A 57,671-nucleotide genomic window follows, 5' to 3' on the forward strand; every position below is an offset into this window, starting at 1 on the left:
TTAGCATGAGTAGTTTTACAGGCAAAGCCGAAACGGATGATAACCACCTACTGAAGTAGGTGGTTTAGGGCTGAAAATAAAAAGGGGAGCAAATGCTCCCCAAAAATAATAAAACGAATTCACAACAAGGATTAAATAGGCAATAGAGTTATAAATGCTAGCGAATAAATTAATTAACGATTACCAGGTTCACGCATGCGGTACTCGTATTGAACATTGAGAATAGGCTGGTAAACAACTTGCCCGTCACTTTGCAAGAACTCATTTACCATGACTTTTGAGTCAGTGATAGAAAACGATTGGCGATCAACATACGTTGTAAGGCTCGTAAACTCATCACGGAGTTGTCCAGATGATTTATTTTGGTAGCTTTGGATCATATCTCGGCCCATTTCATAAGCCGCTTGTTTGCTATCCATTACGTCGCCATGGATAGTTTCGGTATCGTTTGTCCACTGATAACCACCAGCAAGAGCCATAGAAGGTGCAGCAATCAGAGCAATCGTACTTGCTAAAGTTGTTAAGCGTTTCATAAACCTCTCCTTACTTACCTTTACATCGGGCCAAAATTGGCTCGATACTTATAAGGTACGTATAAAGACCTAAAACACGTCAAAACAATTTCAAATAATGTTCAATTTTCGTTCAACTTATTTCACATTAACTTAGCAACTCAACGTCATATTCAGCCGACATTCGCATTTTCTTTCTTTTGAACAATGGGTTTCAACCTGACACTTCCTTACCAAACCATACAATACCTAAGGTCAATTTTCTCTTAGAATTCCAGCAAAAGAACAGTGTTCAAAACCTTACACAAACGTCGGACACAGCAAAAACCACCTCTTTTCAGTCGTGCTTTGCATTCCTCCTTTTCGGGTTCTTCGCTGCTCGTCCGTCGGTTCTTAATTGTCGCTATTGAGCACAAGTTAATCTGGAGTGAAAATGACCGCGAACAAATCCATTTTTTACCATAGCAAATCGATTTACTCAGATGATTATGCTGATGTCTACAAGCCAATTTGGACCTACAGAGCTAAGTTCATCTTACGTGCGCTTTATTACAAACGTGCATTTAAGCACCTTTCAGACAATATTGAATCGTCATTGTTAGAGTTGCTTTGTACACGTACGCATCGGTTTTTAGAGAAACCGTTTCGTCCGTATATCATCAAAAACAACTCAGCGTTCGATCGTTCTAACTTGGTGGTTGATCACTATAAAACGATTTCAGAACTGTTTTCTAAACAAACAATCGAAGAAATCTACACAGACTCGAAAGGCCTAACATTAGCCTCTTTTGAAATTGACGAAATACTGTACTCGGTGAGATTAGTATACGAAGCACGTTATCAAAAAGAAGGCGACATGAGCCTAGTGCTGCACAGCGCTGAAGATGGCAACTTCTACACGCTCTCTTTTACGCTCGGTCACATCGAATCTGGACGCAGCATTATGATTGGCGGCTTACAAGGACCGCGAAGCAGTGAAGAAAACAACGCGAAAATTAAAAAGCTAACTCGTAAGCTTTACGGACAGAGACCAAAAAGCTTGATGGTGAGCTTGCTCACTTTGCTCGCACAAATTTGGGAAGTGAACACGATTCTAGCAGTGAAAACGCAGTCCCATACTTACGCAGCTAAGCGCTACAGCAAAGGGCGAATCAAAACGGATTACGATGCACTCTGGCAAGAATTGGGCGGCACCGAATACAATCGTCATTTTTACTCAATTGATGTAAATGCACCCCGTCGAGATATCGAAGGCATGTCGCGCTCTAAGCGTTCGATGTATCGTCGCCGTTATGAATGGCTAGACAACACCAAGATCACTTTCGAACAAATATTAAAAGGCGAGCAAGCTAAAAGCTAAGGAGAAGCGTTCATGCGTTATTCATTCATTACTGCTTTAGTGTTGTCGGCTTTTTCTTTGTCAGCCAATGCAGAAACCAGTGAGCACATCATAGGTACAAACATTGGCTATGGCGATGTGAACTACGATGCTCCGACAAGCAAAGAATCAGGCGACATGTTCTTAGGTGAAATATATTACCGCTACATGCCAACACATAACTTTGGTATTGAAGCAGGTTATAAAGGCGCGTTTGACGGTATCGGCTCGATACTCGTGAGTCCGATTTCAGAAGTCACCGATACGAGCTTCTCCGGACCTCGCTTGAGTGGCTATGCTAGCTATCCTCTGGGTTCAGGTTTCGAACTGTACGGCAAGGCAGGTGTCACTCTCTACACTCTCGAATACACTTATAAAGTGAACGGTCAGAGCAAGAACATCGAACACTCAAGTGTCGGAGGTGAAGCGGCTGGCGGTATCGGCTGGAGCTATAAACACTTTGGTTTGAATGCAGAATATGTGTACTCAAAAAACAGCGATTTTGACTCTAGCGGCGTGATGTTTGGTGCGCAACTGCGTTTTTAAACAAGGCTTACAAGTTAATACAAAAGGCAGCGAGAGGCTCATTCGCTGCCTTTTTTCGTGAATATAGGTCAATACGCAAGCGCGAGAATGATCCCCGCCACGATAGAAGTAACGCCAAGCCCTCGGGTGAGATACCATTTCTCAGACAGAAACCAAATCCCCATAAACAATCCAAACACAATGCTGATTTGCCTTAGTGCTACGACCAAACTCACGTTGTCGGTCATGGTCATCGCAAACAGCACCAAGCCGTAGGTGGATGCCATCATTACCCCTGCCATGCTGGCTGTTTTGCGGATCTGCCACGCTGTCTTAATCTCATCTGGCTTGTCCGTAACCAAGCACCACACAAGGGCAGGAATACCAATTGCCCAAAACTGCACGCCCAAGTAGAAGATTGCACTGTACTGATCATTCAAGATCTCTGATGCTTGTCCTGTGAGTAAACTCAGCGCTTCTTTATCGACTACCGAGTAACCCGTTGTGCCTATTGCGGCAATCAATGCCCAGAACACACCAACGTTCAAATAAGAGCCCAATGTCATCTGACGAAAATTCGTCAGTGGTACCAGCATACAACCAAGAGTAATTAGTAAGAATCCAAGCCACTGCTGACTAGATAATTCATGTCCCAATGCAACACTGATTGCGCCGACCATCATCACAGGCAGTGCCCGAGCAATCGGATAAACCACCCCCACATCAGCGTGCTTATAAGCGACAATCAAACCAACCAGATAAACCATTTGTGAAATGCCGCTAATGAACAGCAACCCCCAAAACTCACTCGGTAATGATGTCCAGCCAATGGTTGCCAAATACCAAATCAAATAAGGGGTAAGAATGAAACATGCAGAGAAGCTGGCCGCCATAGTAAACGCGAGCCCTGACCCAGAGTTGCTTTTGCCAAGGATATTCCAGCCCGCATGAAGAACAGCAGAGAAAACGACGAGACCAATCGCCAACAAATCCATTTCAATGTTCCTGTCTGAATAAAATAAAGGCCCCGAGATGGAGCCTTAGATAATGAGAAAATCCACTTAACGATTGAGTTCCGCCAGAGATTCAATGCTGATGGCATCGTGTCGCCAATACTCGATATCGCAATCAATCAACTCACCGTGCTGGTTGTAGTTGATGCGCTCCACTACCATCGCGGGCGTACCGGCTGTCGCACGCAGTGCCTGAGCCATTTCACCCAATAAAGTGCTGGTTGAAATGCGGTAGCGAATCTTTTGATACGTCACGCCATAATGATCGCGGTAAATGTCCGTCAGTGAATTTGATAAATCGTAATCCAACAGGTTCGGAAACAGCTCTGGGCGAATGTAGTTTGTTACGAATACCACAGGTCTGTCTTCAAGGTATCGCACACGGTCGACTCGATACACGTCCGAGAAAGGTTGCAAGTCCAGTAAGCGCGCGGCTTGTTTGTTTGCCAACGTCCCTTTTGCTGCAACCAACTCCGTTTTTGGCACACGATTTTGCGCTTTCGCCATGTTCGGGAAGTTTAGCGTTTGGGTGGGGTCGTAACGCAATGGCTCAGGTGAGATAAACCAACCTCGGCGATCTTCGCGATAGATTCGACCTTCCGCTTCTAGCAGTGATAAAGCTTCACGCAGAGTGACGCGTGTAGTATCGAACGACTCCGCCAACTTACGCTCTGCTGGCAGTTTTTGACGCGGCGATAGCATGCCCGCTTCAATCTGTTCAACAATCGAATCTTTAATTTTTACGTATTGCACGAAGTGTCCTTATCTTTTGCGCCAAGCTTGTGTGCGATTCTCTAACAATTTACCCAAAGTCATCTGAACAATCTTCGCAATTGCGGCAGCCATCATGATCATCACCGCCATCGCTGCTGCAGCGCCAGTTTGACCTGCATCGTCCATATTCAGAATCGAGACCGAAGCCGGAATCGTATCGGTTGAGTAAAGGAATACTACCGCAGAAGTGGTGGTCAATGCATTAACAAACAAGTAAGTCGCAATGTCCAAAATCGCAGGTAAACACACAGGTAATGTCACTTTAAAGAACAACTTGTATTGAGGAAGCTTCACCGATGCTGCCGTGGCTTCAATCTCCGATGGCAACTGCTTTAGCGCTGTCAGGGCTGTCATGTGACCCACCGTGTAGTAATGCACTACCGTATTAATCACCAAGAATGCCATGGTGCCATAAAGCACGTTCAAAGGATTGTTCGCATCATTGAAGTAAAAGATGTAACCCAAGCCAAGCACCATACCCGGAACCGCCATTGGCACCACGCTGAGCATTTGCATCACTTGACGAATTGGACCGAACGCACGCCCTTTCTCAATGCAGTAAGCACCGACAAAGATGATGGCTGTACCAATAACCGCTGTCCAACCTGCCAGCGTTAGCGAGTTGAAGAATGGGCTCCAACCGTAAGTGCTCATTTCAGCAAAGTTGTAGTTGTTTAGCGTCAACGCTTTGTTCCAAGGCCAGAACGTCACTAACGAGCCATACACCGCCATACCCAAAACCGCCAACACTGCGATAGAAATGATGCTGCAGTAAACCAAACAAATGCTGTCGCGCGCTTTGTTGGGTTCTGGCTGATATGGCACCGAGCGAGTGTCGAATAAGCTCTTTTGTTTTTTCTGTACCCAGCGGTCTGCGCCAAACGCCATTACCGCAGGGAATAACAACATAATGCTAGTCACCGCACCCATGGCAAAGTTTTGCTGTCCCACGACTTGCTTGAAGATGTCAGTCGCCAGAACGTTGTAGCTGCCACCAATCACTTTCGGCACACCAAAGTCCGTGATAACCAGTGTAAAGACGACGATAAGCGTACTGATCAAACCGTATTTCGCCGCAGGTAACGTCACCATAAAGAAGGTTTTGATGGGTGAAGTTTTAAGTGCGCGGGCTGCTTCATACAAGCGAGCATCTGAAGTGCGCAGCGAAGTAGTTAAAATCATCAATGCATGAGGGAAGGTCCAGAAAATCAAACCCATCGAGATACCAATCACGCCGTAAATCGAGTTTCCTAACAGCATCTCTTTGGCAATGCCTTGATTACCGAAAAGGAAAATCAAACTGATCGCTGGCAGTAACGAAGGCGCAAGAATTGGCGCAGTACCTAGGATTTGGAACAAACCTTTAAACGGCATGCATGAACGAGTCAGCGCGTAGGCATAACCGAACGCAAGCACACCCACTACCGAGGTCACAATCACGCCCAAAGTGAAGGTGTTGCCCACCGACACCCACAAGCTTGAAGAAGAAAAGTACGTCGCAAAGTTTGCCAAACCAACGAATTCGCCATTGGCATTTTGCACACTCTTGGTCAACATTGCCCAAAGCGGCATTAAGATGAACAGCACCATCATGGTCGACAAACTAGCGAGCAGACCGAACAACACAAGGTTGTCGCGGCTAACACGTCCGAGTAAGGATTTTGCTTTGTCTTGTGTGGTCAGGCTATTCATCGTCATTGTCTTCGCATCCATGTTTACACCTACGCTGCTAGCGCTTTATCAACCGAGGGCACGGCGTAACCATGCAGCCCTTCTTCAGCAAACTGGATGTAACGTACATCGCCCGCCTTGATATTGAGTTTTTGAACCGTTTCCACAGGCACATCCACTACGATGGTTTTCGTTGAGCTGTCGTTTTGCAATACGCAATCAATGCGGAAAAACGCCCCTAGAAACTCGGTTGCGGTAACTCGCACAGGTAAAGAGTTGGTGTAGTTTTCAACGAACTTGATGCTTTCAGGACGCACCGCAAGGTCAAAGCGGTCACCGCGTTGGATCTTACGATTAGTCAAGCTGGGCGCTGGCATTAGGGTTTCTGCAATGCGTACTTGGGAGTCCGTTGCTACTGAGGTTTCAATAAAGTTCATGCTACCGACAAACTCAGCGACAAAGCGCGTGGCTGGTTGTTGGTAGATCTCTTGAGGTGTGCCGACTTGCTCTATCACACCATGGTTCATTACCACGATACGATCCGCCATCGACAACGCTTCATCCTGATCGTGCGTAACCATGATAGTGGTAATGCCAAGCTTACGTTGCAGCTTACAAATCTCGTCACGTAAGTGAACACGTACTTTTGCATCTAGCGCTGACAGCGGCTCATCAAGTAGCAGTAGACCCGGAGATAGCGCCAGTGCACGAGCCAAAGCAACACGTTGCTGTTGACCACCAGAAAGTTGGTTAGGGAATTTCTCGCCAGAGGTTGGAAGACCAATGGTTTCTAGCCAGTAATCCACCTTCTCTAACGCTTCTTTGGTCGACATGCCTTGGTTCTTCAAACCCACCGCAATGTTCTCTTGCACGGTAAGGTTCGGAAACAGCGCGTAAGATTGGAATACAATGCCGAAATCGCGCTTCTCTGGTGGTAGGAATGTGGTCTCTTGACCGTTTTGAAAAATCGCACCAGACGTTGGCAAGTCTAAACCTGCAATGGCACGTAATAGAGTGGTTTTACCGCAGCCAGAAGGGCCAAGAAAACAAACGAACTCGCCCTTTTCAATCGCTAGCGAGATTTTCTTTAATGCAGTGAACTGTCCGAATTGCTTCACTACATTTTCAATATTTAGGTAATGTTGGTTAGTTGACATAGCACACGCTCCAAATGGTATATACCAACTTTAATTTTGGAGTGTTACGTTCCAATGACAAATTTATAGCCAGAAGATGACAAATAGATGAAGGGAGATAAGGTTTGTTTAAGTGGTAATTAGAGATTCCCGACTTTCTTAAGTTCGTCATTCCAGCGAACCTAGGTGAGACTAGGAATCTACTTTCAGCAAACTTTGAAATAACAGAGAAAACAAAAAATCCACCTCAACCGAGGTGGATTTCAGTATTCAACTCAAAGCAAATTCAATTAAGACTTTGGCTCTGATTTCGCGTCAAACTTTTCAGACCAAGCCGCTAGAATCTCTGCACGCTTGCTACCCATTTGCGCGAAGTCCATCTTCGCCATGTTCTCTTGAACGTTCGGGAAGTTAGATACGGTCGCTTTCACGTCTTTATGTGCAACCACTGGATACATTTCTACGTAAAGCTCGTTTGCCGTTTTAGAGATTGACCAGTCGACAACACGTTTCGCTGCATCCGATTCTTTTACTAGACCAACGGCTTCTGATTCCCAGCCGATACCTTTTGGTGTGATAACCGCTAGTGGTGCACCTTGTGTTTTCAGCTTCGCGCCGCGGCTCGCCATCGAAATACCGATAGCCACTTCACCCATACCCGCTTGAACACATGGCTTAGAACCAGAGTGCGTGTAGTGTGCAATGTTCTTGTCTAAGTCACGCATGTAGTTCCATGCCTGATCTTCACCCATGTTTTGTAGCCAAGCAGAAACTTGCATATAGCCAGTGCCTGAAGACGCTGGGTTCGGCATTGCAATGTGACCTTTGTAAACCGGCTTCGTTAAGTCTTCCCAAGACGTTGGTTTAGGCAGGTTAAGTTGTTTCGCTACCGCTTCGTTGAAACAAACTGCGTTAAAGAACGCATCGTTACCAAACCAAGCTTGATTTGATTGAGGGTCGTTTAGGTTCGCATGCAGCTCTTCCAAACCTTTTGGTGTGTAAGGCTTAAGAAGACCTTCATCTTTAAGCAGTGCCATTGACGAGCCAGCCAGACCCCAAACCACTTCCGCTTGAGGGTTGTTCTTTTCTGCCAGCAATTTCGCCGTCATGATACCGGTTGAATCGCGAACCCACTTAATCTTGATATCTGGGTTATCTTTCTCAAACGCAGACTTGTATTTCGCAAGAATGTCAGTTTCGAAAGCGGTGTAAACCGTGACTTCCTGTGCTGCCATTGCATTCGTAGCTAGCAGAGAGACAAGTGCAGCCAGCGATCCTTTCATCAAACGGTTTTTCATCATTTTCTCCAGTTAATTTGGCTAAGTTTTAATTTGGTCTGTACCAGTTGACGATAACCACCCTACTGAGCCTTTGTGACGAAATCATGACCATTAAATGGCAGTTTTACGAAAATTTGCGCTGAATAATTGTTCAATTGATCCGCCATTTTCTGGATATTAAAGTTTTATGAAATTGGATATTCGCCTATTTACTGCCCTTTTCTTCCTCGCTAGAGTGAGTTTGAAATTTGGTGTAGACCAATTAGACTATTCTGATGGAAATCGAGATGAAAAACGAATACCTACTACTGACTCCAGGTCCTCTATCTACTTCTGAAACAGTACGTGAAGCCATGCTAAAAGACTGGTGTACTTGGGATGATGAATACAACAAAGACATTGTAGAAGTGATCCGCACTAAGCTTGTAAAACTAGCGACGGAGCAAGACGGCTACACCAGCGTACTAATGCAAGGTAGCGGCACCGCATCAGTAGAAGCAACGATTGGCAGCGCCATTGGCAAAGATGGGAAGTTGTTGGTTGTCGACAACGGCGCTTACGGTGCGCGTATCGCTCAGATCGCTGATTACCTAAATATTCCATGCCATGTAGTTTCCCCAGGCGAAACATCACAGCCACACTTGAACGAGGTGGAAACTGCATTGGCATCGGATCCTGCTATCACACACGTGGCAATTGTTCATTGCGAGACAACCACTGGCATGCTGAACCCAATTGAGACATTTGCTTCTGCAGCAAAAGCACACGGTAAAGTGGTGATTCTCGATGCCATGTCGAGCTTTGGTGGCATTCCTATCGATATCGCTGAGCTAGGCATCGATTTTATGATCAGCTCTGCAAACAAATGTATTCAAGGCGTACCGGGTTTTGGCTTTGTGATTGCAAAACAAACAGAGCTCGAAAAGTGCCAAGGTCAGGCACGTTCTTTAAGCCTTGATCTTTACGACCAGTGGAAGTGCATGGAAGTGAACCACGGCAAATGGCGTTTTACGTCTCCAACGCACACGGTTCGCGCTTTCTATCAAGCATTGTTAGAGCTGGAACAAGAAGGCGGCATTGAGGCTCGTCATAACCGCTACCAAACTAACCAGAAAACACTGGTTGCAGGTATGCGTTCTTTGGGTTTCGAACCACTACTGAGTGATGACCTACACTCACCAATCATCACTTCTTTCTACTCTCCAACGCACAGTGATTACCAGTTCAAAGTGTTCTACACACGTTTGAAAGAGCAAGGTTTTGTGATTTATCCGGGTAAGGTATCGAACGCAGATTGCTTCCGTATCGGCAACATTGGCGAAGTTTACCCAGCAGATATCGAGCGCTTAATCGGTGCGATTGAAAAAGCAATGTACTGGCAAGTTGCGTAAAGCAGCCTTCTGATTGAGAGAGCGTTATGACTCAGAATATCAAACCGACCCATTTCCGCAGCGAAGGCGATGTCAACACAACACCAGCGCGCCAAGCTTGGAATGCATCGATGGATGACGAACGCACACAAACATTATTGAAGCGTGACTCGGAAGTCTTTCTTCATCAAGCCATGTCGACGCCTTGCTTAGATACCTTGGAAGCAGCAGAAGGCATCTACATCCAAGATGCCACCGGCAAAAAGTACATGGACTTCCATGGCAATAACGTCCACCAGTTGGGCTACGGTCACCCGCATGTGATGAAACGCGTGCAAGAGCAAATTGCCAAACTGCCGTTTTCACCACGTCGTTTTACCAACGAGACCGCGATTGAATGTGCCGAAAAGCTCACCCAAATCTGTGGCGGTGAATTGAACCGTGTGCTGTTTGCTCCGGGTGGCACATCTGCGGTTGGTATGGCTCTTAAATTAGCACGCCACATCACGGGCAACTACAAGGTGGTGTCTCTGTGGGATTCCTTCCACGGCGCATCATTGGATGCCATCTCAGTAGGTGGCGAAGCGTGTTTCCGACAAGGCATGGGGCCATTAATGGCAGGTGTTGAGCGCATTCCACCAGCCGTATCTTACCGTGGTGCTTTCCCAGTCGCGGACGGCAGCGACGTGCATTACGCCGACTACCTTGAATACGTCATTGAGAAAGAAGGTGGCGTGGGCGCGTTTATCGCAGAAGCGGTTCGTAATACCGACGTACAAGTGCCGAGTAAAGCCTATTGGAAACGCATCCGCGAAATCTGTGACAAACACAATGTCATGCTGATCATCGACGACATCCCTAACGGCATGGGTCGCAGCGGTGAATGGTTTACCTACCAAGCCTATGACATCGAGCCAGATATGCTCTGCATCGGTAAAGGTTTGGGCGGAGGGTTAGTGCCTATCGCTGCCATGGTAACCAAAGACAAATACAACACTGCTGAGCAAATCTCAATGGGTCATTACACTCATGAGAAAAGCCCTATCGGTTGTGCTGCAGCACTGGCAACTATGGAAGCCATTGAACAAGACTGCTTGCTAGATAAAGTCAAAGCCGACAGCCAGTTCATGCGTGAAAAGCTGCTAGAGATGAAAGCCAAATACCCAGTGATTGGTGATGTGCGTGGCATTGGCATGTTGTGGGGTATTGAGTTGGTCACTGACCACGAAAGCAAATCGCGCGCGTATGACGAAGCGGAAGCTGTGCTGTACCAATGCCTCAACAACGGAGTGAGTTTCAAGGTATCGCAAGGTAACGTGATTCAACTCAGCCCACCGCTGATCATCACTCGTGAACAACTAACAGAAGCGTTGGCGATCTTCGAAGAAGCCATCGCCAAAGTGTGTAAAGACTTTAACTACTTCTAACCTCAAAACCAATTTATTCAGAGCGCGGTTCCAATGTGTAGGCAGCGCTCTGGCAAGCAAGAAAAAGGATTGAACATGAGCAACTCACCAATTCAAGCAGTGATCTTTGACTGGGCTGGCACTATCGTCGATTTCGGCTCTTTTGCACCGACCAGTATCTTTGTGGAAGCGTTCAAACAAGGCTTTGATTTCGATATCGATCTTGAGGAAGCGCGCGAACCAATGGGGCTTGGTAAGTGGGATCACATCCAAGCAGTGGGTCGTATTCCTGCAGTTGATAAGCGCTGGAATGAGAAGTTTGGTCGCTCAATGACCAGTGAAGACATCGACGATATCTACGCAGCATTCATGCCTCTGCAAAAAGCAAAAGTGGCTGACCACGCAGACCCAATCCTTAATGCGATTGAAGTTGTGAATGGCCTGAAAGACAAAGGCATCAAGATCGGCTCTTGTTCTGGTTACCCTCGCGAAGTGATGGACGTATTGATTCCAGTGGCTGCGGATTACGGCTACAAACCGGATTACGTAGTAGCAACGGATGACCTGCCGCAAGGTGGTCGCCCAGCACCATTTATGGCACTGAAAAACGTGATTGAGCTGAATGTTACCGACGTTAATGCGTGTATCAAAGTGGATGACGCCGCACCGGGCATCGATGAAGGTCACAACGCAGGTATGTGGACCGTTGGTTTGCTGCTTTCTGGTAACGAAGCAGGTCTAACGTTTGAAGAATACCAAGCCGCGGACGAAGCAAAGCTTGATGCCGCTCGTGAAAAAGCGCGTGCAAAACTGCTCAAGAGCTCGCCGCATTACCTCATCGACACCATTGCTGACTTCCCAGAAGTGGTTGCAGATATCGAACGTCGCCTAGCAGCAGGTGAGCGTCCTTAGTCTTCATCTTCCACAAATAAATGAAACAAACGCCCCTCACGTGAGGGGCGTTTTTCTTTTTGGCACTATCTTAGAAAGTTTGGCTTATTGAAGCGTAGTTCCGTTAGATAGCAGCTTTCTTGTCGGCTCTTGCTCGGTGTATTCGACCGCATCGTGATCCGCGAGCTTATCGACTTCCGCCTGCTCACCCACCACAATCAACACGTGTTGTTTCACCAGAGCGTCGACCACTTCAATGTTGTGCTGACGAAGAAGCGCTCTCACTTCGCTCTCTTTTCCTTCATGATACTTAACAAAGTAACGCGCAGGTTGCTGCTCGGCTTGATCTTGGCGTTCATCCACGAGAGGAAATCCTTGATTGTTTGCCAAGCTGCTTGAGCTCAGTCCGATTGCCAATAGTGCGGTAGCGCCTACCACAGACAAAGAAAGTAAGGTCAACTTCTTCATAGTCACTCCTTATTGAAAGGTCAGAGTCCAACTGTTGATGGTGCCTGTGTCTCTTCTGGCACTGTCTACCGCTTTTAGTTCCCATGTACCTTGCGATTCAAAACCAGAAAAATCCGCTTGGAACGTGTTTTTTATATCGTTAGCGCTGCCGCCGGTATTATTGTGAAGTACAACTTCTCCACCAGTCGGTGACGTTAAAGTCACTCGTAGATCACCGATGTAAGTGTGGCTAATATCAACGTCAATACTTACTGTGCCTGAATCACCAGAGCGATCGACTTCTACTGCACTGATTGCGCCAGAAGATTTATTATCTGGAATCGCAACAGGGCTGGTATTTGAGAAGCTAGAGTCCGAAGAGCTACCACCATCAGGTCCATTACAGCCAGCGTCCAAGAACAGCTTCGCCGCTTCAGCATTAACTAGGCCGTGGCCAGTACGGTTGTCTCGACCAGCAACATCAATATCTGTTGCAGTTTTCACTAGGGCATTACGCACTTGCGCTGCTGTACAGGTTGGGTGGTAACTCCACACCAAGCCAGCTACGCCCGTTACGTGCGGTGTCGCCATTGATGTACCATTGTAGTATTCGTAATCTTCACCAGAGGTTGTTGCAACAGTAATTTCCTGACCAACATACCCCAACAGCTCTTGACCAAATGCACGATCAACCGTTACCGAAACCATACGATAAGCGTTGTTTGTGTCTACCAAGAATGGGTTTTGTAAACCAGGTAGTTCAGAGTTGCTGTATACGATTGCAGCTCGCGCACCCGCATTGTAACAAGCCTGAACCGCATCTACTTCAGGGTAGTTTCCTGAAGACTGGTTGCCGATACGCTCAGTCAAACAAATTTTGCCCGACATATCACCACAGTTAACGTTACCGCCAGATACATCACAGCTATCTAGCGTTGCCGTTACTGAACCCGCGATTGGATCCGGAACATACGAAGAACCGTTATTGATCAAACGATTGTGAGGAACAATCCCACGATCAAACTGGCTTACACCATTCAAGGTAATATCAGAAAGTTTACCTTCACCTACCGTAACCGTTGATAAGATCGCCACACCCGGGCCTGAGATCTCAACTTGATTAGTAGATTGTGAGAACGCCGCATGATCATTTTGATTATCAACAGCCGCAACAGACATCACTGAGTCATAAGAAGCTGGATAGCTGTGCGCTGTATTGCCATCATTACCCGCAGCGGCGATCAATAGAACGCCTTGATCGTAAATATTTTGCAGTGCATTTTGCTCAGTTCGGCTTGATTGACTACCACCAAGGCTCATGTTCACAACGTTAGCACCATTATCGGCACAGGTCTGGATTGCTTTAACAAGCCCAGATGAGTAACCCCAACCCGATTCATTAAATACTTTCACGATGTGCAAATTAACATTCTGGTTTGGCATCACACCCTTTACACCTTCGGTGTTGGCAATCGCAGCAATCGTACCCGCGACGTGAGTACCGTGGGCATTGTTGTTACCCGGATCACTCCATGATCCCGTACCACTATCGTTAGTACCAGCAACGCGGTTACCGCTTAGGTCGTTGTGCGAAATGTCGTACCCTGAATCGATAATACATACAGTGCGATTACCCGCATTGAAGTCAGCTAGCAGTTGAGCATTAACCGCTTCATATCCCCATGGGGTCGTTTCGCTGAGCAAATAGCGAGGTGGATCGACTTCCACGTATTCCACATCACTACGGTTACGAAGCGGCTCTAAGTCATCGCCATCCAATTCAACGCTGTAAATGGCGCGATTGCCCAGTTTTTCCACCTTACGTGCCTTCACCTGTTCTAGAACAGACTCCTGCGCGATTCGTGGCCCCCAGAATGAGTTACCACCCATTGAAGAACGGCTGACTGCATCTTCTTTGAATTTGACGATGTACTTCGTCGGTAACTTAGATTCATCAAATCCCATTGGTGGAGCCGCAAACGCTGACATCGAAGTGGTCAGTGCTATTGCTACGGCAGACAACGAAAATAAGCCTTGTTTTTTACTTGTTGTGTAGTGCATTTGCCCTATTCCTTATTTGAGCTAATTTTTATTCACTATATTCTCATGAAAAGTCATCATCATGATGTTTGCATGAGAGCTTCAGCTATAGTTTACAGAGCAAAAATGCCAAACAATTTGTTTCATGAATATACAAATTTGTACAAAAGATCATTCAATAAACACTTTAAGTTAACATTAAAAATCATCAACAAAACCTTATAAAGCAATTACTTAATTAACAAAAAGTGAATGTTAAATTAATGTTAGTGAGTAATTATTCTAAATATAACCCATTTAATCGATTGCTATGCTGAATGGATTTTTTGACCGTGGTGCCAAAACTGAAATATTGAATATTTAGTTGTTGACTGTCTTGAGCATTTACTCAGAATTAGAAGGTTTAGTGAGAAAAATTCTCATCTAAATACTGTTATAGCCGAGCGTATTCACGCATTCGGAACAATAACCATTACAAGAAGAGTGAATGATGAAAAAAACAATCACACTATTAACTGCATTACTTCCGCTTGCCTCCGCCATTGCAGAGGAGCCAACTTTATCACCAGCAATGGTTTCTGCGGCTGAAGTGGTTAGCGCGCAAGAAAATCAAACTTATACGTACGTTCGATGCTGGTATCGTACGAGCCACTCTAAGGACGATGCGGCTACCGATTGGAAATGGGCAAAAAACCAAGATGGTAGTGACTTCACTATCGATGGTTATTGGTGGAGCTCTGTTTCATTTAAAAACATGTTCTACACCAATACCTCACAAAACGTAATTCGCCAGCGTTGTGAGGAAACACTAGATCTAGCGAACGAGAACGCAGACATTACATTTTTTGCTGCCGACAATCGTTATTCTTATAACCACACGATCTGGAGCAATGATGCTGCAATGCAACCAGATCAAATCAACAAGGTAGTGGCTTTGGGCGATAGCTTGTCTGATACAGGCAACATCTTTAACGCGTCCCAATGGCGCTTCCCTAACCCTAATAGCTGGTTCTTGGGTCACTTCTCAAACGGTTTTGTTTGGACGGAATACGTTGCTAAAGCCAAAAACTTACCGCTATACAACTGGGCAGTTGGTGGCGCAGCAGGTGAAAACCAATACATCGCGCTAACTGGTGTCGGCGAACAAGTTTCTTCTTACTTAACCTACACAAAGCTGGCGAAGAACTACAACCCTGCTAACACATTGTTTACGTTAGAGTTTGGTTTAAATGATTTCATGAACTACAACCGTAGCGTGCCGGAAGTAAAAGCGGATTACGCTGAAGCTCTGATTCGTTTAACAGACGCTGGCGCGAAGAACTTCATGTTGATGACACTGCCAGATGCAACCAAAGCACCACAGTTCAAATACTCAACACAGGAAGAAATTGAAACGATTCGTGCGAAAGTATTGAAGATGAACGAGTTCATCAAAGCACAAGCGATGTACTACAAAGCCCAAGGCTACAACATCGCATTGTTTGATACACACGCACTGTTTGAGAAGTTAACCTCGGCACCAGAAGAACACGGTTTCGTAAATGCAAGCGACCCTTGCTTAGGCATCAACCGTTCATCCTCTGTTGACTACATGTACACTCACTCATTACGTTCTGAATGTGCAGCATCTGGCGCAGATAAGTTCGTGTTCTGGGATGTGACTCACCCAACCACAGCAACGCATCGTTATGTGGCTGAAAAAATGTTAGAAAGCAGCAATAACTTAGAAGAGTTTCGCTTTTAATAAGCCGTTGTTGTTCATTGCAAGTTAATCTGCATAAAAATGACCACGATGCTTCGTGGTCATTTTTTATCGATATCGACCCCCGATAACGGGTTTATTTGAGCTCGCTTACTTCAAGCCGTTGATTTAGAGACGTTGACTTTGAGCAGTCTCATTCAGCGTTCTGTTTTGGTACGTTACCGCGGAAGCTGTTCACCATAATAGAGATCAACGTCTTTAAGGTTTCATCATCACTGCGGTATGAGTAGGCTCGTATACCCGTAAACTGAACCTGGAACAACTGAGCAAGAAGCAATGTATCCTGAGCTTCAATTTCGCCATTCTCGATTGCTCGCTCAAACAGCTTTGCAAGAAAAGATTCAAATTGGTTTGCTAAGCTGTTTGTTTGATTGCGCAGCGCATTAAAATCCTCAGCAAATTCACTTGCTGATTTGACTAACATGCACACTTCACTGGGATTGGAGTCTCGCTGATTGATAACCACATCAATCGCGAAAGCTTCTATTGCATCTAGAACCGTTGTGTTCTGAGCTAAATGCAACTCAAACAGGGCTTGTAAGTTCGCAACGTACATTTTTAGCGCTTCACAATATAGCCCCTCTTTTGACCCAAACGTCGCATAAATACTTCCAGGACGCAGATTAACGCTATCTTGTAAATCACGTGTAGATGTTGCATGAAAACCTTTCTTCCAGAATAGATCCGAGGCGACTTTCACCACTTCATCACGTTGGAATTTCTTTGTATTCGCCATGAGCAATTATCAATTTTGAACATATGCTCAATTTTATATTGAGCGACCGCTCAAAATCAACTATCCTGTTCTTGCCTAATTCGCTCATATCCAACTACAGGAGATTTAAACATGGCAGAATTTAAACTGTATACCGCAGAAAACGCACCCGAAGGATCAAAGCATTTGATTGAAAATTCAGTCAAAGCGTTTGGCATGCTACCAAATCTTCATGCTGTTATGGCTGAAGCGCCAACCTTGCTTGAGGGTTATCAAGTTGTGCATGAGCTCTTTCAACAAACATCATTTAACGCAGAAGAATTGACCGTCGTATGGCAAACCATCAACGTTGAACATGGTTGTCACTACTGCGTTCCTGCTCATAGTGCGATCGCGGCGTCAATGAAAGTGGATCAGGAGATTGTCGATGCTCTCGTCAACCAAACACCATTGGCAGACGAAAAACTTGAAACACTACGAGAAACAACGCTTCAAATGGTGCGTCAACGTGGTGTAGTGGAAGAGTCTCAGATAGAGAAATTCTTTGCGGCAGGTTACGGACAGCAGCAACTGCTTGAAATTGTTCTTGGTCTAGCGCAAAAAGTGATGAGTAACTACACCAATCACCTAGCTGACACCCCGGTTGATGCACCTTTCAAGAAGTTCGCCAAGTAACTTAAGCTTTTATTACTGGTCCCATTCATGGGACCAGTAATACCTTCAAAAAGGCTTTGTTGCATGGCGCTTCGCTAGTGTGTGCTGACCCCTAATTACAACGGCGCAACGTCGGCTCCTCCTAAAGACTGGTAAAGCGTAACCTGAGTGAGAAACTGGTTGTAGCGGTTCTCCAACAAAGAAGCTTGTGCGTTTCTGGTGTCTTCTTGGGCATTCAAATAGTCCATGATCGATGTCGAGCCATACTGATACCGCGCGGCATATATGGACTCAGCGGCACTTGCGGCATCATATTGTTCTTGTAAACGCGCCGCTTGATACTTCAATTTTTCTCGTGCCGACAAGGCATTTTCGACATCTTGGAATGCGGCGTACAACACTTGGCGATAACTCACAATGGCCGATTGATAGTCCAAATCGGCAATGGCTTGGCTGTTTTTCATCTCATTCCACTGCAAAAACGGTAGCGTCATATCCGCACCTAAACTGCCGATCGGGTTGGAAAGCAGGTCTTTGAGCGCTTGTGACGATCCCCCCAAAGCCCCAGTGAGCGTCAGCTTAGGCAAGTAGTCCAAATCTGCTGCGTCTTTATTAGCTAGCGCGGCTTTGACGTCATAAATCGCTGCTTTAATGTCGGGTCTGCGGATCAATAAATCAGACGGAGCACCAACACTCAACGATGGCATATCGCCTTCAGGCAGCATTTGGATGTTTGCACTGATGCTCTTCGGCGGTTGATTGAACAAAATCGCAAAGGCGTTGTTTGCCTCAAGTAAACTCTGTTCAAACTCACTTTGCTGCGCTTGTAAGCTTGCCAACGTACGTTTGGCTTCAAGCACATCTAACTGATCCACAGCGCCAAGTTGGTACTGTTTTTCAATCAATTGTAGCGTTTGAGCTGCGTCTTCCACATTACGCTGACTGAGGTTTAAGCGCTGTTTCAGATAGCCGATTTGCCAATATAACGATGCCGTCGTTGCCACCAAACTTTGTGCGGTCGCCTCGCGATCTTGTTGACTTGCCATCGCCGTCCACTTGGCTTGGTCAACGTCCGCCGAGATTTTTCCCCACAAATCCAACTCGTAATTGACGGACAAGTTAGTGCTGTAGCTATCTGCCGATTCCCCGCCATCAAGAGATTTTTGAACTTGTCCTGATGTGGAAGAACTCAACGTAGGGAAAAGGTCATCTTGCGCTAAACCCAGCTGTAAACGCGCTTTCTTTAGCGTTAGCGTTGCCAGCGTCAAATCGTTGTTTTGAGCCAACACCTGAGTAATGTATTGATTAAGCGTTGGGTCGTTAAACGCCAACCACCAAGGATCCATACTGACATCACCCGCAACATGCATCTGTTGCCAATTTGCAGGCACTTGCACCTCAGGAGCTTGATAGTCGCTACGCATAAGCGAACCACAACCTGACAACCACACTGCGCTTAAGGCAGCCGCGACCAATCGAGTTTTGAATTTCATTGTGTTACTCATTTTTAGTCTCTCGCTAGCGCTTCTATCGGATCGAGTTTGGCGGCATTGCGAGCGGGTAAAAAGCCGAAAGCGATGCCAATCAACGTTGAGCAAATAAACGCCCAGATGATCGAGTTCATTGAGTAAATCATTTGGAAGCTGCTGCCAGATGTACTGAATGCAAAACCAATCAAAAACGCCAAGCCAATACCAGCAATGCCACCACACAAACACACCAGTACCGCTTCAATCAAAAACTGACGCAAAATATCCGCTTGCCGCGCACCCACAGCCATTCGCACACCGATCTCTTTCGTGCGCTCTGTCACCGACACCAACATAATGTTCATTACGCCAATTCCGCCGACAATTAGGGAGATCACCGCAATCGCTGAGATCAGTAACGTCATGGTTGCGGTGGTTTTCTCGATGCTCTGACGAATGGTGTCAGTGTTAATCGTGAAGAAATCTTCTGTACCGTGGCGCATTTTTAACAAGTTGATGATGCTCTGCTCTACCGCCGCACTTGGGGCGTTCTCATCAATCCGTACAGTAATGCCGTTGAGGTAGCGTTGTCCCATCATGCGTCCCGACATAGTGGTGTATGGCACCCAAATTTTCAGCGCGTCGCTGTTACCAAACGCGTCTTCTTTTTTCTGCGTGACACCCACAATACGCACTGGCAATGAACCAAGAAAAATCACTTCACCAATCGGATTTCTATCCGCAAACATTTCCTTTCTGGTGTTGTCATCAATCACTGCTTCTTGGGCGAGTGAGTTCACGCTCTCTTCATCCCAAAACTGACCTTTGGCAATCTCATAACCGCGCACACGGAAATAATCTTCCCCAACCCCTTCCACAGACGCGGTTGCATCCTGATTGGCGTAACGCACGGTTAAGCTGTTGGATAAAGACGGCGTGACACTGTCGACAAAAGGTAGACTCTCCAACGATTTAGCATCGTCGGCGGTTAGCGTTTTCACTCGTCCGGAGCGGCGGTCACCAAACCCTTTGCCCGGCCTGACATCAATGGTGTTTGTTCCCATGGATGAAATATTCGACAAAATTTGCTGTTGTGAACCATTACCTAGTGCCACCACGGAAACCACCGAGGCTATACCAATAATGATGCCGAGCATGGTCAAAAACGTACGCATTCTGTGGCTAGACATCGCCAGCAGCGCCATTTTGAGCGCGTCAATAAAACTGTCCCACTTCCACCACTTACTGGCGGCTTGCGCTGGGCGATGAAAAGACGCGTTCGGTCTCTTTGCTGCTTGCTCATTGATTACAACTTGTGCATTTGGCGTATCTGCAATGATTTCACCATCTTTGATTTCAATGATGCGATCCGCAAAGTTCGCCACGTTCATATCATGAGTCACTAAGATGATAGTATGCCCAAGTTGATGCAACTCTTTAAGCAGTGCCATCATCTCTTGCCCACTGTGACTGTCTAATGCGCCAGTGGGCTCATCAGCGAGAATCACCTCACCACCGTTCATCAGTGCACGAGCAACACTCACGCGCTGTTGCTGGCCACCACTCAGTTGGCTGGGCTTGTGAGTGAAACGATCTTCCAGCCCTAAGCGAGCCAATAACGACTGCGCTCGTTCCGTTCTTTGACGATGAGGAACTCCCGCGTAAACCGCAGGTACTTCCACGTTTGCCACCGCGGTTAAATCCCCCAGCAGATGGTAACGCTGGAATATAAAGCCAAAATACTCGCGGCGCAGTTCCGCCAGTTGGTCGGATTCCAACGTCGATACATCTTGCCCATTAATGAAGTATCGACCGCTGGACGGTTTATCCAAACAGCCGAGCACATTCATCAGCGTCGATTTACCTGAGCCTGATGCACCCACGATCGCGACCATTTCACCGCGTTTTATCTCTAAATTAATGTGGTTCAACACGGTAAGCGACTCGTCGCCAGAGACAAATCGTCGAGTTAAATCCTCAACTTTTAAAAGCACGTCACTCATCTTAGAACCTCATTGGAGGTCGACGACGATCACCTCGGCTTGATGATTCTCCATCCATAGCATTGCCAAGAACAACTTGGTCGCCCTCCTTCAAACCTGAGAGAATTTCTGCGTTCACTTTGTTGTTGATACCCACTGTCACGGGCTTTTGCACCACTTGGCCCTGTTCAAGCACTGGCACGGTATAGTTGCCTTTGCCGCCAGATTTTTGCAGCACTTGTGAAGGGACAATCAAGGTATTTTCCGATTGCTCAAGGACAATCGAAACTTGCGCAGTCATGCCGATGCGCAAAATACCTTGCGGGTTCTTCACATCAAATACAGCGTTGTAGTAAATGGCGTCGCTATCTGAAATGCTCAAATCGCTGTCATCGCCATCCATGATTGTTGGCCCCGGCTCAATGGCGCGCAATGTGCCTTTAAACTGCTGATTCGGTTTGCCTAAAATGGTGAACAGCGCCGTTTGGCCGGGGTGAACAAAAATCACATCGGCTTCCGAAATTTCGGCTTTCACTGTCATCGTATCTAACTTAGCTAACTCGATAATAGTTGGCGTGGTTTGATTGGCGTTTACGGTTTGTCCTTCTTCCACCGCGGTGTAGACCACCGTGCCATCCATCGGTGCGTTGATGGTGGTGTAACCGAGATCTAACTGCGCATTGTCGACGTTGATTTTGGCTTTCTCGATTTCGGCATCCAGTTGCGCTAACTCGGCTTTGTAGATGGCGAGCGTCGCTTCGGCATTCTCGTAATCAGCTCGTGAGCTCGCTTTCGCCGCCAACATGCCTTTTTGGCGCACGAATTCATAGCTTGCTTGTTTAATCTGCGCTTGCTTAGCTTGATACTGAGCATTGAGACTATTAAGAGACGCTTGGGCTTCTTTGAGGCTATTTTGCTGAGTCAGGCTGTCAATCTGTGCAATCAAATCTCCCTGTTTGATCTCATCCCCTAAGTTCACAGCGAGGCGTTGAATTTGCCCAGATACTTGCGCACCGACATTCACCAATTTGGACGCTTGCAACATGCCGTTGGCTAATACCGCCTTTTCGATATTGCCTTTACGAACGACTTCTGTCGCGTAAGGAGAAATGGGTTCTGGACGTTGCAGATAATGATAACCACCAGCACCAATAGCAAGTAGGCCACACAAAACGATCCATTTTTTATTGAGTTTCATAGCAGGAGTGAAGTAAATAATCGTTTTGATTTTATACTGCTATTTTTCTTAGCCGTACAGGGTACGAGACGTAAAGATAGGTAAATTAACGTCAAGATACTGAAGGAATAACATCATTAATGTGAAAAATCCGAGATATTATAGTCACTTCAAAACTATATTATTCAATACGTATAGCAAAGACCATTTTTAATATAGAAATTCAAGTTATAAGTATTATAAACAAAATTTTTAAATACCAACAAACCAGTAAAGTCCAAAATTATTCAATATGCCATCAATTTAAATTTCATTATGGCCATTTTTAATTATTGAATTTCAAGAGGAGTTAAGTGACAAGTTAAATAAAAAATACCCACATAACACAGGTAAGACCGAGAGGAGTGTGTCATGTGGGTTTAAAACGATAGTTCTCTTGCTGATTCGAACTACCAACGTTGGGATGCAATGGAAATACAAATGACTCAGAGTTTCCATCACGGACACTTTATCGCTGGATTTGCCTCTGTTTGTTAGGGAACAGTCAGCACAATAAAAATAGAGAAGTAATACCGCAAAAATAAAAATAGAGGCTCTGAGTTTAATTTACACGTAAAATAATCACCACATTCACGACATGAACCATTAATAAATTCATCAATAAATATTTATTAAGTTAAATTTATTTATTGTCAACATACTGTTAGTTTTACTCCTAAATATACTGGTCAGATTTGTTTATTTTACTGCTTTTCGTTGCAATACAATCTCTAATTAATTCATGAGAAAAAACATGCAGCGACAATTCACTCTTTCACCGATTTATTTATTAATCGGTTTAGCCTCATCGACGGCGTATGCCGGTGGTTTTCAAATTAACGAACATTCGGCGACGGGTCTTGGTCGTGCTTTTGCTGGTGATGCCGTCATTGGTGATAATGCGTCTGTAGTCAGCCGCAACGCCGCAGCGATGACGCTGTTTAAACAAAATGCCTTATCGTTCGGTGTCACTTACGTCAAACCTGGCGTTACCGTTAAAAATACGCAATATCATCGAGCTAACATTAATGCGGATGTCAATGTTGGTATGGGTGGTTTTCCTCCGCCCCCTCAAGTTGACATTACCCCGTCCTTCTCTCAAACCGTGACCGACATTGATGACGTCGATGGCGTTGGTCAACCAGCCGTTGTACCCAATTTTTACTTTATTCACCCTATCAACGACGACTGGTATCTAGGCTTATCGGCATATTCCAACTTCGGAACCGACATGGAGTTTAAACCAAACTATGGCGCACCTGTTTTTGGCGGTGTCACCAGCGTAGCGAGTGTCAACCTTGGCGCAAGCTTGGCATACAAGGTGAACGATCGTTTTAGTATCGGTGGTGGTATTGATGTGATTTACGGCTCTGGTGAGCTGTACCGCGATATGGACGTGGGTTTTTGCGTTGGTGGGAACATACTTGGAAACGAACTAGAACAACGCTGTGGATCCGTAAAAGGCAACGCACTTGATGTGGAAGCAGGCGGCATTGGGCTTGGTGCGAATATTGGCATGATGTACGAGTTTAACGAACGTCATCGCTTAGGTTTAAGCTACAAGCACAGCCCTAACATAGATGCCAAGGGCGACATCCACTTTGCGGGCGAATCGTACGACTCGCTTGCTATGCCGCTACCGGATATTGCGGAGTTTTCCGGTTATCACCGCGTCTTACCTAAATTTGCCCTGCACTATTCTGTGCAGTGGATTGGTTGGTCAGCATTTGACAGCTTGAAAGCTGATGATCAGTTGCTAAAAGATTTTCAGTGGCAAGACTCCGCGCACTACTCCATCGGTGCGACTTGGTACGCCAATGAACGTTGGACACTTCGCACGGGTTACATGTTCGACAAAACACCTGTCGATGAGCTGACCTCGCTTTCTATTCCAGATTCGAACCGTCACTGGTTATCTGCGGGGGCCTCTTACCAATGGTCATCAGATACCACGGTTGACATCGGCATGACGTACTTGATTGGTGAAGATGTCAACGTAGAAGAGTACGCGTATGAAGGTGTTCCTGCACCGATGGTAACGGGCGTGACCCATTCAAATGCGTTCCTAATTGGTGCCCAGCTCAGCCACCGTTTCTAATTTGTCAGGCAGTGATCAAACCTCTAGGTCATTGCCTTGTAACAACGCTTATCGAAGCGACCGAACAGAGACATTATTATGAACAAAACACTACTTGCTTTTTCACTCTCACTTCTCACTCTAAGCGCAGCTCAGGCTTCGGAATGGGGCTATGGCAATGACAAACACGGGCCAGAGCACTGGGGAAAAATCGCCAAAGACTGCGCAACCACGAAAAACCAAAGCCCAATCAACATCGACAACCCAGCCGATGCAAAACTGGAAGCACTGAACCTTTCGTACACTGGTCAGGTCATTGGTTTAACCAACAATGGTCATACGCTGCAAGCGCAAGTGAACGGACGTAATAGCTTCACCATTGATGGCGAGACGTTCGAGCTGCAACAGTTCCATTTCCACACACCTTCAGAAAACCAAATCAAAGGCCGCCAGTATCCACTTGAAGCGCACTTTGTACACGCCAACGCAGACGGCGAGTTGGCGGTAATTTCGGTGATCTTTGATGCTGGCGATCAAAACGCAGCGCTGTCTAAACTGATCAACGCAATCCCACAAGAGAATCAAACCACCTTCTTTAAAGATACGTTTGAGATTAACGACTTACTGCCAAAAACTGCAAACTACTATCGGTTTAACGGCTCTTTAACCACACCACCATGTTCAGAAGGTGTGCGCTGGTTTGTGCTTAAAGACACTCAAACCTTATCCAAAGATCAAGCCGCGAAACTGATGGAAGTCATGGGACAAAACAATCGTCCGCTGCAACCGCTAAATGCGCGCGTTGTACTTTCTAACTAAACGCCACATCCGATAAGGGGCATCGTATTTGCCCCTTATTTTGATTCGCTCTAACCTCACTTCGTTACAGGAACCCCCAATGAAAACTCCATCTGTTCTGTCACTCTTACTCGCACTCGCCCCGACATTCGCCTTCTCTCATAACCTTTCTGTCGGTCAAACCACCCCTTCCGTCAGCATTGATACCTATGGCGAAATGACGCTGCAAGGAGACGATGTGGCTTATCAACCTTGGGCAACTCAGCAGATGTTAGGCAAAGTCCGTGTGATACAAGCCATTGCAGGTCGTAGTAAAGCTAAAGAGATGAACGCGCCGCTGATGTCAGCAATCACTGCCGCTCACTTTCCTGAAGAACAGTATCAGACCACAACCGTGATCAACCAAGAAGACGCCATATGGGGAACCGGTACATTTGTTAAATCGTCGGCAGAGGACAGCAAAAAGACATTCTCTTGGTCTTCCATGGTGTTAGACAAAAATGGCGTATTAGCAACAACTTGGGATCTACAGCAAGAAAGTTCTGCGATTATCGTACAAAATAAACAAGGCGAAATTTTATTCGTGAAAGAAGGGGCTTTAACTCAAGACGAAGTCACACACGTCATCGAACTGATTAAACAGAATATCTAAACCTAAGGTAAGGAAAAGCTATGAAACTGTTCAACACCATCGCACTCTGTCTTTTAGCGGCTGTAGCCTCTTTCCAATCGGTTGCAGGAGACAACGATTGGGACAAGATTGCAGATAAAACCGTCAGTTTTAAATCAGAAACCGACACAGTCAATCCACTGTCACCATTTGCTAACGCTCGTTTCAGCCACATCAAAATCAAATGTACGCAAGGTACGGTCGATCTGAAAAGCGTTAAAGTGATCATGAAAGATGGTCAGGAAAAGACGTTCGACAGTTTAGGTGTTCTGACTAAAGGCATGTCATCAAGAAGCTTAAGCCTACCAACAAAAGATAACGCGAAGTTAGACAAAATCGAGTTGAACTATGAATCGGTTGGCAGCACTGCGCTGCAAGTCGTGGGGGTGACTAAAAAAGCGCAAGTGGAAATCTTAGGTAAGAAAATCGACGAGTAAGCGATGGCTCAACGAGCTCACCCAAACTAAAAAACAGCGGCACTAGGCCGCTGTTTTCATTAAAAAATCGTCATGAATAACTAAATGAATTTCTTCAGCTTCGCCAAACCATAAGCAGCGATGGTGACACAATCTTTGATCGTACCGTCGATCATCATCTGTTCGAACTCCTCAACAGAAAAAGCGCGAGTGATCAAATCCTCTTCTTCACTGTCGAGTTGATTGCCCACGTCCGTTAAATCACTGGCGAAGTAGACGTGACATGTCTGATTCAAAAAGCCGTATGCGATAAACTGCGCGCCGACATACGCCATGGCGCTCGCCTGCATGCCCGTTTCTTCACGCAGCTCGCCTTTGGCAAGCTCAAGATGATCCGCATCTGGGTTTGATTCCCACGCCCCTTGTGGGATCTCCCAACAACGTTGACCTACGGTGTAACGGTACTGCTGAACCAAGTGAATCATCCCGTTATCGATAGCCAGAATCGCAGCACAATCAGGTTTGTCGACCACACCATAGATGCCCTCTGCGCCGCTCGGACGTAAAATTTTGTCCTCACGCACCGTCATCCACTTATTCTGGTAAACGACTTTGCTGTCTAGCTGTTTGATGTCTGACATGGTTATTCCTTGATTTTTCCGAGGGTTACTGCGGAATAATACCCGATTCGGTTACGCCACCAAAATGTTCTTTAGTTCACTCAAAGACTCAACGGTGTAATTTGGTGCGATACGCTCATCAACGCTTGCGCCTGTGGTATTTAACCAGCAAGTTTCAATACCAAAATTATTACCACCCAGAATATCGGAATGCAGGTTGTCACCCACCATCAGTACGCGCGTTTTGCATGGGTTGCCCATTTGCTGCATCGCGTATTCAAAAATACCTAAGTCCGGTTTTGCTACGCCCACTTGTTCAGAGATCACCACTTTATCGAAGTACTCAGTCATCCCTGTGCGCTCAAGGCGAATTGCTTGCAACTCTGTAAAACCGTTGGTGATGATGCCCATTTTAGCTTTGCCTTGCAGCGCTTCCATCAGCTCTTTTGCACCTGGCAACAAGCTGCAAATATCGGCCATCGCTTCTAAAAATGCGCTGTTGAGATCTGCTGTTGTAGTATTCAACTTCTCAGCCCACTCGGTAAAACGCTTATGTTTTAGCTCATCTGCCGTTACTTTGCCGTCTTGGTAATCCACCCAAAGCGGTTTGTTTACGGTTTGGTAATGAGTAAAGTCTTGTTCAGTAAAATCTACGCCTTTGCGAGAAAACATAAGCTGCAAACCTTTGAAAGCATCAAAGTGGAATAAGGTTTCGTCAGCGTCAAACAGGATCCAATCGTACTTCATTTTCTTCTTCCCAAAATCAAGGTCGTAATACTGGTGCATAGTCTAGATTGTTTTCTTCTTGAAGATAATCTCTATAATTGGAAATTAATTGTATCCTTGTGCTCAACAATAAATGCTTCACGATAATAGGAGATTGATGTGAACGCGATTGCCTCCCTGCCCGTTTTTGTTGCTGTTGTCGAATGCGGCAGCTTTTCCCTTGCGGCCAAACAGCTGAATCTGACGAAATCGGCGATCAGCAAACGCATCAACCAACTAGAAGACGATTTGGGCATTCGTCTCCTTAATCGAACTACGCGTAAGCTGAGCCTGACCGAAGCAGGAGAACGCTATTTTGAGTACGCCTCTCAAGCGCTCAACCTAGCCCAGCAAGGCGTGGACGCGGTATCGGAACTGCAAGGCTCTCCACAAGGTCGGCTCAAAATTACCGTGCCGATGTCTTTCGGTGTACTGCATATCGCGCCTTTGATCCGTGAGTTTCTCGCTCGTTACCCGAAAATTGAAGTGGATTTAAACCTCGAAGACAAAATGGTCGATTTGGTTAAAGACGGTTTTGATTTGGGGATCCGTATTGGTGAACTCACCTCTTCCAATCTCATCGCAAAACGTCTCGCCCCTTGTAAAAGTGTGCTTTGTGCCTCGCCAGATTACTTAGCGGAGTTTGGAACACCACAAAAACCAAGTGATTTAGTCAGTCACAACTGCCTGCGCTACTCCTATTTCCGTGGCGGCGTCGAATGGATGTTCATCAACAACGGCAGCGAATACAAGGTACTTCCAAAAGGAAACTTTATCGTCAATAACAGCGAAGCCATTCGCCAGTTGCTGTTAAGAGGCTCGGGCATTGCTCAACTGCCGACGTTTATTGCAGGAAGAGACTTTGCTGCAGGAAATCTAAAACCGGTGATGGAAGAGTATTCTCTACCAGAACACGCCATTTATGCGGTTTTTCCTGAACGCAAGCACATGCCGTTGAAAGTAAGAGCCTTTATCGATTTTATCAGCGAAAAACTCGGCACAGATTTACCTTACTGGGATCGTTACAACAGCCCAGAAAAATAACCATATTGATGATAAGTGAGTGAGATTTCACTACTGACATGTTCTGACATTCCATCCGCGTAACCTTATTTGGAACTCAACAGGCAATCCGCCAAAACCAATAAGGAATCACAATATGGAAACCGTTATCGAAACTGTGCAATTTCGTCTAACCGCAGGCACAACAGAGCAAGACGTGATCGCTGCTGTCAAACAGTCACAAACGTTTGTGAAGAATCTGCCGGGCTTTTTGTATCGCTCACTCAGTCACGAAGCGACGGACGATGTGTGGACAGACATCATTTACTGGCGTTCAATGGACGATGCAAAACAGGCGGGAAAACAGATTAAGCAAGCTGTTGAATTTCAGCCTCTGTTATCAATGATTGACTGCGAAAGCTTCGAGCTTAAACATCACAACTTAAAAATGTGCAGTGAGCTAGAGAAGTAATCAGCCACACTACCACTAACAACCAGTAGGTCTAGATAAGGAACATCATGAGCAAATCAGAACGACTGTTTGAGCTACTGACGCTTCTGCGCGCAAAGCGTTACGCCGTGACAGCGAAAGAGCTCGCAGAAAGAATGGAAGTCAGCGAACGTACGATTTATCGCGATATTCAGTCGTTGCTCAGTTCTGGTGTTCCTATTCAGGGTGAAGCAGGTGTTGGCTACCTATTGCAAGCTGGCTCTCATCTGCCGCCTTTGATGTTCTCAGAAAAAGAGATGATGGCGCTTGAACTGGGTATGCGGATGGTTCGAGCCTGGTCGGATGCCGAACTCGCCGAAGCGTCTCACTCTGCGTCCACCAAAATACTTTCGGTATTGCCCGATAAGCTCAAACAACAAGTGGAAGATTGTCCGCTGATTGTGCCCGATTATCACACCCAATCCGAGACTGCCAAACGAGGGCAGCTTCTGCGCCACGCGATTGATCATCAGTTTAAGGTCAGTTTGGATTACCAAGATGAAAGCGGACAAGTGACCGAAAGAAAAATCCAACCGTTAGGCCAGTTCTTTTGGGGCAAAGTCTGGACGCTGGTCGCCTGGTGCGAATTGCGCGATGACTACCGCCAGTTCCGCCTCGACCGTATCCAAGCACTGCGTATGCACGATGAAGAGTTTCAGAGTGCGGAAACCAAATCTCTCAAACATTATATTGCGCAGTATGAATCGAAAGATTGAGTGTTTTTCATCCCTCCATCACAAGGATTCTAAATTGCTCTGCTCAATGCGCGATATTTGGAAAGGCACATTTGGTTAAACTAATGTTTCATTTTTAACAGATGCGCAACCAACTTAAGATCGTTAACTTAAGTAGCACGTCAACCACACCGGAGCGTGAAGCTATGAAAGTACTGATTCAATACACCCAAGCAGGGAAATATCGAGATCAAGCGTGGGAGTCTTTAACTCTTCGATCTAAAGGTGATATGCAGGCAGTTACCCCTTCTTATGCTGCCCAACTTATCGAACAAAGCAAAGCGACACTTGTGATGACAGAGGAGCAACAAATCGTTATTCATCCATAACCGACTATTAGCCTTGTTTAACCAACCTTTGTTGGTTAAACAAGGCTTACATCTCGCCATTACACGTTATCCATTTTATACACGACCAACTATATTTGGAGGTTGGCGTTAAGCATTTTTCCGAACATTGATGTTTGTTCATTTAATCGTTCAACCTAGCTCAGGTGAAAAGCGAAAGTTACCTGATGTATCCCAAGAGGGGCCTAGGTGGTACCGCCTATTATCCTTCATAATAATATGGGCAATTATCATAAACTCTACAATGTTAGCACTTGTATTTTTTATCGCAGGTTTTTTATCACTAGCAAATCATGTATGACCTTCACTTATCCAACCAAGTTTAATATCACACTTTAAATGTAAAAAATCACATTAACAATTTCATACAAATAATAAATACATCAGCTAATTTGTAACTTTTTAAAATGAAAGTCTAGAATGCAAAAAATAAACCTTTTTAAATATAGTTTTTTGTTAGTATCTGCACAAACAAATTATTAGCTAGAGGTGCTCTGTGTCGGGATTATTTGAGTATAAAATAAAAACTCATGATAACTTATCATCAATTATATTAAACATGTATGGTGCTCCATATGAAAGGCTAAATTTATCACTTAATAATAAAAAGCTTACGAGTCTATTCGCATAGCTCGAAGTGGAGGGTTACCTGCGAATGCTCATATAGTTAAACAAGCCGAAAAACTGAATAAAATAGCTCAAGCATCTAAAGTTGGCGGACATGTTTTAGTATGTGTTGGTCTAACGGCTTCCTGCATTCAGATTGCCAATACACAAGACCAACATGAGAAGAATGAAGTTTTTGTTGAGTCAATAACTAGCACAGCTGTAGGAATGGGTACCAGCGCGTTAGTCGGTCTATTTTTAGTATCAAACCCTATTGGCTGGGGGACTGCCATTGTACTCGCTGCCGGTTCAACGGCTGTAGGTTATGCATCCGGTAAAGTGGCAAAAAGCTTTTATAATTCAATTGAAAGCAAGCCAAACTTAGTCGCTAGTACTGGAATAGAGTCTATATGCAGCAAGTAATCACATTCCTTTTTTACACTTTAATGATGGGTGTATTTGTCATTTTCTTACAAACCATTTTTATCGGTGTCATGCACTTTCTGATGCCGAAGGAGATTGTTGGGAACTATTTTAAAAAACCATATTTTAATGAATTTGAGCTTTCTTTATTCACAGGTTGGCCTTACGCATTTTTCCGAACATTGATGTTTGTTCGTTTAATCGTTCAACCTAGCTCAGGTGAAAAGCGAAAATTACCTAATATTTCTAGAGAAGTACCAGAATGGTATCGTTATTTGTCGATTCTATTACTGGGTATTATTATTGTGAACTCTGTTGTCGTTGCCCTGACTTTATCAATTGGGGCCGTTCTTTTAGCAATTGAATGAGAAATTAACATTAAAATATAACGATGTACTCGACGAAGAGAGCTCAGTCAGAACTCTCTAATCGCCAGTGTTATTGCATACTGATCTCTACTCTTCTTCGTTGAGACGACGAATCAACTTAGCTGGCGTGCCTCCGTATAGACAATCTGGCGGCACATCATGGTTAACGACCGAGTTCGCCGCAATCACCGAGCGAGCGCCAACTGTTACACCTTGGTTAATAACGGAATTTCCGCCAATCCACACATCATCTTCAATCGTGATAGGTTTACAAAACGTTTCCCAACGTCGACGACTTCGGTAATCAACAGAATGAGAAGCGGTATAGAATTGCACGCTCGGTCCAATGAGCACGTGGTTCCCGATGGTAATTTTGGCACCATCGAGCATGACCACGTTCATGTTGATAAAGGTTTCTTCACCTATTTCGATGGTCTTACCAAATTCACAATGAAAAGGGGACTGGACAATACAACGGCCTACCTTGCCAAATAGCTGCTTTTGCAATTCGTCGCGCTGACTTTCGTCGGTGTTATTATTAAGTGCTCTAAGTGCTTGAAGAGCATGGCTTCTAATGGCGTCAATTTCTTTGTCCATGCCATCAAAGACCTGGCCAGACATCATTTTTTCTAGTTCTGTCACTGGAAGACTCCTACAACCTGCAATTACTGCTTTCAGATTCTTCACAAGGTACGTGAACTGCGAAATAAAAAAAGAGAAAAGCCCGGACTTTTCTCTTTCCTGTTTTTATATTTTGTGGAGTCTGTCAACTTACACAATTTCCCAACTGTGGGTCATCTCAACACCTTCGCCTAGCATTAAGCAAACCGAGCAGTATTTTTCTAGCGAGTCAGCCGCCACTTTTGCTACGACTTCTGGGTCAAGCTCGTCACCTGACACTTCAAAGTGGATATTCACTTGCGTAAAGATACGCGGTGCGGTTTCACGACGCTCTGTGGTTAGCTTGGCATTAACTGACGAAACCTTTTGGCCTGCTGTTTTCAAACCATCAACAACATCGACAGAGCTACAGCCACCAGCAGCCATTAGTACCATTTCCATTGGGCTTGGTGCGGTTGCACCGCCATTGCCATCCATCACTACGGAGTGGCCCGACTGAGATTGCCCAAGAAATTTAAAATCTTCTATCCATTTAACTTCAGCTTGCATGATTTACCTCATTTAGCATCGCTCATTCAAGGCATCGTTGCCCTTACTAGCGGTATGTTTCTTGTCGATACTTTAGCTCTATCGCATAAAAGGGCAACGGAATTTTCAACATTACTGTAATTTTTTCGCTCGGTTACCTTTCTCTATACGTAACACTTTTTATTCAAGTAACACTTTCTACAAAAATAACGATGAGGTAGCTATGAAGAATATGTCTAAGTTATTGGCCGGTTTCTCCTTCGCACTTCCAGTCTTGTTTCTACTATTGAGTAAAACAGGTACCGCCGATACGATGGATAAGCTGAAGGCTTCAGAGAATACAAGAATCGCAACGCTAGCTGGCGGTTGTTTCTGGTGTACAGAATCGGATTTAGAGCAACTGCCCGGCGTAATCGATGTTGTATCAGGTTATTCAGGTGGTCATATTGAAAACCCGACTTACCGCCAAGTCTCTTCTGGTAAATCTGGTCATATTGAAGTGATTGAGGTGAAGTACGATCCTGCTGTTGTGAACTACGAACAAGTGCTGGATTACTTCTTCCGTCATATCGACCCTACCGACGATAAAGGTTCATTTGTTGACCGTGGTCCTCAATACCGTCCGGCGATCTTCTATCATAATGCGGAGCAAAAGCAGATTGCTAAGCAGTTTATGATGGAAATCGACAAGGCGATGATCTATCCAAAACCGTTGAAAACAGAGCTGATCGAGTTTGAAAAGTTTTACCCTGCGGAGTCGTATCATCAGGATTACTACAAGAAGAGTAGCCTGAAGTACAAATACTACCGCTACGCATCAGGTCGCGATAAATATCTCGACGAAGTATTTGGTGAAGATCGAAAAGAAAGCCCTAAAACACTTCGACAGTTGATTGAAGAAAAAAAGCTGCTTTCGAAAGTGAAAGCGTACAGTAAGCCTGCTCAGTCTGAAATCAAATCAAACTTAACAGAGCTACAGTATTACGTGACGCAAGAAGAAGGCACGGAGCGTCCGTTTGATAATGAATACTGGGACAACAAAGAAGCGGGAATTTATGTGGATATTGTGACCGGTGAACCGCTATTTTCTTCTACTGATAAATACAAATCTGGCACAGGTTGGCCAAGCTTTACTCGACCAATTAACCCGGGTTACATCGTGGAGAAAACCGATTATAAACTGCTCTACCCTAGAACGGAGATCCGCAGTAAGTTTGGTGATTCACACCTAGGTCATGTGTTTAAAGATGGTCCGAAGCCGACGGGATTACGCTATTGTATGAACTCTGCTGCGATGAAATTTGTACCTGTGAACAAGATGGCGAGTTTAGGCTACGGCGATTACCTGTACCTATTTGATAAGTAGTTTTAACCAAATTAGGAGTGAACATTCAGCGCGATGAAAGGTTTTAAATCCAACCTTCCCATGAAAGTCTGTCCGGTCTGTCAGCGCCCATTTTCTTGGAGAAAGAAGTGGGCGCGAAATTGGGAGGAAATCGTTTATTGTTCTGAGCGTTGCCGAAGAAATAAATCAACGAAAACGTAGGTCACTCCGACCCTCTCTGGAGTATGTTATTTCATTTGTATTAACGTTTGTACGCGTTCTCTTACCAAGGTAATAACGTCCCATCATAAGCCCAAAACGCCCCGCTATCTTGCGGGGTTGCTTTTTCTATCAAGCCTAATAAATCCTTAGCAACTCGCTCTGGCGTGAACAACTTTCCCTCTGGGACATTGGTTTGAAAAGGTGCCGACAAAGCGGTATCTGTGGTGCCAGGGTGAAGTGAAAGCACCGTGCCATGTTTGACCACTCTTTGCCATTCGATCGACATGGTTTTAAGAAACATGTTTAATGCGGCTTTCGATGCGCGATAGCTGTACCAACCGCCTAACTGATTATCGCTAATGCTGCCAACTTTGGCCGAAATGGTCGCAAACTTAGGTGCAGTACTGCGTTTTAGCTTGGGCGTGAAGTATTTCGCCAACAGTAAACTTGGCAAAGTATTAACCATGATGGTTTGCTGAAAAAAGTCAGCGTCGAGCGAATTAAGATTCTTCTCAGGGCCTTTCTCTTGGGTGTGCAACATACCAACACAGTTCACTAACCAATCGACATGTTCAATCTGCTCACTGAACGCTTTTACCTGCTCGTCTTGCGATACATCCACTTGATGCCAAACGACATTTGGATGTTGCCAATCTGGTTGCTGCTTACGATAAGTGGCATGCAAGTGCGCTTGAGGGAACCGAGCTGCGGCTTCTTGAACCATCGCCAAACCAATTCCACCATTGCCACCGACGATGAGTATTTCCATCACAAGTTCTCCACGTTTTCTATGTAATGCTCTGCGGTATCGAGTATCGCTTGGCGTTGCTGTTCTTCCATGTTGTCCCAAGAGCGGAAAATCATCCCGATTCGTGGATTGGTTGCGAGACGTTTGTCGTGCTTGTTCATAAAGCGCCAATAAAGACTGTTAAACGGACACGATCCTTCCCCGCTCCTCGCCTTATTGTCGTAATGGCAGCCCTTACAGTAGTCGCTCATCTTGTTGATGTAAGAGCCACTCGCCGCGTAAGGCTTGGTACCAACAATACCGCCATCCGCAAACAATGCCATGCCACGAGTGTTTGGCATTTCTACCCACTCAATTGCATCCACATAGATACCGAGATACCACTCATCCACTTGATCTGGATCTATTTCGGTTAGCAAACAAAAATTACCAGTCACCATTAAACGTTGAATGTGGTGTGCATAGGCATAATCGAGAGACTGCTCAATCGCATTGCGCATACAGGCCATTTTGGTTTCGCCATTCCAAAAGAAGTCTGGCAGCTTTCTTTCTGCGCCCAACTCGTTCTTGTTCGGGTAATTAGGCATATTCGCCCAGTAGACGCCTCGGATGTATTCTCGCCATCCCAAGATTTGGCGAATAAACCCTTCGACTTGAGAAATGTCGATGCCTGCGTTGGAATGAAATGCCTTGAGTGATGCATCAATGACTTCTCTCGGGTGCAGCAATTTGCTGTTGAGCGAGAAGGAAATTCGGCTGTGATACAAGCTCCACTTAGCATCGTGCTGGCCTGTCATGGCGTCTTGAAAACGGCCGAACAACGGCAGACAGACTTGGCAGAAATGCGCGAGTAAAGACAAGCTCTGCGCGCGATTGATCGGCCACAACAAATCTCCTTCAAGATTTCCGATGGTTTCGATGTCATGTTTTGCCAACCGCTCAGTAATATCGCGCACGTCGGTACTGAACATCAACGGTTGTGGCAGTTGTTCAATGTCTTTGTCTTTGGCTTTGAGCTTGTTACGGTTGTTGGCATCGTAATTCCATTTTCCGCCGACGGGTTTTCCGTCTTGCATCAAGATGTCGAAGCGCTTTCGCATCCGGCGGTAGAAGTGCTCCATCATGATGTGTTTGCCTTGAGGAAACTGCGATTCTATTTCCTCAAACGGCAACAAAAAGTGTTCCGAATCGACACAACGTGTCACGACCCCATCAAGCTTTAGTTTGGCTAACTGTTCTAGTAAACGGTATTCATCGGGGCGTTGATATTCAAACTTGCTTGCACCACCTTCGCTCACATAATGTTGCAAAACTTGCTCAAGATCGTCGAAGGATTGTGTGTCATCCAACGTGAGGTGCAGAACTTGGTGACCTTCACTCTGACGCTCTTTCGCAAACTGTTCCATTGCAGAAAAGAACGCACACACTTTCTGAATATGGTGCGTGACGTATGTATTCTCTTGCTTGAGCTCCGCAATCAGGTAAAGCACTTGCTCATCCGGTTGCTGAAACCAAGAGTGCTCACTGTTAAGTTGATCGCCCAAGATCAATCGTACGGTTTCAAATTGCATTACGGTTTCTCCGATGACGAAGCTTTGTCACTGCTGCCCATCACAATCGGCCAATCGACCATGTCTACACTATCCAAATGCGCGCCAGGACAACGACCTTGCCACCTATCGATGAACTCCATGTGCGGATCGTACATTTCGGTTTGCTTTTCGAGGTTGAATTGTCGTGAACCACGCGGATCAGCACCAACGCCCGCTAGGTATTGCCAATTTCCCCAGTTTGATGCCACATCGTAATCAACCAGTTGTGACTCAAAGTACGCCGCGCCATAACGCCAATCGAGGCCAAGTTCATGCACCAAACAACTGGCGACTAACTGTCTGCCACGATTCGACATATAACCGGTTTCATTAAGTTGGTGCATACACGCATTGACGATAGGAAATGGCGTTTCACCTTTCTTCCATTGTTGAAAACGGTGCGCGTAAAAGCTGGTGAGTGGTGCTTGATTTTGGATGCCACCGAATCGGAAGAGCTGTCGCTTGTGTCGACGGGCATACCAATAAAAGTATTCACGCCAAAGCAGCTCGAAGTAAATCCAGTAGGTTGAATCATTTGCACCATTCTCCGCTTCATAACGTTTCAACATGGCATAAATAGTTTTCGGAGAAACGCACCCATGAGCTAGCCAAGGAGAGAACTTGGTGGAGTAATCCATGCCATCTAAACCATTGCGTGTTTGTTTGTATTCACTGGCTAGTGTGGAAGCAAAATACTGGCGACAATGTTCAAGCCCGCGGCTTTCTCCACCATGAAACGCAGCTTTTGCGTCAAAGTAATATGCAGTAACGGAAGGAAGATTCACACCTAAAGGAATTGGAGGTAACGAACGGATACTCTCGTGGGGCCGAGAGATGTCTAAACCTTCAACTTGCTTTCTAAACTGCGTGAAAGTGGTAGGCAGATTGCTCAAGTCAAATGGCAGTTGTTCTTCCCTTAACAGGGTCCGGATTGCTTGCTGTTTTATTTTTACATGAGACGCGCCTTCAACTGCGCGATCTAACGCTTGTTGCTCATCCGAACCGGGAAAGGCGTCAGCATATATATGTGTGACGCCGAAGCGATTAACAGCATACTTGATTGCTTGATCGGGCGTTAGTTCAACCGCCCATAATCGCTGACCAAGGTGATTCAAAGATTGATTGAGTTCACTAAGCGATGAGTCGAGAAACTGCAATTTCGCGCGCCCGAAAGAGGCTTCCTGCGCAAAGTGATGCAAGTAAGGCGTCATTGAAGGGTAGCAATACAAGCAAATTAACTCGTCCATTTCTACACTGGCGCTTTTCAACAGTGGGTTGTCGTGCAATCGCAAGTCGTTCGTGAACCAATAAAGTCCTATTTTCTTTTTCAATTCGCACCCTCAGATGTTAATTCTTCGTCTACGAGTTCTTTTCACGGAGACCCTGACGTTAAGCCTTTTGATTTACTTGCTTTTATACGAAAACGAGAGTTTGACGATCATTAGGTTACTAACGTTTACACAGAATCCATTTGCTGGATATCTCAAAACACGCAATACCACCAAATGCCTGTACATGTTTCATACTGATATTTTATAAAATTCGAATCCAACGGTATTGATCACGATCTTAATCACTCATTTTCTATATAAACCATGCAAAAGTGATAAAAATTAAAGCGACATTAGTTAATATCCGTTAATCTAAGCCCAATCCCATTTTGCTAGTACCATCGCAGAAATGACCGACGAGTTTAAGAAATCAACCGCTAATTTAAAAAAAGCGGTCCCACTGATGATCAAAAACCATGTTGCTGCCACGCCAGCCAACTACGCGCTTTGGTATACCTACGTTGACAAGACCATTCCAGAACTCAACTTTGAGTTAGACATGGTGTTAGAAAACTACGGTATTTGCCCGCCAGCAACCAATAAACAGCTTTACAACAACTATGTGGCCAGCAAAGCAGAAACCAGCCTTGAAGATCTTAGAACCAATGTAGAAGTTCTGCTACACGAAGTATCCAGTTCAATGAGCGATACGATTTCAGATACTTCCTCCTTTTCTGAGATGGTAGACAAAAGCTTTAATAAACTGGAAAAAGTTGAGGACAATAGCCTAAGCATTGAAGAAGTGATGGTAGTGATTCGTCAACTTGTCGCAGAGTCACACGAAATTCGTCACTCAACAAAGTTTTTGAATAGCCAATTGACTAACGCGAGTGAAGAAATTTCTCGCCTCAAAAACCAACTGGCTGAAGTACAGCAAGATGCGTTGTTCGATGGTTTGTCAAACCTATACAACCGCCGAGCATTTGACAAAGATCTCTCTTCACTTATTGCATCAAATCAGGCAATGACCTTGATCATGCTTGATATCGATCATTTCAAATCATTTAACGACAATTACGGGCACCTTTTTGGCGATACAGTATTAAAAGCCATTGCCCGCCGACTACAACAAAGCTGCCGAGATGGGATATGTGCGTACCGTTTTGGTGGTGAAGAATTCGCGTTAATTGTACCTAACAAATCTCTGCGAATTGCTCGCCAATATGCAGACACACTACGCCGGATGATAGAAAAACTGCGTATCAGAGATAAGCGCTCAGGCACACAAGTTCACAGCATTACCGCTTCTTTTGGGGTAGCAGAATTTGAGCCGGGTGATACGCCTGAAGCCTTAATCAATAAAGCTGATAAACAGCTTTATGAAGCAAAACAACTCGGTCGTAACCGCGTGATGCCAATTTAAATAAACTGACTAAGCGAAAACGACTTTTACGATGAAAAAGAAAACCCCGCGACGTAAAGTGCGGGGTTTTTATATCCAATCATGAGTATCTTAATCGACGCTGTAGCAGTAACTTAGAATGTAGTCGTCACCATTTTTTGCGGTATATTCTTTATCTTCACTGCATGCCATCGGCTTACCTTTTTTGTCGCCTTTGATTAGACTTATCCAATGGCGCATCGCGGTTGGTGCATTGCCAGTTAGTTCAGGATGAAACGTCGTGCGAGTTTCCAATTGAATATCGTCAATGTCCACTAATTCCACGCAACCAGTGCCTTTGTGACAGCCAAACAGCACTTCTACATGATTACCCGAATCATCTTTAAACAAAATCGATTTTGGATCTTCCTTTTCACCAGTGTACGCCACGAAGTGTTTTGGGCTTTTCAGGCCGCTGTGTGTACCGTCTTTGAAATAAGCCAAAACATGGCGGTAATCAATCACGTAACTTGATACATCTTGGTGCGACCCGTTCTCCAATGGGAACATGCGGTCAAGCAGTTGCTTCGCTTTTACTTGTTTCTCACTCTGCTGCTCAGCACTTACCGCTTCGACGGCAAATACGGCTTCAGCGATAAATGGGCGTTGTTGTTGTTGCATCTCTTTTTTATCGAAGTTCAGCATATTCATCGTCATATCCTCGCACTTAAAAACTCGTCCTAGAGTAAAAACTTAAATCCTTTATTTAAGTTTCAGGCAATTCTGTGAAGTGGATGGTTAATTTCCTTGCCTGCTCATTATGTAGACTAGCGAAATATTGACTACAATTTCACAACAAAAATTTTACAATGTGAATTTTACAAAATGTCTGTGTCAAAAAGCCTTATTCGTCAGTCTCATTTTCTTGGTACGAAAATTCGTAACCTAAGAAAAAACAACCATTTAACGATGGAAGATTTGTCTGCCCGTTGTGTAAGAATTAATCCAGAGTACGCTCCTTCGGTTTCTTACCTTTCGATGATTGAGCGCGGAAAACGCGTACCGAGTATCGATATGCTCGAAGTGATCGCGGAAGTTTTTCAAAAAGATCCGGCGTGGTTTTTAGATGATGAACCCGAATTAGAAGCCATCACACCCAACAAAGGAAATCGTGGCGGGATTAGTGGCATGGCGTTGGAGCCGAGCTTCCTGTTTTCCAATGATATTCTTCAAATCGCGATACCAGAAATGCTCTCCCAAACAGGTATCACGGGGCGTCAATTCGCCCACTTACTGATCCGCGCACACCAAGAAAACCATCAAAACCATTTTCCTGATTTAGAGCGCGCCGCCGAAGAGGTCGGCTTGAAGCGGCTGAATCTATCTGTAGAAGATCTCGTAGACATTGCAAAGAGTATGGGATTGGATATCCGCTGGGTAGATCGAGCGCCACAAGATGTGATTGATGAACTGGGCGTCAGCGCCAAACAGTTGATTACGTCTTTCATGGAGCCACCTGGGACTATTTATCTCAATAAACGAATGCGTGACTATCCAACCCGATTGAAGTATGACTTGGCGGTATATATCGGCCATCGAGTGCTCCATAGCAGCGATGCAATGAATAACGTTTTATCTATCGGGCATCAAAACAATTGGGAGCAAATGGACAGCCCTGTGTCGAACTCTGAACTCAATTCGCAAGATATCCTGCAAGCTTGGCGTGATTTTGAGTCCAGCTTTTTTGCTGGTGCCTTGCTTTGCCCCAAAGTACCATTTCGTCAGTTGCTTGACCGCTCCGGTTACGAAATTGATGTTCACAAAAAGGCCGGCGTTTCTCCTTCCGTTGCAATGCGTCGCATGACGGTGGTCTCGCCTTACCCTCATTGGCACTATTTTGATGCCTATGGCCCCGGCAAGTTAAAAGCCGTGTATCGAGGAAATGGTATTCCATTGCCTTGGGGCAACATGCGCAAAGTAAACGACCCTTGCCAGCACTGGGCGGTATTCCGACGCCTTTCCCAGCCTTTGGATACCAGTTCAGCGCAAATTTCGATTTTAAATGTTGGCGACGAGCCACGTATCTACTGCTGCGAATCGGTCAACGTATTTGACCCTGCGGGAAATAATCGCGTGCTATGTGCCGGTATTGATCTTAACCCTGCTATTTCTGCACAAGGTGGCGATGCCGTTTCCATAGCGGAAGAACTTAAGTCCCTTTGTGTCGCTTCCGGCGGAAGTAGTGTTATTCCTCCCCACATCAAAAAAGACTTAACGACTATCGCTAAGATATTAAACATCAACTGGATAGAGCGCGGGATTCAAACCCAAGCAAGGTTGATCTGCTCCAGAGGGGCGGTTTGTCCAAGACAACCTAGTTGTTACAGCAAGTGCGGAGAAGCTGATGAGACGGGCAGCGACGTGAATATCATCGGGCTTTAGAAAGAAAAAACGCCAATCACAATAAACGTGATTGGCGGTATATACTTGTGAACAATTTGTATTCACTAACAACGTCAGTTGGCTAGGTGACCCTCGGCTTAATAAGGGTCACTCTAAGTAAAGCACGATGCGTGCCAACTTTAAAAAAGCCGCTTTTTAGTAGATCCAGATGCATATCGTTGCTTTATTAACCATTAATTTCGCAAACTGCATTTGCAAAATGCAACATCATGCAAATATGCCACTGAATGCACTGCTAATAACGACTCTCTCAGCAAAGTGTCTGTGAACATATGAAGTCACATATTCTTGCACCTCAATGATGATGAGATTTCGGGCTCCCAACTTTACCATTCCTCTAACCCCTTATTGAAACTGGGTTCAGGCTCATCCGCCATGCTTTTGTTGATACATTCTCTCATCGGCTATTTTCATCATTTGCTCAGGAGATGACATTTGCGGGTCAAATATCGCGTACCCAATACTGGCTTTCAAATAGATAAGCGTTTCATCGTAAATGACGGGCGTAGAGCATAGCGCTAATCGAAGTTTTTGTAGAAGAGACTGAACATTTTCTTCCGTTCCTGGGTGATGAACTACAACTAAGAACTCATCACCGCCCATTCTGGCCACGATGTCTGATTTACGCAGAGAGCTTTTTACCCTTTCAGCCGTAGCGATTAAAACTTTGTCACCTGCGTCGTGACCATAGGTGTCGTTAATGTGTTTAAACCTATCTAGGTCAATATTAATTAAGGCGAAGCTATAACGCTTTTTATAACGTTTCGCTATTTCAAACTGCTGCTTGTAAAACTTCATAAAATAGCGACGGTTTGGTAAACGCGTGAGTTCATCGTGTAAAGCTCTGTCATCTGCAATGGTATACAGTCGATAAATGGCGAACAGCGCGAGGCTAAGTGCGAATATAATGGGATAGCCGATTACTCTAGCTAAATGCAACTGATGCCAAGAGATTTGGCGATCAGCTTTGCCTCCAGAGAAAACCACCATACTCCACCCACCATAAGGAAAATGAACCATCTCTTTTGCATATGCCATGCTATTTACACTTTGCGCGCCAAAGAAAGCATCACCAAATGAGCCACCGCTATCGTAACCACGGATCATTAAAGGGTAACGATACGAGAAATCAATTACGCCGGTTTCTCTCATCAGAGCATCGAAATCAATCACCGCACTGATCACTCCCCAGTAGTCCTGATTCATTGGAGGATCAAGAAAAACAGGCACACGCACGATCAAACCTCGGCCACCTTGAATCAAAGTCACTGGCCCTGCGATGAAAATTTCTTGTACATCCTTGGCTTTTTGCACCTGTACCCACTGCTGTGGCACTGCGCGGTAATCAAGGCCGATTAGGCGCTCATTACCTTGGCGTGGAAATACATGACTAATTACATCATTTTTCGCGATACCGATGATTGTAATATGTTTACTTTTATTTAGGATTCGGTGAGCGGCGATACTCAATTCTTCTTCTTGATTTTTAGGAAGTAAAGTAATGAGTGTCGCTAAAGTACTGGCTTTGTAGATATCCGCCATAAGTACCGCTTCCAAATTGGAACGGAGAATGGAAAGTTGTTCTTTGGCCTCAACTTGAACTCGCTCTTTGTGAAGTTCTTGCTGGTTTCGATTTAACAGCTCAATAACCCCAATACACAAAGCGAAAAAGGTGAGGAAGAACAATGCAAAATAGCATCGCTTTCTGGGTAAATAACGCATTTTCTCCCCACAACTCGTATACAACTACGAGATTTTTTATTTATTGTTAAAATTCTTATTATCACAAGAATAACCAATCATAATCAGAAAGGTAACAGTGATTGACAACTTTTATGTTTTAGGTGTGAGATGATGCATCAACAAGGCGATTTATTTGGCGGCGATCTATGGCAAGAAGTAGAAAGAGGAAAACTTTATTATGATCCTCATTTTCTTAGCCATCTTGAGGCGGATAATTACTTTGACCAACTTCGAAAAACACTGCCATGGCACCAAGAACACATTACTATGTTCGGCAAGTCAGTACTTCAACCTCGCTTACAAGCGTGGCACGGTGATGCAGCATATACTTACTCAGGCTTAACCATGCAACCTCACCCTTGGACTCCTGAGTTAACTCAGTTGAAAGAGCGTTGTGAATCAGTTGCTGATGTCACTTTTAATTCTGTTCTCGCTAACTTATATCGACACGGCCAAGACTCAATGGGCTGGCACCAAGATAATGAACCAGAGTTAGGTAGAAACCCTGTTATCGCATCTTTGAACTTAGGTGAAACACGTCGATTTTTGCTTAGAAATTTACATTGTAAAACTGAGATTGAATACGAGCTTTCTCACGGCTCCTTACTGATTATGGCTGGCGAGCTCCAGCATCACTGGAAGCACTGCGTACCAAAAACCGCGAAAACCAAAGATGAACGTATCAACCTGACTTTTAGGCAAATTTTTAACTATTGACTCAGCTTTTACATTCTCAATTAATATTGATGGTAGGTTTAGGTTCAGGACTTCATAGGGAATGGATTTATGCGTATTAAACCTCTTAGCTTAGCGGTCTTACTCTCTTGCTCACTTACCTTTGCTGCTCAGGCATCACAGGAAGACGTACCGCTTCTCGATAATACTCAATCAGCGCAGTTGATTCGTAGTACCTACGAACAAGAACTGTTCACTTTCCCGGCGTTTAAAGAGGGCCATTTTGGCTTACGCATGTACCGCCAAACATTAGATGAGAAATATCACGCTGCCATTTGGACCGACATGGCACAAGTAGCCAGCCGGTTAAACCAATTTGCTAATGAAGTTGTTGAACCAGAAGACATCATTCTCTATTCATCTCAAAGGCTGACCACGTATCAAGAGAAAGAAACCGAACGAGGGCAGCGACGCTATACCGTGACTAAACACCATCCTGAGTACCTTTATCTTGGTGTGGATTTGCTTGGCGCAATGGCAAGAGCAAACGAATACGGCCTAAAGCATAAACAAGACAAAACGCTGAGAAAAATTATTAGGCGCTACGATTTCTCGCGTTACGTTACGGACAAAGAGATGATAGAAGCATGGGCAGCTCAGCTTGCAAACCAAGTCTACTGGCTTCGTCAGCTAGGAGAGCAAGATGTGGTCGAGGAATTCACTCAAACCTTCCGTGACACCTACCCCGACGATAAAGATAAGATGCTTTCAGCTCAGCAGTATTGGAACAAGCTCTATGGTATGACGCACATCATCTTTGCCGATTCACAGTATTATCAGGAGCGAGTAAGCGAGAAGAAACACCAATGGATTTATGATTACTTTCGCAACAACATCGACACTATCCTACTACGCGCCAAAGAAGACGTGATTGCGGAAGTCGGCATTTCGTTTTTGTTAGCAGGCTTGGACCATGATCCGGTCGTAAAGAAAACCCGCCAAGCCATTCGTCACGCAATCAACGCAGAAAAAGGGATGATTCCGTCGGTCGACGGTAACTTTGATCTCAAGTACGGCGAACACCGTAACGTGCTAGCCATCATGCTGCTCGATTGGAAAGGGGTACATAAAGCACCAACTTATCAAGAGCACCCAGAGGCTTTTAAATCGATACCTTACGGCTTAATGCCCAAGCCTTAGAAATAACAAAACCCGCCATTTAGGCGGGTTTTTAGTGTGTATCTTCAATCTAAATTAGAGAGAGATAAAAATGCCCGCTAAGCACGCACTCATCAGGTTAGCGAGTGTACCAGCAGCAACCGCTTTTAGGCCTAGACTTGCAACATCTTTGCGGCGCTCAGGTGCCATCACGCCGATAGAACCCAACTGAATCGCAATTGAGCCAATGTTCGCAAAACCACACAACGCAAAAGTGATAATAATTTGAGTATGCTCAGACAGTGTCGCTTTGTGCTGCACAAAATCGATAAACGCAACAAACTCATTCATCACCACTTTCTGACCAATGTATGAACCCGCAGCTAGAATTTCGTGGCTTGGCACACCAATCAACCACGCTAGAGGTGCAAACAAATAACCAAAAATCGCTTGTAGCGTTACGCCAGAGAAACCAAGTATCTCGCCCAAGTTTTCTAGCCCCGTGTTCACCATCGCGATAACACTCACGAAAGCGATAAGCATGGTACCAACAGCAACGGCAACTTTCATACCGCCCATGGCACCGCTTGCTAGCGCATCAATAACGTTACTTTCTTCTGATTTATCTAGCTCAATATTGTTGTAATCGCTTGGCGTTTGACGCTCAGGAACGATGATTTTTGCCATCATCAAACTACCTGGTGCTGCCATAAAGCTTGCCGCGATCAAGTATTTGAGGTCGACACCCAAACCAGCATAACCACCAAGCACACTGCCCGCCACTGAAGCCATACCACCAGCCATCACGGCAAACAGTTCAGAGCGAGTCATGTTAGAAAGAAATGGACGAATAAGAAGTGGTGACTCGCCTTGAGATAAGAAAATGTTCCCTGTTGCAACCAAAGACTCTGCTTTACTCGTACCCAAGAACTTCTGGATAGCGCCGCCAATAAATTGAATCACTTTTTGCATAATGCCCAAATAGTAAAGGGCGGAGATAAGAGCACTGAAGAAGATGATGATAGGAAGGACACGGATAGCGAAGATAAAGCCAGAAGAAGCGAGGTCACCAAAGAGGAATTTAATCCCTTCATCAGCAAAGCTGAGTAGCCCCGCGACACCATTACTTAAACTCGCCAGCGCCGCTTGACCCAACGGGAAATAGAGCACCAAAGCAGCAAACCCCATTTGTAGCATCAAGGCGCGAGATACAGTTTTCCAATTAATGGAAGAACGACCCTCAGAAAGTAGGAAAGCACAACCTAGCAGTGCAACAATACCAAATAGACTAAATAGAACACTCATGAGCTGGACCTACTAAACGTTGAAAAAGAAAAAAGAGCCAAAGGAATTGGCAGAAGAAAGGGACAACGCAGCGAGTGATAACTCACTTTTAGATCCAGAATGTAGACAGAACGAATAGTTCGACATCTTATTTTTACCTTATACAAGCAATTGAACGTAGCTGGTCCGGTCCGTGGGGTCATTCACTGCTGGCGAGCATGTTGCTTGGCCTGCTCCATGTGACGGCTTGTATGGGTAAGGGTCCTGAACAACTAAACCCTAATTCCCGCTTAAACGGGACGCAAGTATAGCCAACAAAAAGAGATATTCATCACATTTATTTACGCAAACGTTCAAGCGTTCAAAATTTAGGCAAAAGCACTCTTTTATCGTCATACCATTAGTAAAAGTAAGGAAATGAGGATAGGCGTTGATGGTAAAAAACATAAAAGTGACCAATAAATATGCAATCAAACTCGAAAGAGCCAAAATTCGTCATTTTGCTCTCGCCAACAGGTGGATTTTGGTTATAATTCGCGTTGCTTCTTTCGAGGCCTCTGAGTATTCAGAGCATCATGATGCCGAGATGGTGAAATTGGTAGACACGCTAGCATGAGGTGCTAGTGCCTTTGGTGTGAGGGTTCGAGTCCCTCTCTCGGCACCATTATCCTTCTTCCCTAATTTTGTTCGAGTGTAATGCAAAGTTCTAAGCAGGCAAGACAGTCTACAGATGCTCACCAACTTCTGAGTGAGCTTGCGGTTCACGCTTTATTACACCTGCACTTTAAAATTCACGCGTCCTCGCATGGCCTCTCCCTTAAAGAACGTAATGACTTACTTCAGAAATGGCTGAAACCAAAACTGAAGAGTAATCGCTATAAGCTGATTAAAAAGCCGTTAAAGTCTTTGACTCAGCAGGCAAAAGGTGAGAACGGAAATCTGGAAGTATTACTCGAGCGCTGCGTCGGTGCAGACAAACCCAGCAACCCTCAACCCGATCTAGATAGCTACTTGCTGCTGATCAACGAGATTGAGAAGAAACTGGGGACTACCGTGTTATTATCGCGACCGGAAGACGTCGACTTATCTCACGACCAACACGGCTGTTTGCTGTGTGTGCTTTCTGAGAACTTAAATCAGCACTTCGATGATAATAACGCCCTAATCGCTCCTATTTCGATGCTGTTCCGCGGACCAATGAGTCAACGCTCACTTTTCCTTGGCAGCATTTACGCCAGTGGTACCTTCAATTATGAAGTGCAGTATCAAGACGACCAGTTCGTTCGCATCACATTAGAGTTAGCGTAACTGTAACGCTAAGAAATAAACGAATCGAAAAAGGCCGTGAAACTCGCGGCCTTTTGCTTATCTAGATTTAAACTTGAGTTAATCGATCTCTTTAAATCGAGCAGTAAAGTGGCGCAGCACTGGTGGCTCGTACTCGAAAGTGAGCCCTTTTAACTCATGTGCACGATTTTTCAGTTCGATAATCGCATCCGCAATGTAATCCATATGATCGTTTGTGTAGACACGACGTGGAATGGTCAAACGCATCAACTCAAGCTCTGACGCTTTTTGTTTACCCGTTTCCGGATCTCGACCAAGCAGCAACGATCCTATCTCTACTGCTCGAATACCCGCTTCCAAGTACAAAGCATTACACAATACCTGCGCAGGAAACTGATCCGCTGGAATATGTGGCAAAATCTTAGCGGCATCCACAAACACCGCATGACCACCCGTTGGGTATTGAATCGGAATACCGCCTTCACGTAAGCGCTCACCTAAGTATTGAACTTGGCTAATTCTATAGTGAAGAAAATCCTCATCCGCGGCTTCATACAAACCGCGAGCGAGCGCTTCCATATCACGCCCAGCCATGCCGCCGTATGTCACAAATCCTTCCATGGGTACGCAGCGCGTCTGCACCGCCTGGAACAAATCCTTATGATCACGAATACAACACATGCCACCAATGTTTACCATCGGGTCTTTCTTAGCTGACATGGTGAGCATATCACCGTACTGGTACATCTCACGGATGATTTCCAGAATCGATTTATTCTCGTAACCCGCTTCACGCTGCTTGATAAAGTAGGCGTTCTCACAGTAACGAGCCGAGTCAATCACCACTGGAATATCGTACTTGGTTGCAATCTCGTACACACTGCGCATGTTTTCCATCGACACAGGCTGACCACCGGAGCTATTACAAGTAATCGTGGTGATAATTGCACAGATGTTATTCGAACCGTGCGCTTCAATTGTTGCCACCAGCTTATCGATATCAAAATTGCCCTTCCAATCATAAGGCGTAGTGGTGTCGAATGCTTCTTCCGTTACCACGTTAATCGCTTTACCGCCATTGAGTTCAATGTGACCCGCTGTGGTATCAAAATGGTAGTTCGAGATAAATACTGGCGTTTCGCCACCACGCACCTGACGCATACGCTCAATCAAAGCGGGGAACAAAATTTGCTCGGCACCACGCCCTTGGTGTGCAGGCACGGTGAGCTTATAACCGAAGAAGTGCTCCACTGCATCACACAGGTTGTAGTAATTTCGACTCCCCGCATAGGATTCATCCCCCATCATGATGCCAGCCCACTGATTATCACTCATGGCACCAGTGCCAGAGTCAGTCAGCAAATCGATATAAACATCATCACTACGAAGAAGAAATGGATTATAGCCCGCTTCTTTTAACGCGACTTCACGGTCTGCCAAAGTCGTCATTTTGATTGGCTCAACCATTTTGATACGAAAAGGTTCTGGAATACGTTTCATTGTTAATTTCCTTATACGCATTGCCCTACGCAGTTTCACGTAAGACTAAAAAACAAATAGATAGAATGCTTTTCAATGCGATTGCATTGAGGAAATCAACGAGAAGAGATTTTACTAAGAAGAGACAAGCAGTAGTCTAGGTTATACCAGAACGACAGCACCAAACGGCTATCGAGAATATCCTTTATTCTCATCGTCTTCGTCCTCCTGATAAAAATAAAAAGTCAGAAACCCCATGTCTCTGACCTTTTCAATATAGTGTAGTTTTCAATCAACTTTCAGTGAGGTTACCCTCATTTTAAGAAGGTCTCGCCCTTTTCATTCTGCGTTTGATATTACTTTCTTTGACTAGGTAATCGAAAAGTGGCGCGAATAAGTTAGCAAATAGAATCGCTAACATGATGCCTTCTGGATAAGCCGGGTTCAGCACTCGGATAAAAATCGTCATCACGCCGATTAATACTCCGTATGCCCATTTCCCGTTATTGGTAAAAGCTGCCGAGACAGGGTCTGTCGCCATAAAGAAGGTACCAAACGCAACCCCACCAATCACGAAGTGCCAGTAGAACGGCATGGAAAACATGGGGTTAGAGTCTGAACCGATCGCATTCAATAGTAATGAAGCTCCGATTAAACCGACCAACACGCCCGCAACAATTCTCCACGACGCAATCTTCATAAAGATGAGAACCAAGCCTGTTAGTGCGATCAACAACGTGGAGACTTCACCCATTGAGCCTGGTAAATTACCAACAAAAGCATCTCCCCATGAAATTGTTTGTCCTGTCATATTATTTATCAAAGCACTTTGCCCGCCTTCATACCATTGACTAAGTGGAGTAGCGCCAGAGTAACCATCAGCCGCGACCCACACAGCACCACCGGACATGTTGGCAGGATAGGCAAAGTATAAGAACGCGCGCCCTGCCAGAGCTGGGTTTAGGAAGTTTCGTCCAGTACCACCGAAAATCTCCTTCGCCACAACAATACCGAAAGTGATACCTAAAGCCGCTTGCCATAGTGGAATTGTCGGAGGAAGGATCAGCGCAAAGAGTATAGAGCTGACAAAAAAGCCTTCATTTACCTCATGCTTTCGCACAATAGCAAACAGAACTTCCCAGAAACCACCAACGATAAACACCGTCGCATAAACCGGGAGAAAGTAAGTAGCACCAAGCCACATTTTACTTCCCCACCCCGCTTGTGAAACCGCATCTAACGAGCCCCATACCCAACTCAGTTGCCATGAAGAAACAAGCGCTTGCTGAGCTGAGGCTTGATCCATTCCATACAACAAGGCATCACTCGCTTGCTGGCCTATGTTGTACATACCCCAGAACATGGCAGGGAAGACCGCCAGCCACACCATGATCATAATACGTTTTAAATCGATGCTATCTCGAACGTGAGTCATGCCCTGGTTTACCTTACCAGGCGTGTAAAAAATGGTTTCGACAGCTTCGAAAAGTGGGTAGAACTTGTGATACTTCCCACCTGGGCCAAACTTAGGTGTCGCTTTCTCAAAGTAGTGTTTAAGGCTCATAACAACTCCTCCTTTGTTTAAAAGATGGTACGCACTGCCGTAAAAAGCGATCGTTTTTTAATCTCTTAGCCTTCCTTCTTCGTATTCCATTTTGTTCGTCGCTCTTCCCTCATCTCTTCTAATTCGGCGAACTGTTAATTCGAAACTTAAAAGGGAATGCCCATGGATACACTCGCCATCGATTTAGCCAGATTCCAATTTGCCTTTACTGTCTCTTTCCACATCATTTTTCCAGCGTTTACGATTGGTTTGGCAAGTTACCTCGCCGTGTTAGAGGGCTTGTACTTAAAAACGGGCAACAAACAGTACATGCAAATCTATAAGTACTGGCTCAAAATCTTTGCCATCAGTTTTGGTATGGGTGTGGTGAGTGGCATCGTGTTGAGCTATCAATTCGGTACTAACTGGAGCGTGTTTGCCGACAAAACAGGCCCAATCCTAGGCCCGCTAATGGGTTATGAAGTTTTTACTGCGTTTTTCCTCGAAGCTGGTTTTTTAGGCGTGATGCTTTTCGGTATGGATAAGGTAGGCAAGAAGCTTCACTTCGCCGCGACTTGTATTGTTGCATTCGGGACGTTTTTGTCTGCGTTTTGGATACTTTCGGTTAATAGTTGGATGCAAACACCAGCGGGCTATAGTATCAACGAAGCCGGACAGTTTATCCCAGAAGACTGGTGGGCGATTGTCTTCAACCCTTCCTTCCCTTACCGGCTCGTTCATATGTTGCTCGCCGCTTACCTTACTACTGCCTTTGTTGTAGCCGGCGTTGCCGCTTATCACTTGCTAAAAGCAAACCATAACCCTCTAGCCAGAATTATGTTCTCGATGGCAATGTGGATGGCTGCCATCGTGACACCAATTCAAATCGTTGCTGGAGACATGCATGGATTAAACACCCTTGAACATCAACCCGCCAAAGTCGCCGCGATGGAAGGGCACTATGAGTCTCACCAAGGCGCGCCATTGATCCTCTTCGGTATCCCTAACGATGAAGAAAAACGTATGGAATACGCACTGGAAATCCCCAAACTCGGTAGTTTGATCTTAACTCATGACCTCAACGGTAAAGTGAAGGGATTAGATGCTTTTCCAGAGGAGGAACACCCTCCTGTATCTATCGTTTTCTGGTCTTTCCGAGTAATGGTCGCGCTTGGTTTTGGCATGCTTGTTATTGGTTTGTGGAGCCTTTGGCTAAGAAAACGTCGCAAACTTTTTGATTCGAGGGCACTTCAACGTATTTGTGTGCTGTTTGCCCCAGCGGGGTTCATTGCAGTTTTAGCAGGCTGGATAACTACCGAAGTCGGTCGACAGCCTTACACCGTATACGGTCTTTTAACCACAGCCAATTCGGCATCGCCTATTGATGCCGCCGCGGTGAGCGTCTCCCTGACGGCGTTCATCGTGGTTTACTTTGTGGTTTTTGGAGCTGGCTTCTTCTATCTCCTACGTTTGATGCGCAAGTCTCCAACTCGATATGAAGAAGGTCTAGATAGCCGACTTCCTGATGGCACGAAAACTGATGCCATCACACATTCTAACCATCTAACCTAGGAGCTAACTCATGGATTACGCATTAATTTGGTACGCTTTGATTGGGCTCGCCGTTCTGATTTATGTCGTGTTAGATGGCTTTGATCTCGGTATTGGTATCCTATTTCTCAGCGCTAATGACGATGAAGAGCGCGACATGATGATGAACAGCATCGCTCCTGTTTGGGATGGGAATGAAACTTGGCTAGTTCTTGGCGGTGGTGGGCTTTTTGCCGTGTTCCCCCTCGCCTACGCGGTCATTATGCCAGCACTCTATGCTCCTCTGATTTTAATGCTGCTCGGGTTAATTCTGCGCGGGGTTTCTTTTGAATATCGCTTCCGAACACAACGCGGAAAGTTTTTATGGGATAGCGCTTTTTTCATTGGTTCACTCACCGCGGCATTGATGCAAGGCATTATGCTCGGAACCCTGCTCCAAGGTATAGAGGTTAGTGAACGAGCATACGCAGGTGGATGGTTTGATTGGCTTTCGCCATTTAGCGTATTTTGTGGCTTGGCGCTTGTTTGTGCTTATATTCTGCTCGGTTCATGCTGGTTATTAATCAAGCTTCCAGAAGAACTGATGGGGCGCTATTACGTGGTCGCGCGACGATGGGGACTAGCGATGGTAGCCTGTATATTCATCGCCAGTTTGTGGCTGCCATTGAGCCAAAATATCGTATTTGAACGTTGGTTCTCATTACCAAACTCGCTACTGTTTTTCATTTTACCAATTATTGCAGCGGCACTTATTTGGCAGTTATTCAAAGCCTTACTCGACCACAAAGCCGTCCGAGCCTACGTTCTTGCGATCGGCCTGTTTCTTGTGTCCGCGATGGGTTTCGGTGTCAGTACATTCCCTTACTTGGTCCCATTCGCACTCACTTATCAAGACGTCGCCGCGCCAGACAAAAGTTTGGCATTTTTACTTGCCGGTGCGGTGGTATTACTTCCTCTGATCATAGCCTACACGGCTTATTCGTACTGGGTGTTCCGCGGCAAGATGAAACGTGGAGAAGGATATCACTGATGAAACTAAAGCCCATTTTGTGGTTCATTGGCATTTGGCTGGCAAGCGTGGTCGCCTTGTTTATCATCAGTTCGTTGATACGAACTGCGATATTGTAGGCCCAGAGTCTACTGCACCACATCTGAAGCCATTGAGGTCTATACTCAAGCAAGAGTAAAACAACGGAGTGTTTTTATGACCTTAAAGCGGTTTCTGGTAACTTTGATTCCTTTGACGGTTCCACTGTTTTCACCAAATGCTTTGGCCGTAGACAAGCAGATGTCATCCGCCATGAAAAGTAAAATGCGGTCTATTTGCTCCGCAACAAACGAGCAGGGCCATTGGCAACTTGCTGAGGCAACTCCTGACGCCAGACGCTCACTCAACATGGTGCTTTATCAAATGAATGCCGATGATAAATTGAAAGCAATTCATGAGGTGAGAACGAAAATGGTCGGCGGCACCCATTATGCGTTTGAGTTCGAGTTGCAAGATGGTCAAGTCTGGAATGCAATTGTATTGCACAGTGCCCGAGGCGATTACATGATAGAAAGACACGCAAAGAAAGGGGAACTCTGCCCTAAAGATGGCAACTCCTAAATCCCAGATTCAAATACAATAAAGGCGACCGTTACGTCGCCTTTGTTTTTTACGTCGCCTTTGTTTTATACCGTTTTCGCCTCTATCTTTTCATTCACTTTATCGCAAATGTACTCCCCAATGGGCATCGCAGATGTCGCTGCGGGTGAGGGTGCGTTGCAAACGTGCAGGCTTCTTGCGCTCTCGGCAAACAAAAAGTCATGAACCAAAGTGCCATCGGATAACACCGCTTGCGCACGAATACCCGCAGGATATGGCTTGAGATCGTCGACCTTGATGCTTGGGCAGTATTTATTGACCAGCTTGAGATAACCCGGCTTCCACCACGAGTTCTTAAACTCATCCAGTCCGGTTTTTAGATGCTTTTGTGTCACCTTCCAAAAGCCGGAGAAACTGAGCATTTGCATGGTATCTTGCAGGCTAAAGTTAACCTTGTCGTACCCTTCTCGCTTCCAGCCTTGCACCGCGTTTGGACCAACGGTCACACTGCCATCAATCATGCGAGTCAGGTGGACACCTAAGAATGGCAAATCAGGGTCGGGAATTGGGTAAATAAGATGATTCACCACTTGGTCGTGTTTGCTATCTAAGCGGTAGTATTCACCACGATAAGGGATAATTTGGAAATCGGTTGGAATACCCATCATCTTAGTCATACGATCCGCCATCAAGCCGCTGCAAGTGACCAAGAATTTGGCATTGAGCTGCATGGTTTGCCCGTCTGCAATGCAGGTCAATTGAACTTCTTCGTCTTTCTCTTCGGCAGCCACCACTTTGGTTCTCAGGCTGATTTGACCTCCGAGCTTTTTGAACTCTTCCGCCATCTGCTCAGTGACCAAACGATAGTCCACAATACTGGTGGTTTTGACATAAATCGCGCCCAAGCCTGTGATGTTTGGTTCAGCCAGTTTGAGTTGAACTTCATCGAGTAGCTTTACGTCGATGCCGTTGACATGGCAGCGCTCATAGAGGGCATTCATGCGTTCGACTTCTTGCTCATTAGTCGCAACCAACAACTTGCCACAGTTCTCCACCGGAATATCGTGCTCAGCACAGAACGAAATGGTTCGCTCTACCCCACGCTTACAAAAGTCGGCTTTTAAACTGCCCGGAGCGTAGTACACCCCGGCATGAATCACGCCACTATTGTGTCCGGTTTGGTGCTTGGCAAAACCGGACTCTTTCTCAACCAATAAAATGGATTTGTCTGGATGACGTTGCTGCAGTTGCCATGCTGTCGACACACCAACGATACCGCCACCAACAATGATGTAGTCATAGACTGATTTCATACGACCTCTTATAAAACCGATAGTTGAGATTGTTGCAATTTGAACTTGCGACCACTGTAAATGAACACCGCGACAAATACCGCGCAGCTTGCCACACGAACCAACATTGGGATGTCGTGCCAAACCAGCAATGTACCCACCACTACCAACAAGAGACGCGTCAGAATGTTTAGAGGACCTTCCAAGTAGCCTTCAATCGCACCAATCAATGCATAGGTACCGATGATGGCAAAGAAGCCCACGGTAATCACTGACGTCACATCCCAACTGACTAAGCCTGTGTAGGCAATAAGTAATGGTACAAGATACAAACCCTTAGCGATTTTCCATGCCATCAAACCAGTGCGCATTGGGGGTGTTTTCGCGATAGTTGCCGCAGCGAATGCGGTCAAACACACTGGAGGCGTAACGTTACTGTCTTGCGATAACCAGAAAATGATGAGGTGAGCAGCCAGCAATGCCAAGCCTACCGCTTCCATACCCAGGCTTTGCTCCAGTAGAGTTTCCATAAAGTCCGCAGGTACTAGCGCCACCATTTCTTTCGCGGTTTCCAACGCCATTGGTGCATTAAGCAGTTCCAGCTTTTCTGGCGCCGCCAACATGAAGATGGCTTTTGCTTGTTCAGGCAATTGACCCGACACCATCAATTCAAGCAATTGGTTTTCCGCAATCAATTTGTAAAGCGCAGGGGCAGACAGTGTGCCCAATACAATATACGCCGCTGTCACAGGTAAACCCATACCCAAAACAAGAGAAGCGAGCGCAATCAGAACGATCATGATGAACAAGTCGCCATTCGCCCAACCGTCGATCATCAATGAGAAGGTGTTGCCGATGCCTGTTGTACTGATCACGTTGATCACCAAACCAATACCCACCAGCAATACGGCGGTTGTCGCCATGTTCTTCGCGCCTTGCGAAAGCGCTTCGATGATCGCTTTTGGTCCCATCTTGTGATCTTTCGAGAACCAAGACGCCACCACTACTGAAATGATCGACAAGCCAGCAGCGTAAGTTGGCGTAAAGCCTTGAACCAGCAAAGTAACCAATACCGCCAGCGGGATAAGGTTGTGCCAACCGCTGATCAACACTTTTAATAGAGATTCATCGCTGGTCGTGATTTTTTGAACGCCGCTGCGTTTGGCTTCAATACGCACAAAGAACGCAACAGACAAGAAATAGATAAGAGCAGGGATGAAAGACACCGCGATAATATCAACATACGGAATTTGCGTGTAAGACGCCATGATGAAAGCGCCCGCGCCCATCACTGGTGGCATCAACTGACCACCTGTCGACGCCGCAGCTTCAACCCCCGCAGCAAAGCGCGAAGGGAAACCCGCTTTTTGCATCAAAGGAATACTGATAACACCGGTTGAAACCGTATTTGCCACGCTTGAGCCCGATACTGAGCCCATCAAACCGGAGCCAATCACCGCAATAAAACCCGGACCGCCGATGATTTTACCAGCCGCAGCACGTGCCACATTGATGATGTAATCACCGACACCAGAGCGCACAAGAAACGCACCAAACAGAATGAACATGAATACGAAAGTCCAACTGATGCGCGAGATAGAGCCAAACATGCCCTCAGAAGAATAGAAGCTACGGTAGAGCAAGGTTTCCATGCTCAAACCCGGGAAATGGAAAATACCTGTCGCCCACTTACCCCAAAGCACAACGTAGCTTAAACACACCACAATCAGCACTGGAATAAACCAACCCATGGTGCGTCGGATCAGCTCAATCACGATCAGGATTGCCATGATGGCGAAGACCCAATCGCTGGTCACGAACTTCACACCGCGTTCATACAGCGCATCTTCGGCATAGGGAATGTAGAGCAAACACGCGACCGCGCCCATAGCAATTAACACATCGATACCGAGTGCAATCTTACTCTGCTTGAGAGAGATATGAGCCGGATACCAAAGCGCACAAATCACCGCAAAGCCAGCAAAGTGGGTAGCGGAAATCCATAACTCAGGTAACGTCGATAAGGTATTAAACCAAATGTGCAAAGCAGACAACACCACGCCAAACACTGTAATTGTGGTGGTTACCCACGGAAAATCAGTGCGCGTGGGCAGCTCAAATTTCTGCAATTCCTTTTCTATTGAGTCGCTCATCTCATACTCCAAGCTCTGGCGGCTTTTTCCATCTTTGAAATCGGTAGGGATAAAATGCCCCGAGCCAAAACTCGGGGCCAAGTTAGCGTTATTTCGCCATTAGATCTGATGGGATTTCGATGCCCATTTCTTTGTAGTAACGTGCCGCACCTGGGTGAAGAGGCACTGGCAAGCCAGCGATCGCTTTCTCAATCGCCATTGCTTTGGTTGC

General features: G+C 45.6%; 55 protein-coding genes and 1 tRNA gene (1 of these 56 running past the window's edge). 29 read left to right on the top strand and 27 right to left on the bottom strand.

From position 1 onward, the window contains the following. Nucleotides 1-173 precede the first annotated feature (173 nt). Nucleotides 174-533 carry a DUF3316 domain-containing protein gene (locus tag R7P74_RS19355; protein ID WP_017635096.1) on the bottom strand — a complete coding sequence of 120 codons (360 nt, stop codon included), beginning with the start codon at nucleotides 531-533 and terminating at the stop codon, nucleotides 174-176. A gap of 412 nt (nucleotides 534-945) precedes the next feature. Here R7P74_RS19355 and R7P74_RS19360 point away from each other — a divergent pair, with 412 nt between their 5' ends. Together R7P74_RS19360 and R7P74_RS19365 are read left to right on the top strand one after the other, a co-directional pair. Next, complete coding sequence (locus R7P74_RS19360) at nucleotides 946-1,872, top strand: VirK/YbjX family protein (protein ID WP_005384371.1); 927 nt, start codon at nucleotides 946-948, stop codon at nucleotides 1,870-1,872. Nucleotides 1,873-1,884: 12 nt separating this feature from the next. After that, nucleotides 1,885-2,436 (top strand): outer membrane beta-barrel protein, encoded by a 552-nt coding sequence (locus R7P74_RS19365; protein ID WP_005374044.1) that lies wholly within the window; start codon nucleotides 1,885-1,887, stop codon nucleotides 2,434-2,436. Between the two features lie 68 nt (nucleotides 2,437-2,504). On the opposite strand, the gene R7P74_RS19370 is transcribed toward R7P74_RS19365, so the two are convergent. The 5 genes from R7P74_RS19370 to R7P74_RS19390 all read right to left on the bottom strand — a co-directional run bounded on the left by R7P74_RS19370 (nucleotide 2,505) and on the right by R7P74_RS19390 (nucleotide 8,310). After that, complete coding sequence (locus R7P74_RS19370; RefSeq protein ID WP_047102800.1) at nucleotides 2,505-3,410, bottom strand: EamA family transporter; 906 nt, start codon at nucleotides 3,408-3,410, stop codon at nucleotides 2,505-2,507. A gap of 66 nt (nucleotides 3,411-3,476) precedes the next feature. Beyond that, nucleotides 3,477-4,181 (bottom strand): phosphonate utilization transcriptional regulator PhnR, encoded by a 705-nt coding sequence (phnR, locus tag R7P74_RS19375; protein ID WP_005442366.1) that lies wholly within the window; start codon nucleotides 4,179-4,181, stop codon nucleotides 3,477-3,479. A 9-nt stretch (nucleotides 4,182-4,190) separates the two neighbouring features. Beyond that, complete coding sequence (locus R7P74_RS19380; RefSeq protein WP_213876808.1) at nucleotides 4,191-5,915, bottom strand: putative 2-aminoethylphosphonate ABC transporter permease subunit; 1,725 nt, start codon at nucleotides 5,913-5,915, stop codon at nucleotides 4,191-4,193. A gap of 8 nt (nucleotides 5,916-5,923) precedes the next feature. After that, nucleotides 5,924-7,030, bottom strand: coding sequence for a putative 2-aminoethylphosphonate ABC transporter ATP-binding protein (locus R7P74_RS19385; protein ID WP_005432488.1), 1,107 nt, complete (start codon nucleotides 7,028-7,030; stop codon nucleotides 5,924-5,926). 269 nt (nucleotides 7,031-7,299) lie between these two features. Continuing rightward, entirely contained in the window at nucleotides 7,300-8,310 is a 1,011-nt protein-coding gene (locus R7P74_RS19390; protein ID WP_115386467.1) for a putative 2-aminoethylphosphonate ABC transporter substrate-binding protein, read from the bottom strand. Nucleotides 8,311-8,576: 266 nt separating this feature from the next. Between R7P74_RS19390 and phnW the strand changes: the two genes are divergently transcribed. The 3 genes from phnW (at nucleotide 8,577) to phnX (ending at nucleotide 11,977) form a co-directional block, all read left to right on the top strand. Next, on the top strand, nucleotides 8,577-9,680 hold the full coding sequence (phnW, locus tag R7P74_RS19395; protein WP_115386466.1) for a 2-aminoethylphosphonate--pyruvate transaminase: 1,104 nt from the start codon (nucleotides 8,577-8,579) through the stop codon (nucleotides 9,678-9,680). Between the two features lie 26 nt (nucleotides 9,681-9,706). Next, complete coding sequence (locus R7P74_RS19400; protein WP_225474154.1) at nucleotides 9,707-11,086, top strand: aspartate aminotransferase family protein; 1,380 nt, start codon at nucleotides 9,707-9,709, stop codon at nucleotides 11,084-11,086. A 75-nt stretch (nucleotides 11,087-11,161) separates the two neighbouring features. Beyond that, on the top strand, nucleotides 11,162-11,977 hold the full coding sequence (phnX, locus tag R7P74_RS19405) for a phosphonoacetaldehyde hydrolase (protein ID WP_213963617.1): 816 nt from the start codon (nucleotides 11,162-11,164) through the stop codon (nucleotides 11,975-11,977). An 84-nt stretch (nucleotides 11,978-12,061) separates the two neighbouring features. On the opposite strand, the gene R7P74_RS19410 is transcribed toward phnX, so the two are convergent. Both R7P74_RS19410 and R7P74_RS19415 read right to left on the bottom strand, forming a co-directional pair. After that, on the bottom strand, nucleotides 12,062-12,424 hold the full coding sequence (locus tag R7P74_RS19410) for an ATPase (protein WP_149192185.1): 363 nt from the start codon (nucleotides 12,422-12,424) through the stop codon (nucleotides 12,062-12,064). A 9-nt stretch (nucleotides 12,425-12,433) separates the two neighbouring features. Beyond that, entirely contained in the window at nucleotides 12,434-14,464 is a 2,031-nt protein-coding gene (locus tag R7P74_RS19415; RefSeq protein WP_053307150.1) for a S8 family serine peptidase, read from the bottom strand. Nucleotides 14,465-14,930: 466 nt separating this feature from the next. Here R7P74_RS19415 and R7P74_RS19420 point away from each other — a divergent pair, with 466 nt between their 5' ends. Then, a complete protein-coding gene (locus tag R7P74_RS19420; RefSeq protein ID WP_318123082.1) occupies nucleotides 14,931-16,187 on the top strand; it encodes an SGNH/GDSL hydrolase family protein in 1,257 nt (418 codons plus the stop codon). A gap of 151 nt (nucleotides 16,188-16,338) precedes the next feature. Here R7P74_RS19420 and R7P74_RS19425 read toward each other — a convergent pair whose 3' ends face one another. Next, on the bottom strand, nucleotides 16,339-16,941 hold the full coding sequence (locus tag R7P74_RS19425) for a TetR/AcrR family transcriptional regulator (RefSeq protein WP_205391270.1): 603 nt from the start codon (nucleotides 16,939-16,941) through the stop codon (nucleotides 16,339-16,341). A 111-nt stretch (nucleotides 16,942-17,052) separates the two neighbouring features. Here R7P74_RS19425 and R7P74_RS19430 point away from each other — a divergent pair, with 111 nt between their 5' ends. Then, nucleotides 17,053-17,595: a carboxymuconolactone decarboxylase family protein gene (locus tag R7P74_RS19430; protein WP_005374097.1), complete on the top strand. Its 543-nt coding sequence runs from the start codon at nucleotides 17,053-17,055 to the stop codon at nucleotides 17,593-17,595. Nucleotides 17,596-17,690: 95 nt separating this feature from the next. Here R7P74_RS19430 and R7P74_RS19435 read toward each other — a convergent pair whose 3' ends face one another. From R7P74_RS19435 to R7P74_RS19445, 3 genes are read right to left on the bottom strand one after another with little or no spacing between them, the layout of a single operon-like run. Next, nucleotides 17,691-19,067, bottom strand: a complete 1,377-nt coding sequence (locus R7P74_RS19435) for an efflux transporter outer membrane subunit (protein WP_318108234.1) — start codon at nucleotides 19,065-19,067, stop codon at nucleotides 17,691-17,693. Nucleotides 19,068-19,081: 14 nt separating this feature from the next. Beyond that, complete coding sequence (locus R7P74_RS19440) at nucleotides 19,082-21,046, bottom strand: MacB family efflux pump subunit (RefSeq protein WP_318123085.1); 1,965 nt, start codon at nucleotides 21,044-21,046, stop codon at nucleotides 19,082-19,084. 1 nt (nucleotide 21,047) lies between these two features. Further along, complete coding sequence (locus tag R7P74_RS19445; RefSeq protein ID WP_025627543.1) at nucleotides 21,048-22,223, bottom strand: efflux RND transporter periplasmic adaptor subunit; 1,176 nt, start codon at nucleotides 22,221-22,223, stop codon at nucleotides 21,048-21,050. 772 nt (nucleotides 22,224-22,995) lie between these two features. On the opposite strand from R7P74_RS19445, the gene R7P74_RS19450 reads away from it, so the two are divergent. From R7P74_RS19450 to R7P74_RS19465, 4 genes are all read left to right on the top strand, one after another. Beyond that, nucleotides 22,996-24,339, top strand: a complete 1,344-nt coding sequence (locus R7P74_RS19450; RefSeq protein ID WP_318123087.1) for an OmpP1/FadL family transporter — start codon at nucleotides 22,996-22,998, stop codon at nucleotides 24,337-24,339. Nucleotides 24,340-24,417: 78 nt separating this feature from the next. Next, the gene (locus R7P74_RS19455; RefSeq protein ID WP_053349369.1) at nucleotides 24,418-25,137 is read left to right on the top strand and encodes a carbonic anhydrase; all 720 of its coding nucleotides are present in this window, start codon (nucleotides 24,418-24,420) and stop codon (nucleotides 25,135-25,137) included. A gap of 79 nt (nucleotides 25,138-25,216) precedes the next feature. Next, the gene (locus tag R7P74_RS19460) at nucleotides 25,217-25,768 is read left to right on the top strand and encodes a YtfJ family protein (protein ID WP_065769302.1); all 552 of its coding nucleotides are present in this window, start codon (nucleotides 25,217-25,219) and stop codon (nucleotides 25,766-25,768) included. Between the two features lie 20 nt (nucleotides 25,769-25,788). Continuing rightward, nucleotides 25,789-26,223 carry a hypothetical protein gene (locus R7P74_RS19465; RefSeq protein WP_085569217.1) on the top strand — a complete coding sequence of 145 codons (435 nt, stop codon included), beginning with the start codon at nucleotides 25,789-25,791 and terminating at the stop codon, nucleotides 26,221-26,223. 80 nt (nucleotides 26,224-26,303) lie between these two features. Here R7P74_RS19465 and R7P74_RS19470 read toward each other — a convergent pair whose 3' ends face one another. Both R7P74_RS19470 and yjjG read right to left on the bottom strand, forming a co-directional pair. Further along, nucleotides 26,304-26,843: an NUDIX domain-containing protein gene (locus R7P74_RS19470; RefSeq protein WP_020834877.1), complete on the bottom strand. Its 540-nt coding sequence runs from the start codon at nucleotides 26,841-26,843 to the stop codon at nucleotides 26,304-26,306. A gap of 51 nt (nucleotides 26,844-26,894) precedes the next feature. After that, nucleotides 26,895-27,569 carry a pyrimidine 5'-nucleotidase gene (yjjG, locus tag R7P74_RS19475; RefSeq protein WP_182039681.1) on the bottom strand — a complete coding sequence of 225 codons (675 nt, stop codon included), beginning with the start codon at nucleotides 27,567-27,569 and terminating at the stop codon, nucleotides 26,895-26,897. Between the two features lie 138 nt (nucleotides 27,570-27,707). On the opposite strand from yjjG, the gene R7P74_RS19480 reads away from it, so the two are divergent. From R7P74_RS19480 to R7P74_RS19505, 6 genes are all read left to right on the top strand, one after another. Beyond that, nucleotides 27,708-28,631 (top strand): LysR family transcriptional regulator, encoded by a 924-nt coding sequence (locus R7P74_RS19480; RefSeq protein ID WP_318123088.1) that lies wholly within the window; start codon nucleotides 27,708-27,710, stop codon nucleotides 28,629-28,631. Nucleotides 28,632-28,746: 115 nt separating this feature from the next. Then, nucleotides 28,747-29,061: a hypothetical protein gene (locus R7P74_RS19485; RefSeq protein WP_213876792.1), complete on the top strand. Its 315-nt coding sequence runs from the start codon at nucleotides 28,747-28,749 to the stop codon at nucleotides 29,059-29,061. Between the two features lie 47 nt (nucleotides 29,062-29,108). Then, nucleotides 29,109-29,795 carry a helix-turn-helix transcriptional regulator gene (locus tag R7P74_RS19490; protein WP_005497912.1) on the top strand — a complete coding sequence of 229 codons (687 nt, stop codon included), beginning with the start codon at nucleotides 29,109-29,111 and terminating at the stop codon, nucleotides 29,793-29,795. A gap of 164 nt (nucleotides 29,796-29,959) precedes the next feature. After that, a complete protein-coding gene (locus R7P74_RS19495) occupies nucleotides 29,960-30,142 on the top strand; it encodes a hypothetical protein (RefSeq protein WP_021035913.1) in 183 nt (60 codons plus the stop codon). Between the two features lie 852 nt (nucleotides 30,143-30,994). Next, nucleotides 30,995-31,189 (top strand): hypothetical protein, encoded by a 195-nt coding sequence (locus tag R7P74_RS19500; RefSeq protein ID WP_225455344.1) that lies wholly within the window; start codon nucleotides 30,995-30,997, stop codon nucleotides 31,187-31,189. Then, nucleotides 31,177-31,557 carry a hypothetical protein gene (locus R7P74_RS19505; protein WP_213898714.1) on the top strand — a complete coding sequence of 127 codons (381 nt, stop codon included), beginning with the start codon at nucleotides 31,177-31,179 and terminating at the stop codon, nucleotides 31,555-31,557. Before R7P74_RS19500 ends, R7P74_RS19505 begins: the two co-directional genes overlap by 13 nt. Nucleotides 31,558-31,644: 87 nt before the next feature. On the opposite strand, the gene R7P74_RS19510 is transcribed toward R7P74_RS19505, so the two are convergent. Together R7P74_RS19510 and R7P74_RS19515 are read right to left on the bottom strand one after the other, a co-directional pair. Beyond that, nucleotides 31,645-32,199: a sugar O-acetyltransferase gene (locus R7P74_RS19510; protein WP_031780875.1), complete on the bottom strand. Its 555-nt coding sequence runs from the start codon at nucleotides 32,197-32,199 to the stop codon at nucleotides 31,645-31,647. 129 nt (nucleotides 32,200-32,328) lie between these two features. Continuing rightward, nucleotides 32,329-32,727, bottom strand: a complete 399-nt coding sequence (locus R7P74_RS19515; protein WP_005374132.1) for an OsmC family protein — start codon at nucleotides 32,725-32,727, stop codon at nucleotides 32,329-32,331. A 202-nt stretch (nucleotides 32,728-32,929) separates the two neighbouring features. Here R7P74_RS19515 and msrB point away from each other — a divergent pair, with 202 nt between their 5' ends. Together msrB and R7P74_RS19525 are read left to right on the top strand one after the other, a co-directional pair. Then, a complete protein-coding gene (gene msrB / locus R7P74_RS19520; protein WP_005374134.1) occupies nucleotides 32,930-34,072 on the top strand; it encodes a peptide-methionine (R)-S-oxide reductase MsrB in 1,143 nt (380 codons plus the stop codon). Between the two features lie 33 nt (nucleotides 34,073-34,105). Next, nucleotides 34,106-34,252 carry a DUF2256 domain-containing protein gene (locus R7P74_RS19525; protein WP_005374142.1) on the top strand — a complete coding sequence of 49 codons (147 nt, stop codon included), beginning with the start codon at nucleotides 34,106-34,108 and terminating at the stop codon, nucleotides 34,250-34,252. Between the two features lie 61 nt (nucleotides 34,253-34,313). Here R7P74_RS19525 and R7P74_RS19530 read toward each other — a convergent pair whose 3' ends face one another. The 3 genes from R7P74_RS19530 to R7P74_RS19540 are packed head-to-tail and all read right to left on the bottom strand — an operon-like array spanning nucleotide 34,314 to nucleotide 37,923. Next, nucleotides 34,314-35,021, bottom strand: a complete 708-nt coding sequence (locus tag R7P74_RS19530) for an SDR family oxidoreductase (RefSeq protein WP_256900877.1) — start codon at nucleotides 35,019-35,021, stop codon at nucleotides 34,314-34,316. After that, on the bottom strand, nucleotides 35,021-36,571 hold the full coding sequence (locus R7P74_RS19535) for a cryptochrome/photolyase family protein (RefSeq protein WP_318123090.1): 1,551 nt from the start codon (nucleotides 36,569-36,571) through the stop codon (nucleotides 35,021-35,023). Before R7P74_RS19535 ends, R7P74_RS19530 begins: the two co-directional genes overlap by 1 nt. Continuing rightward, nucleotides 36,571-37,923 (bottom strand): DASH family cryptochrome, encoded by a 1,353-nt coding sequence (locus R7P74_RS19540; RefSeq protein ID WP_318123092.1) that lies wholly within the window; start codon nucleotides 37,921-37,923, stop codon nucleotides 36,571-36,573. The genes R7P74_RS19535 and R7P74_RS19540 overlap by 1 nt, the downstream gene beginning before the upstream one ends. 349 nt (nucleotides 37,924-38,272) lie before the next feature. On the opposite strand from R7P74_RS19540, the gene gefA reads away from it, so the two are divergent. After that, nucleotides 38,273-39,286 (top strand): diguanylate cyclase GefA, encoded by a 1,014-nt coding sequence (gene gefA / locus R7P74_RS19545; protein ID WP_047102820.1) that lies wholly within the window; start codon nucleotides 38,273-38,275, stop codon nucleotides 39,284-39,286. A gap of 90 nt (nucleotides 39,287-39,376) precedes the next feature. Here the strand turns inward: gefA and R7P74_RS19550 are convergent, their stop codons facing one another. After that, a complete protein-coding gene (locus R7P74_RS19550; protein WP_005374156.1) occupies nucleotides 39,377-39,955 on the bottom strand; it encodes a malate synthase in 579 nt (192 codons plus the stop codon). 174 nt (nucleotides 39,956-40,129) lie between these two features. Between R7P74_RS19550 and R7P74_RS19555 the strand changes: the two genes are divergently transcribed. Next, nucleotides 40,130-41,686, top strand: coding sequence for a DUF3612 domain-containing protein (locus R7P74_RS19555; protein WP_080773721.1), 1,557 nt, complete (start codon nucleotides 40,130-40,132; stop codon nucleotides 41,684-41,686). Between the two features lie 387 nt (nucleotides 41,687-42,073). Here the strand turns inward: R7P74_RS19555 and R7P74_RS19560 are convergent, their stop codons facing one another. After that, complete coding sequence (locus R7P74_RS19560) at nucleotides 42,074-43,429, bottom strand: diguanylate cyclase (RefSeq protein ID WP_042523392.1); 1,356 nt, start codon at nucleotides 43,427-43,429, stop codon at nucleotides 42,074-42,076. Nucleotides 43,430-43,561: 132 nt separating this feature from the next. Between R7P74_RS19560 and R7P74_RS19565 the strand changes: the two genes are divergently transcribed. Further along, the gene (locus tag R7P74_RS19565; protein WP_262645511.1) at nucleotides 43,562-44,167 is read left to right on the top strand and encodes an alpha-ketoglutarate-dependent dioxygenase AlkB family protein; all 606 of its coding nucleotides are present in this window, start codon (nucleotides 43,562-43,564) and stop codon (nucleotides 44,165-44,167) included. A gap of 69 nt (nucleotides 44,168-44,236) precedes the next feature. Further along, on the top strand, nucleotides 44,237-45,325 hold the full coding sequence (locus R7P74_RS19570) for a DUF3541 domain-containing protein (protein ID WP_064369491.1): 1,089 nt from the start codon (nucleotides 44,237-44,239) through the stop codon (nucleotides 45,323-45,325). Nucleotides 45,326-45,379: 54 nt separating this feature from the next. Here the strand turns inward: R7P74_RS19570 and R7P74_RS19575 are convergent, their stop codons facing one another. Next, complete coding sequence (locus R7P74_RS19575) at nucleotides 45,380-46,588, bottom strand: NupC/NupG family nucleoside CNT transporter (RefSeq protein ID WP_017635515.1); 1,209 nt, start codon at nucleotides 46,586-46,588, stop codon at nucleotides 45,380-45,382. Nucleotides 46,589-47,000: 412 nt separating this feature from the next. Between R7P74_RS19575 and R7P74_RS19580 the strand changes: the two genes are divergently transcribed. The 3 genes from R7P74_RS19580 (at nucleotide 47,001) to R7P74_RS19590 (ending at nucleotide 47,875) form a co-directional block, all read left to right on the top strand. After that, nucleotides 47,001-47,183 (top strand): hypothetical protein, encoded by a 183-nt coding sequence (locus R7P74_RS19580; RefSeq protein ID WP_021035910.1) that lies wholly within the window; start codon nucleotides 47,001-47,003, stop codon nucleotides 47,181-47,183. Continuing rightward, a tRNA-Leu gene (locus R7P74_RS19585) sits at nucleotides 47,148-47,231 on the top strand. Before R7P74_RS19580 ends, R7P74_RS19585 begins: the two co-directional genes overlap by 36 nt. 32 nt (nucleotides 47,232-47,263) lie before the next feature. Continuing rightward, nucleotides 47,264-47,875 (top strand): DUF2913 family protein, encoded by a 612-nt coding sequence (locus R7P74_RS19590; protein WP_318123094.1) that lies wholly within the window; start codon nucleotides 47,264-47,266, stop codon nucleotides 47,873-47,875. 78 nt (nucleotides 47,876-47,953) lie between these two features. Here the strand turns inward: R7P74_RS19590 and R7P74_RS19595 are convergent, their stop codons facing one another. Continuing rightward, complete coding sequence (locus R7P74_RS19595; protein WP_318123096.1) at nucleotides 47,954-49,354, bottom strand: tryptophanase; 1,401 nt, start codon at nucleotides 49,352-49,354, stop codon at nucleotides 47,954-47,956. A 298-nt stretch (nucleotides 49,355-49,652) separates the two neighbouring features. After that, nucleotides 49,653-50,897, bottom strand: coding sequence for an NADH:ubiquinone reductase (Na(+)-transporting) subunit B (locus R7P74_RS19600; protein WP_053349382.1), 1,245 nt, complete (start codon nucleotides 50,895-50,897; stop codon nucleotides 49,653-49,655). A 162-nt stretch (nucleotides 50,898-51,059) separates the two neighbouring features. Here R7P74_RS19600 and R7P74_RS19605 point away from each other — a divergent pair, with 162 nt between their 5' ends. The 3 genes from R7P74_RS19605 to R7P74_RS19615 all read left to right on the top strand — a co-directional run bounded on the left by R7P74_RS19605 (nucleotide 51,060) and on the right by R7P74_RS19615 (nucleotide 54,036). Beyond that, nucleotides 51,060-52,448, top strand: coding sequence for a cytochrome ubiquinol oxidase subunit I (locus R7P74_RS19605; protein ID WP_318123099.1), 1,389 nt, complete (start codon nucleotides 51,060-51,062; stop codon nucleotides 52,446-52,448). A 10-nt stretch (nucleotides 52,449-52,458) separates the two neighbouring features. Next, nucleotides 52,459-53,457 (top strand): cytochrome d ubiquinol oxidase subunit II, encoded by a 999-nt coding sequence (gene cydB / locus R7P74_RS19610; protein ID WP_005374173.1) that lies wholly within the window; start codon nucleotides 52,459-52,461, stop codon nucleotides 53,455-53,457. 174 nt (nucleotides 53,458-53,631) lie between these two features. Then, complete coding sequence (locus R7P74_RS19615) at nucleotides 53,632-54,036, top strand: cystatin (protein ID WP_213911830.1); 405 nt, start codon at nucleotides 53,632-53,634, stop codon at nucleotides 54,034-54,036. Between the two features lie 65 nt (nucleotides 54,037-54,101). Here R7P74_RS19615 and lhgO read toward each other — a convergent pair whose 3' ends face one another. From lhgO to R7P74_RS19630, 3 genes are all read right to left on the bottom strand, one after another. Beyond that, nucleotides 54,102-55,328, bottom strand: coding sequence for an L-2-hydroxyglutarate oxidase (gene lhgO, locus R7P74_RS19620; RefSeq protein ID WP_186585527.1), 1,227 nt, complete (start codon nucleotides 55,326-55,328; stop codon nucleotides 54,102-54,104). Between the two features lie 8 nt (nucleotides 55,329-55,336). Continuing rightward, the gene (locus R7P74_RS19625) at nucleotides 55,337-57,460 is read right to left on the bottom strand and encodes a TRAP transporter permease (protein ID WP_009705104.1); all 2,124 of its coding nucleotides are present in this window, start codon (nucleotides 57,458-57,460) and stop codon (nucleotides 55,337-55,339) included. Nucleotides 57,461-57,548: 88 nt separating this feature from the next. Continuing rightward, a protein-coding gene (locus R7P74_RS19630) for a TAXI family TRAP transporter solute-binding subunit (protein WP_005374185.1) crosses the window boundary here: on the bottom strand, nucleotides 57,549-57,671 show its 3' end. The gene runs 888 nt beyond the window's last position; the window shows 123 of its 1,011 coding nt (coding positions 889-1,011); its start codon lies beyond the right edge, outside the window; its stop codon occupies nucleotides 57,549-57,551.

The organism is Vibrio sp. 2033 (assembly GCF_033339735.1).

Bases quoted from the DNA above. Each gene is read 5' to 3' on its own strand.
- R7P74_RS19355 (WP_017635096.1), bottom strand. From the start codon at position 533: ATGAAACGCTTAACAACTTTAGCAAGTACGATTGCTCTGATTGCTGCA.
- R7P74_RS19360 (WP_005384371.1), top strand. From the start codon at position 946: ATGACCGCGAACAAATCCATTTTTTACCATAGCAAATCGATTTACTCA.
- R7P74_RS19365 (WP_005374044.1), top strand. From the start codon at position 1,885: ATGCGTTATTCATTCATTACTGCTTTAGTGTTGTCGGCTTTTTCTTTG.
- R7P74_RS19370 (WP_047102800.1), bottom strand. From the start codon at position 3,410: ATGGATTTGTTGGCGATTGGTCTCGTCGTTTTCTCTGCTGTTCTTCAT.
- R7P74_RS19380 (WP_213876808.1), bottom strand. From the start codon at position 5,915: ATGGATGCGAAGACAATGACGATGAATAGCCTGACCACACAAGACAAA.
- R7P74_RS19385 (WP_005432488.1), bottom strand. From the start codon at position 7,030: ATGTCAACTAACCAACATTACCTAAATATTGAAAATGTAGTGAAGCAA.
- R7P74_RS19390 (WP_115386467.1), bottom strand. From the start codon at position 8,310: ATGATGAAAAACCGTTTGATGAAAGGATCGCTGGCTGCACTTGTCTCT.
- phnW (WP_115386466.1), top strand. From the start codon at position 8,577: ATGAAAAACGAATACCTACTACTGACTCCAGGTCCTCTATCTACTTCT.
- R7P74_RS19400 (WP_225474154.1), top strand. From the start codon at position 9,707: ATGACTCAGAATATCAAACCGACCCATTTCCGCAGCGAAGGCGATGTC.
- phnX (WP_213963617.1), top strand. From the start codon at position 11,162: ATGAGCAACTCACCAATTCAAGCAGTGATCTTTGACTGGGCTGGCACT.
- R7P74_RS19410 (WP_149192185.1), bottom strand. From the start codon at position 12,424: ATGAAGAAGTTGACCTTACTTTCTTTGTCTGTGGTAGGCGCTACCGCA.
- R7P74_RS19415 (WP_053307150.1), bottom strand. From the start codon at position 14,464: ATGCACTACACAACAAGTAAAAAACAAGGCTTATTTTCGTTGTCTGCC.
- R7P74_RS19420 (WP_318123082.1), top strand. From the start codon at position 14,931: ATGATGAAAAAAACAATCACACTATTAACTGCATTACTTCCGCTTGCC.
- R7P74_RS19425 (WP_205391270.1), bottom strand. From the start codon at position 16,941: ATGGCGAATACAAAGAAATTCCAACGTGATGAAGTGGTGAAAGTCGCC.
- R7P74_RS19430 (WP_005374097.1), top strand. From the start codon at position 17,053: ATGGCAGAATTTAAACTGTATACCGCAGAAAACGCACCCGAAGGATCA.
- R7P74_RS19435 (WP_318108234.1), bottom strand. From the start codon at position 19,067: ATGAAATTCAAAACTCGATTGGTCGCGGCTGCCTTAAGCGCAGTGTGG.
- R7P74_RS19440 (WP_318123085.1), bottom strand. From the start codon at position 21,046: ATGAGTGACGTGCTTTTAAAAGTTGAGGATTTAACTCGACGATTTGTC.
- R7P74_RS19445 (WP_025627543.1), bottom strand. From the start codon at position 22,223: ATGAAACTCAATAAAAAATGGATCGTTTTGTGTGGCCTACTTGCTATT.
- R7P74_RS19450 (WP_318123087.1), top strand. From the start codon at position 22,996: ATGCAGCGACAATTCACTCTTTCACCGATTTATTTATTAATCGGTTTA.
- R7P74_RS19455 (WP_053349369.1), top strand. From the start codon at position 24,418: ATGAACAAAACACTACTTGCTTTTTCACTCTCACTTCTCACTCTAAGC.
- R7P74_RS19460 (WP_065769302.1), top strand. From the start codon at position 25,217: ATGAAAACTCCATCTGTTCTGTCACTCTTACTCGCACTCGCCCCGACA.
- R7P74_RS19465 (WP_085569217.1), top strand. From the start codon at position 25,789: ATGAAACTGTTCAACACCATCGCACTCTGTCTTTTAGCGGCTGTAGCC.
- R7P74_RS19470 (WP_020834877.1), bottom strand. From the start codon at position 26,843: ATGTCAGACATCAAACAGCTAGACAGCAAAGTCGTTTACCAGAATAAG.
- yjjG (WP_182039681.1), bottom strand. From the start codon at position 27,569: ATGAAGTACGATTGGATCCTGTTTGACGCTGACGAAACCTTATTCCAC.
- R7P74_RS19485 (WP_213876792.1), top strand. From the start codon at position 28,747: ATGGAAACCGTTATCGAAACTGTGCAATTTCGTCTAACCGCAGGCACA.
- R7P74_RS19490 (WP_005497912.1), top strand. From the start codon at position 29,109: ATGAGCAAATCAGAACGACTGTTTGAGCTACTGACGCTTCTGCGCGCA.
- R7P74_RS19495 (WP_021035913.1), top strand. From the start codon at position 29,960: ATGAAAGTACTGATTCAATACACCCAAGCAGGGAAATATCGAGATCAA.
- R7P74_RS19500 (WP_225455344.1), top strand. From the start codon at position 30,995: ATGGGTACCAGCGCGTTAGTCGGTCTATTTTTAGTATCAAACCCTATT.
- R7P74_RS19505 (WP_213898714.1), top strand. From the start codon at position 31,177: ATGCAGCAAGTAATCACATTCCTTTTTTACACTTTAATGATGGGTGTA.
- R7P74_RS19515 (WP_005374132.1), bottom strand. From the start codon at position 32,727: ATGCAAGCTGAAGTTAAATGGATAGAAGATTTTAAATTTCTTGGGCAA.
- msrB (WP_005374134.1), top strand. From the start codon at position 32,930: ATGAAGAATATGTCTAAGTTATTGGCCGGTTTCTCCTTCGCACTTCCA.
- R7P74_RS19525 (WP_005374142.1), top strand. From the start codon at position 34,106: ATGAAAGGTTTTAAATCCAACCTTCCCATGAAAGTCTGTCCGGTCTGT.
- R7P74_RS19530 (WP_256900877.1), bottom strand. From the start codon at position 35,021: ATGGAAATACTCATCGTCGGTGGCAATGGTGGAATTGGTTTGGCGATG.
- R7P74_RS19535 (WP_318123090.1), bottom strand. From the start codon at position 36,571: ATGCAATTTGAAACCGTACGATTGATCTTGGGCGATCAACTTAACAGT.
- gefA (WP_047102820.1), top strand. From the start codon at position 38,273: ATGACCGACGAGTTTAAGAAATCAACCGCTAATTTAAAAAAAGCGGTC.
- R7P74_RS19550 (WP_005374156.1), bottom strand. From the start codon at position 39,955: ATGAATATGCTGAACTTCGATAAAAAAGAGATGCAACAACAACAACGC.
- R7P74_RS19555 (WP_080773721.1), top strand. From the start codon at position 40,130: ATGTCTGTGTCAAAAAGCCTTATTCGTCAGTCTCATTTTCTTGGTACG.
- R7P74_RS19560 (WP_042523392.1), bottom strand. From the start codon at position 43,429: ATGCGTTATTTACCCAGAAAGCGATGCTATTTTGCATTGTTCTTCCTC.
- R7P74_RS19565 (WP_262645511.1), top strand. From the start codon at position 43,562: ATGCATCAACAAGGCGATTTATTTGGCGGCGATCTATGGCAAGAAGTA.
- R7P74_RS19570 (WP_064369491.1), top strand. From the start codon at position 44,237: ATGCGTATTAAACCTCTTAGCTTAGCGGTCTTACTCTCTTGCTCACTT.
- R7P74_RS19575 (WP_017635515.1), bottom strand. From the start codon at position 46,588: ATGAGTGTTCTATTTAGTCTATTTGGTATTGTTGCACTGCTAGGTTGT.
- R7P74_RS19580 (WP_021035910.1), top strand. From the start codon at position 47,001: ATGGTAAAAAACATAAAAGTGACCAATAAATATGCAATCAAACTCGAA.
- R7P74_RS19590 (WP_318123094.1), top strand. From the start codon at position 47,264: ATGCAAAGTTCTAAGCAGGCAAGACAGTCTACAGATGCTCACCAACTT.
- R7P74_RS19595 (WP_318123096.1), bottom strand. From the start codon at position 49,354: ATGAAACGTATTCCAGAACCTTTTCGTATCAAAATGGTTGAGCCAATC.
- R7P74_RS19600 (WP_053349382.1), bottom strand. From the start codon at position 50,897: ATGAGCCTTAAACACTACTTTGAGAAAGCGACACCTAAGTTTGGCCCA.
- R7P74_RS19605 (WP_318123099.1), top strand. From the start codon at position 51,060: ATGGATACACTCGCCATCGATTTAGCCAGATTCCAATTTGCCTTTACT.
- cydB (WP_005374173.1), top strand. From the start codon at position 52,459: ATGGATTACGCATTAATTTGGTACGCTTTGATTGGGCTCGCCGTTCTG.
- R7P74_RS19615 (WP_213911830.1), top strand. From the start codon at position 53,632: ATGACCTTAAAGCGGTTTCTGGTAACTTTGATTCCTTTGACGGTTCCA.
- lhgO (WP_186585527.1), bottom strand. From the start codon at position 55,328: ATGAAATCAGTCTATGACTACATCATTGTTGGTGGCGGTATCGTTGGT.
- R7P74_RS19625 (WP_009705104.1), bottom strand. From the start codon at position 57,460: ATGAGCGACTCAATAGAAAAGGAATTGCAGAAATTTGAGCTGCCCACG.